Annotated in this window: 45 protein-coding genes (1 of these 45 cut by a window edge); 21 read left to right on the top strand and 24 right to left on the bottom strand. The window is 62.4% G+C overall.

The window, feature by feature from the left end; translation table 11 throughout:
- Positions 1-157 precede the first annotated feature (157 nt).
- From Q4G32_RS03925 to Q4G32_RS03915, 3 genes are all read right to left on the bottom strand, one after another.
- A complete protein-coding gene (locus Q4G32_RS03925) occupies positions 158-1,558 on the bottom strand; it encodes a GntP family permease (protein ID WP_303349360.1) in 1,401 nt (466 codons plus the stop codon).
- A gap of 103 nt (positions 1,559-1,661) precedes the next feature.
- Positions 1,662-2,597, bottom strand: coding sequence for a prephenate dehydratase (gene pheA / locus Q4G32_RS03920; RefSeq protein WP_303349359.1), 936 nt, complete (start codon positions 2,595-2,597; stop codon positions 1,662-1,664).
- Between the two features lie 13 nt (positions 2,598-2,610).
- A complete protein-coding gene (locus tag Q4G32_RS03915) occupies positions 2,611-2,946 on the bottom strand; it encodes a rhodanese-like domain-containing protein (RefSeq protein ID WP_303349358.1) in 336 nt (111 codons plus the stop codon).
- A gap of 185 nt (positions 2,947-3,131) precedes the next feature.
- Between Q4G32_RS03915 and Q4G32_RS03910 the strand changes: the two genes are divergently transcribed.
- Positions 3,132-3,473, top strand: coding sequence for an ArsR/SmtB family transcription factor (locus tag Q4G32_RS03910; RefSeq protein ID WP_303349357.1), 342 nt, complete (start codon positions 3,132-3,134; stop codon positions 3,471-3,473).
- Between the two features lie 96 nt (positions 3,474-3,569).
- On the opposite strand, the gene Q4G32_RS03905 is transcribed toward Q4G32_RS03910, so the two are convergent.
- Positions 3,570-5,996, bottom strand: a complete 2,427-nt coding sequence (locus Q4G32_RS03905; RefSeq protein ID WP_303349356.1) for an excinuclease ABC subunit UvrA — start codon at positions 5,994-5,996, stop codon at positions 3,570-3,572.
- Positions 5,997-6,304: 308 nt separating this feature from the next.
- On the opposite strand from Q4G32_RS03905, the gene Q4G32_RS03900 reads away from it, so the two are divergent.
- Positions 6,305-7,699, top strand: a complete 1,395-nt coding sequence (locus Q4G32_RS03900) for an APC family permease (protein ID WP_303349571.1) — start codon at positions 6,305-6,307, stop codon at positions 7,697-7,699.
- Between the two features lie 191 nt (positions 7,700-7,890).
- Positions 7,891-9,402 (top strand): NAD-dependent succinate-semialdehyde dehydrogenase, encoded by a 1,512-nt coding sequence (locus Q4G32_RS03895; protein ID WP_303349355.1) that lies wholly within the window; start codon positions 7,891-7,893, stop codon positions 9,400-9,402.
- Positions 9,403-9,476: 74 nt separating this feature from the next.
- Here the strand turns inward: Q4G32_RS03895 and rbsD are convergent, their stop codons facing one another.
- Genes rbsD through Q4G32_RS03865 form a run of 6 tightly spaced genes read right to left on the bottom strand, consistent with a single transcriptional unit; the run spans position 9,477 to position 15,393 of the window.
- The gene (gene rbsD / locus Q4G32_RS03890) at positions 9,477-9,860 is read right to left on the bottom strand and encodes a D-ribose pyranase (protein WP_303349354.1); all 384 of its coding nucleotides are present in this window, start codon (positions 9,858-9,860) and stop codon (positions 9,477-9,479) included.
- Positions 9,857-10,804: a ribokinase gene (locus Q4G32_RS03885; RefSeq protein WP_368660357.1), complete on the bottom strand. Its 948-nt coding sequence runs from the start codon at positions 10,802-10,804 to the stop codon at positions 9,857-9,859. Before Q4G32_RS03885 ends, rbsD begins: the two co-directional genes overlap by 4 nt.
- Positions 10,801-11,733 carry a substrate-binding domain-containing protein gene (locus Q4G32_RS03880; protein ID WP_303349567.1) on the bottom strand — a complete coding sequence of 311 codons (933 nt, stop codon included), beginning with the start codon at positions 11,731-11,733 and terminating at the stop codon, positions 10,801-10,803. Before Q4G32_RS03880 ends, Q4G32_RS03885 begins: the two co-directional genes overlap by 4 nt.
- A 36-nt stretch (positions 11,734-11,769) precedes the next feature.
- Entirely contained in the window at positions 11,770-12,756 is a 987-nt protein-coding gene (locus Q4G32_RS03875) for an ABC transporter permease (RefSeq protein WP_303349353.1), read from the bottom strand.
- Between the two features lie 52 nt (positions 12,757-12,808).
- Complete coding sequence (locus Q4G32_RS03870; RefSeq protein ID WP_368660356.1) at positions 12,809-14,320, bottom strand: sugar ABC transporter ATP-binding protein; 1,512 nt, start codon at positions 14,318-14,320, stop codon at positions 12,809-12,811.
- A gap of 50 nt (positions 14,321-14,370) precedes the next feature.
- Positions 14,371-15,393 (bottom strand): LacI family DNA-binding transcriptional regulator, encoded by a 1,023-nt coding sequence (locus Q4G32_RS03865; RefSeq protein ID WP_303349351.1) that lies wholly within the window; start codon positions 15,391-15,393, stop codon positions 14,371-14,373.
- Positions 15,394-15,649: 256 nt separating this feature from the next.
- Here Q4G32_RS03865 and gabT point away from each other — a divergent pair, with 256 nt between their 5' ends.
- The 5 genes from gabT to Q4G32_RS03840 all read left to right on the top strand — a co-directional run bounded on the left by gabT (position 15,650) and on the right by Q4G32_RS03840 (position 19,701).
- Positions 15,650-16,999: a 4-aminobutyrate--2-oxoglutarate transaminase gene (gene gabT / locus Q4G32_RS03860; protein WP_303349350.1), complete on the top strand. Its 1,350-nt coding sequence runs from the start codon at positions 15,650-15,652 to the stop codon at positions 16,997-16,999.
- Entirely contained in the window at positions 16,968-18,581 is a 1,614-nt protein-coding gene (locus Q4G32_RS03855; protein WP_303349349.1) for an amidase, read from the top strand. The genes gabT and Q4G32_RS03855 overlap by 32 nt, the downstream gene beginning before the upstream one ends.
- 32 nt (positions 18,582-18,613) lie before the next feature.
- Positions 18,614-18,853, top strand: coding sequence for a FitA-like ribbon-helix-helix domain-containing protein (locus tag Q4G32_RS03850; protein WP_303349348.1), 240 nt, complete (start codon positions 18,614-18,616; stop codon positions 18,851-18,853).
- Positions 18,840-19,241, top strand: coding sequence for a type II toxin-antitoxin system VapC family toxin (locus Q4G32_RS03845; RefSeq protein WP_303349347.1), 402 nt, complete (start codon positions 18,840-18,842; stop codon positions 19,239-19,241). The genes Q4G32_RS03850 and Q4G32_RS03845 overlap by 14 nt, the downstream gene beginning before the upstream one ends.
- Before the next feature lie 139 nt (positions 19,242-19,380).
- Positions 19,381-19,701 (top strand): putative quinol monooxygenase, encoded by a 321-nt coding sequence (locus tag Q4G32_RS03840; protein ID WP_303349346.1) that lies wholly within the window; start codon positions 19,381-19,383, stop codon positions 19,699-19,701.
- 8 nt (positions 19,702-19,709) lie between these two features.
- Here Q4G32_RS03840 and Q4G32_RS03835 read toward each other — a convergent pair whose 3' ends face one another.
- The gene (locus tag Q4G32_RS03835; protein ID WP_303349345.1) at positions 19,710-20,285 is read right to left on the bottom strand and encodes a PIN domain-containing protein; all 576 of its coding nucleotides are present in this window, start codon (positions 20,283-20,285) and stop codon (positions 19,710-19,712) included.
- A gap of 35 nt (positions 20,286-20,320) precedes the next feature.
- The gene (locus tag Q4G32_RS03830; RefSeq protein ID WP_303349344.1) at positions 20,321-20,770 is read right to left on the bottom strand and encodes a helix-turn-helix domain-containing protein; all 450 of its coding nucleotides are present in this window, start codon (positions 20,768-20,770) and stop codon (positions 20,321-20,323) included.
- A gap of 135 nt (positions 20,771-20,905) precedes the next feature.
- Here Q4G32_RS03830 and Q4G32_RS03825 point away from each other — a divergent pair, with 135 nt between their 5' ends.
- The 5 genes from Q4G32_RS03825 to Q4G32_RS03805 all read left to right on the top strand — a co-directional run bounded on the left by Q4G32_RS03825 (position 20,906) and on the right by Q4G32_RS03805 (position 25,367).
- Entirely contained in the window at positions 20,906-21,868 is a 963-nt protein-coding gene (locus tag Q4G32_RS03825; protein ID WP_303349343.1) for a nucleoside hydrolase, read from the top strand.
- A 1-nt stretch (position 21,869) separates the two neighbouring features.
- Positions 21,870-22,817 carry a ribokinase gene (locus tag Q4G32_RS03820; RefSeq protein ID WP_303349342.1) on the top strand — a complete coding sequence of 316 codons (948 nt, stop codon included), beginning with the start codon at positions 21,870-21,872 and terminating at the stop codon, positions 22,815-22,817.
- A 56-nt stretch (positions 22,818-22,873) separates the two neighbouring features.
- Entirely contained in the window at positions 22,874-24,508 is a 1,635-nt protein-coding gene (gene pgm / locus Q4G32_RS03815; protein ID WP_303349341.1) for a phosphoglucomutase (alpha-D-glucose-1,6-bisphosphate-dependent), read from the top strand.
- 62 nt (positions 24,509-24,570) lie between these two features.
- Entirely contained in the window at positions 24,571-25,044 is a 474-nt protein-coding gene (locus Q4G32_RS03810) for a nucleotidyltransferase family protein (protein WP_303349340.1), read from the top strand.
- Entirely contained in the window at positions 25,041-25,367 is a 327-nt protein-coding gene (locus Q4G32_RS03805; protein ID WP_303349339.1) for a HepT-like ribonuclease domain-containing protein, read from the top strand. Before Q4G32_RS03810 ends, Q4G32_RS03805 begins: the two co-directional genes overlap by 4 nt.
- Here the strand turns inward: Q4G32_RS03805 and Q4G32_RS03800 are convergent.
- Positions 25,357-26,064 carry a response regulator gene (locus tag Q4G32_RS03800; RefSeq protein ID WP_303349338.1) on the bottom strand — a complete coding sequence of 236 codons (708 nt, stop codon included), beginning with the start codon at positions 26,062-26,064 and terminating at the stop codon, positions 25,357-25,359. The two genes, Q4G32_RS03805 and Q4G32_RS03800, sit on opposite strands and share 11 nt — an antisense overlap.
- Entirely contained in the window at positions 26,042-27,313 is a 1,272-nt protein-coding gene (locus tag Q4G32_RS03795) for a sensor histidine kinase (RefSeq protein ID WP_303349337.1), read from the bottom strand. The genes Q4G32_RS03800 and Q4G32_RS03795 overlap by 23 nt, the downstream gene beginning before the upstream one ends.
- A 214-nt stretch (positions 27,314-27,527) precedes the next feature.
- Between Q4G32_RS03795 and Q4G32_RS03790 the strand changes: the two genes are divergently transcribed.
- From Q4G32_RS03790 to Q4G32_RS03755, 8 genes are all read left to right on the top strand, one after another.
- The gene (locus Q4G32_RS03790) at positions 27,528-28,595 is read left to right on the top strand and encodes an ABC transporter permease (protein ID WP_303349336.1); all 1,068 of its coding nucleotides are present in this window, start codon (positions 27,528-27,530) and stop codon (positions 28,593-28,595) included.
- A 51-nt stretch (positions 28,596-28,646) separates the two neighbouring features.
- Positions 28,647-29,423, top strand: a complete 777-nt coding sequence (locus Q4G32_RS03785; protein WP_303349335.1) for an ABC transporter ATP-binding protein — start codon at positions 28,647-28,649, stop codon at positions 29,421-29,423.
- A gap of 179 nt (positions 29,424-29,602) precedes the next feature.
- The gene (locus Q4G32_RS03780; protein ID WP_303349334.1) at positions 29,603-30,130 is read left to right on the top strand and encodes a DUF4242 domain-containing protein; all 528 of its coding nucleotides are present in this window, start codon (positions 29,603-29,605) and stop codon (positions 30,128-30,130) included.
- Between the two features lie 138 nt (positions 30,131-30,268).
- Entirely contained in the window at positions 30,269-31,378 is a 1,110-nt protein-coding gene (locus Q4G32_RS03775) for an acyl-CoA dehydrogenase family protein (RefSeq protein ID WP_303349333.1), read from the top strand.
- Positions 31,375-32,154: an ABC transporter ATP-binding protein gene (locus Q4G32_RS03770; protein ID WP_303349332.1), complete on the top strand. Its 780-nt coding sequence runs from the start codon at positions 31,375-31,377 to the stop codon at positions 32,152-32,154. The genes Q4G32_RS03775 and Q4G32_RS03770 overlap by 4 nt, the downstream gene beginning before the upstream one ends.
- Complete coding sequence (locus tag Q4G32_RS03765) at positions 32,151-33,392, top strand: ABC transporter substrate-binding protein (protein ID WP_303349331.1); 1,242 nt, start codon at positions 32,151-32,153, stop codon at positions 33,390-33,392. The genes Q4G32_RS03770 and Q4G32_RS03765 overlap by 4 nt, the downstream gene beginning before the upstream one ends.
- A complete protein-coding gene (locus Q4G32_RS03760) occupies positions 33,389-34,324 on the top strand; it encodes an ABC transporter permease (protein ID WP_303349330.1) in 936 nt (311 codons plus the stop codon). Before Q4G32_RS03765 ends, Q4G32_RS03760 begins: the two co-directional genes overlap by 4 nt.
- A 149-nt stretch (positions 34,325-34,473) precedes the next feature.
- Positions 34,474-35,889: a uracil-xanthine permease family protein gene (locus Q4G32_RS03755; protein WP_303349329.1), complete on the top strand. Its 1,416-nt coding sequence runs from the start codon at positions 34,474-34,476 to the stop codon at positions 35,887-35,889.
- Between the two features lie 98 nt (positions 35,890-35,987).
- On the opposite strand, the gene Q4G32_RS03750 is transcribed toward Q4G32_RS03755, so the two are convergent.
- The 10 genes from Q4G32_RS03750 to ptsP form a co-directional block, all read right to left on the bottom strand.
- The gene (locus tag Q4G32_RS03750; protein WP_303349328.1) at positions 35,988-37,049 is read right to left on the bottom strand and encodes an enoyl-CoA hydratase/isomerase family protein; all 1,062 of its coding nucleotides are present in this window, start codon (positions 37,047-37,049) and stop codon (positions 35,988-35,990) included.
- A gap of 115 nt (positions 37,050-37,164) precedes the next feature.
- Positions 37,165-38,043 (bottom strand): glycerophosphodiester phosphodiesterase family protein, encoded by an 879-nt coding sequence (locus Q4G32_RS03745; protein ID WP_303349327.1) that lies wholly within the window; start codon positions 38,041-38,043, stop codon positions 37,165-37,167.
- Between the two features lie 72 nt (positions 38,044-38,115).
- Positions 38,116-38,937, bottom strand: coding sequence for an HAD hydrolase family protein (locus tag Q4G32_RS03740; RefSeq protein ID WP_303349326.1), 822 nt, complete (start codon positions 38,935-38,937; stop codon positions 38,116-38,118).
- A gap of 50 nt (positions 38,938-38,987) precedes the next feature.
- Entirely contained in the window at positions 38,988-39,506 is a 519-nt protein-coding gene (locus Q4G32_RS03735) for a YbhB/YbcL family Raf kinase inhibitor-like protein (RefSeq protein ID WP_303349325.1), read from the bottom strand.
- 131 nt (positions 39,507-39,637) lie between these two features.
- Positions 39,638-40,582, bottom strand: coding sequence for a carbohydrate kinase family protein (locus tag Q4G32_RS03730; protein ID WP_303349324.1), 945 nt, complete (start codon positions 40,580-40,582; stop codon positions 39,638-39,640).
- Positions 40,583-40,673: 91 nt separating this feature from the next.
- Positions 40,674-42,038 carry a M18 family aminopeptidase gene (locus tag Q4G32_RS03725; protein ID WP_303349323.1) on the bottom strand — a complete coding sequence of 455 codons (1,365 nt, stop codon included), beginning with the start codon at positions 42,036-42,038 and terminating at the stop codon, positions 40,674-40,676.
- Positions 42,035-43,606: a CPBP family glutamic-type intramembrane protease gene (locus Q4G32_RS03720; RefSeq protein WP_303349322.1), complete on the bottom strand. Its 1,572-nt coding sequence runs from the start codon at positions 43,604-43,606 to the stop codon at positions 42,035-42,037. Before Q4G32_RS03720 ends, Q4G32_RS03725 begins: the two co-directional genes overlap by 4 nt.
- A gap of 51 nt (positions 43,607-43,657) precedes the next feature.
- The gene (locus tag Q4G32_RS03715; protein WP_303349321.1) at positions 43,658-44,407 is read right to left on the bottom strand and encodes a glutamine amidotransferase; all 750 of its coding nucleotides are present in this window, start codon (positions 44,405-44,407) and stop codon (positions 43,658-43,660) included.
- A gap of 2 nt (positions 44,408-44,409) precedes the next feature.
- Complete coding sequence (gene fdhD / locus Q4G32_RS03710; RefSeq protein ID WP_303349320.1) at positions 44,410-45,330, bottom strand: formate dehydrogenase accessory sulfurtransferase FdhD; 921 nt, start codon at positions 45,328-45,330, stop codon at positions 44,410-44,412.
- A gap of 4 nt (positions 45,331-45,334) precedes the next feature.
- Positions 45,335-46,062, bottom strand: partial view of a phosphoenolpyruvate--protein phosphotransferase gene (ptsP, locus tag Q4G32_RS03705; RefSeq protein ID WP_303349319.1) — the 3' portion only. Its footprint extends 1,003 nt past the window's final position; the window shows 728 of its 1,731 coding nt (coding positions 1,004-1,731); the start codon falls outside the window, past its right edge; the stop codon is at positions 45,335-45,337.

Genomic DNA, 46,062 nt, shown 5'->3' with positions numbered 1-46,062 from the left:
CAGACCGTCAGGTTGGTGGGTTCAGGATTGGTGGGTGGTGCGGCTTCCACAGACCGTCAGGTTGGTGGGTTCAGGATTGGTGGGTGGTGCGGCTTCCACAGACCGTCAAGCGAAGCAGGTCAAGGAAGCCGCACCACCCACCAACGTTCCACTGGACCTAGAACGCCCCGGCCAGGGCAAAGATGGCTGCGGACAGCGCAAAGCCCACCACGCCGATGATGGTCTCCAACACGGTCCAGGTCTTGAAGGTGGTCTTGACGTCCATCTCCAGCAGACGTCCCACCAGCCAGAACCCTGAGTCATTGACATGGGACAGCGCCACGGAACCTGCTGCCACAGCCAGAACCAGTGCGGCCACCTGAACTTCATTGAAGTCTCCGGCAAGGATTGCGGGCGCAACCAAACCGGCCGCCGTCGTCAATGCAACGGTTGCCGAACCCTGCGCCACCCGCAGGACCAGGGAGATCAAGAAGCCAGCCACGATCACTGGCACACCCATGTCTGAAAGCACATCCGCAAGTGCATCGCCAATGCCGGAGGCGCGCAGGACACCGCCGAACATACCGCCGGCACCCGTGATCAGAATGACCGAACAGACCGGCCCCAACGCGGACTCAAAGGTCTTTTCAATGGCCGAGCCGCTGACGCCCCGTACCGTGCCGATCAGCAGCGCGGCCACAATGAGCGTGATGGTCAGCGCCACGGGCGTCTGGCCGATGGCCACCAGTGCTTGGAACCAGAGATCGTCACCCGTGGATTCGGCAAAGTAACCCGAGTTCAGCAGCGTGGTCAGGCCGGTGTTGAGGAAGATCAGCACCAGGGGAAGCAGCAGAATGAAAACAACGGTGGCAGTTTTGGGCGGGTTGGTGACGTCCTCGGCTTTACCCAGGATGGCAGGCACCGGAAGGTTGATGCGTTTGCCCGCATAGAGGCCGAACAGGTATGAGCTGAGGTACCAGGCCGGTAGGGCAACCACCAAACCAAGCAGCAGCACAACGCCCACGTTGGCCTCAAAGAACGCGGAGGCGGCAACCGGTCCGGGATGTGGCGGCAAGAAGATGTGCATGGCGGAGAACGCGCCCACGGCGGGCAACGCGTAGAGCAGCACGGAGCCACCCAACCTGCGGGCCACGGAGAAGACCACGGGCAGCATGACCACCAGGCCGGCGTCGAAGAAAATGGGGAAACCAAAGAGCAGTGAGGCGATACCGAGTGCCAGCGGCGCGCGCTTTTCCCCAAAAATTCCGATCAGTTTGTCCGCCAGGACTTGTGCCCCGCCTGATGTTTCCAGGAGACGCCCCAGCATGGCCCCAAGGCCCACCAGGAGGGCAACGCTGGCCAGCGTGTTGCCAAATCCTGTGGTGAGTACGGGTACCACAGCGTTCATGGGGATTCCCGTGGCAATGGCGGTCAATCCGCTGATCACAATCAATGCCAGAAACGCATGGACCTTGAACTTGATGATCAGCACCAGCAGTACGGCTATGGCTGCGGCCGCAATGACAAGCAGTGGCCCGGCGGTGAGCGTCTGCTCCCACCCTTCAAGTTGTTCAACCATGGCAACTCCATTCTGTTTCAATTCCGCCGAAAACATGGTTTGACCCAAAATTTCAGCTCAAAATTGGGTCAAACCATGTTTTCGGCGGAGGGGAGGAGGGAGGTTAGCGGGTTCGGAGGGCCGCTACCCAATCGCGGGCCTGCCTGAAGGCTCCATCAGTGTGGTGACTGGCCACGACGGCGGGCTTGTGATCTGCCCGGGCGTAGGAGCCCAGGAAGCGGGTGGTAGGACAGATGCGGCGCAATCCCACCAGGGCTTCTGCAACGCGTTCGTCCTGGATATGACCGTCAATGTCCACGGAGAAGAAATAATCGCCCAAGTAGTTACCCGTGGGACGGGACTCGATTCGACTGAGGTTCACACCGCGCGTGGCGAACTGCTCCAAAATCTCCATGAGCGCCCCGGCTCGGTCTTCCCACAGCGGGATCACCAACGTGGTCCGGTCCGCGCCCGTGCGTTCTGGTAGCACAGCATCCGGACCACCCAAGTGCACAAACCGGGTGACCGCCTCCGGGTTGTCCCCAATGTTCTCAGCCAGCACGACCAATTCTGGATGTGCTGCGCTGACAGTGGGAGCGCAGATAGCGGCATCGTGGGGCACACCAACCCCGTCACCTGTGTCCGCCAGAAGTCCCAGTGCGCCCGCAGCTGTGGATGAGGCCGGGATGTATTCCCCTTGGGGAATGTTCTTCTCCGTCCACTGCCGGACCTGGGCCCATGCGTGGGAATGCGTGGAAACAGCCCGGATTTCGCTCAGCGGCTTGGCTTCACGGGCCACCACATTGAATCGGATGGGCACCAGCATCTCGGCCAGAATCCGGATTTCCGGACCTGCGGCAACCGCGTCCAGAGTGGCGGAAACTCCACCCTCCACGGAGTTTTCAATCGGCACCACGGCGGATACCGCCCGCCCCTCCCGCACCGCAGCCACGGCGGCAGGAACAGAACTCACAGGCAGGTGGTCGGTGCCCGTTGGATCAATCTGGCGCAGAGCCGCCTCGGTGAAGGTCCCGGCGGGACCCAGGTAAGCGATTGTCATGGGCGGCAAGCCGTCACTTGACCATGGGCTCAGCGTCAGTCTCAGACACCATGGGCTTGTCCGCATCCGCCCAAGCACCCATGCCGCCCAGCACATTGATGGGATCAAAACCAGTGCTGGCCAAGAAGGAGGTGGCCCGCAAGGACCGGCCGCCGGAACGGCACACCACGTACACATCTTCATCCACGGGGACTTCCCCGTAGCGTTCGGACAACTCCCCCAGCGGAATGTGCTGAGCACCCTCAATGTGCCCGGCCTCCCACTCAAAGTCCTCCCGGACGTCCAGAATCTTGGCACCCGCAGGGATTTCCTCCACGGAGGCACTGGGCAGATTGTTCACGTTGTCCACGGTGTTCACTCCTTGAGCCCCGACACTTGATCAAGCACGGAGCCGTTTTTGAGTTGCAGTTGAAATGTTGGCCTCCAGCCTACGCACGCGACGGTCCAGTTACGGACGAACACGGCCACCACATGTCACGGCGCGGTACCTGCGGACGCATAGCCTGGTGCACCACAGCAGCGAAAGGCATCACCATGATCGAGCACAACGCGCATCTTGCGCCCTATTTGGCGGTGTCCCAGATTTTCTCGGCCCTTTCCAACCCCGCGCGCTCTGCCATTGTCCACCGCCTGACCGAGTCCCCCTGCTTTGTAGGAGAGTTGGTGGATCACCTTGACGTGGCACAACCGCTGGTTTCCCAGCACCTGAAGGTCTTGCGGGAAGCTGCCCTGGTGCGCGCGGTCCGGGAGGGCCGTCAGCACCGCTATGAGCTCACAGATCAGCACGTCACGCACTTGTTCCTGGACGCCTACAACCACACCCGCGAACACAACCCCACAGACCTCACCGCCAACGACGACGCCCCGCTCGCCTGAAAAGCACCCTCACCTTTTCGTGGGTCAAGACACTTGAGAGTGGGAACTCCCACGGCTGCTGCGCACGGGGATTACCGAGTTGGCCCACGCCTTGATTCACCCCCGAACGTAAGCGGCCAAATGCTGACCGGTCAGGGTTTCAGCTTTGTCCACCAACTGGGCCGGCGTTCCCTCAAACACCACCTGCCCACCGTCGCTACCGGCCCCCGGGCCAAGATCAATGATCCAATCCGCGTAGGCCATGACCGCCTGGTGGTGCTCAATCACAATCACGGACTTTCCTGATTCCACCAGCTTGTCCAGTAGCGCCAAGAGCTGTTCCACGTCTGCCAGGTGCAGTCCTGTGGTGGGTTCGTCCAGCACATAGATCCCGCCGGAATCAGCCATGTTGGTGGCCAGTTTGAGGCGTTGGCGTTCTCCGCCGGAGAGAGTGGTCAGCGGCTGTCCCAGCGTGATGTAACCCAGCCCGACATCGTCCAGACGCACCAGGATCTTGTGGGCAGCCGGCAGCTTGAATCCTTCTGCATCCGAGGTGGTCTCCACAGGCGCAGAGCCGCTGAAGAATGCACGGGCCTGCGCCACGGACATGCCCAGGACTTCACTGATGTTCTTGCCACCCAGCGTGTAGTCCAAAACGGCAGGCTGGAAGCGTTTGCCTTCGCAGTCCTCACACTCCGTGGCAACTCCTGCCATCATGGCCAAGTCCGTGTAAATCACGCCGGCACCTTTGCAGGTGGGGCAGGCTCCTTCCGAGTTGGCACTGAACAGGGCGGGCTTGACCCCGTTGGCCTTGGCGAAGGCTTTACGGATGGGCTCCAAAAGACCTGTGTAGGTGGCGGGATTGGACCGGCGAGACCCCTTGATGGCGGCCTGATCAATGGCCACCACGGACGCATCACCCGCGGCGTCGTCCAAAAACCCGTGAATCAGCGAGCTCTTGCCGGAGCCCGCCACTCCGGTAACCACCGTCAACACGCCCAGGGGAACGTCCACATCCACATTGCGTAAATTGTGCCGATCTGCACCGCGAATCTGAACGGACTGGGAGGATTCGCGTACGGAATCCTTCAGGGCAGCCCGATCCCCCAGATGCCGGCCAGTCAGGGTATCGCTGGTCCGCAATTCTTCAACGCTGCCCTCAAACATCAGTTGACCGCCGGCACTACCCGCTCGGGGCCCAAGATCCACCACATGATCCGCAATCAGAATGGTCTCCGGTTTGTGCTCAACCACCAGCACGGTGTTGCCTTTGTCCCTCAACTGAAGCAGGAGATTGTTCATCCGCTCAATATCATGTGGGTGCAACCCCACCGTGGGTTCGTCAAACACATACGTCACGTCTGTCAGCGGTGATCCCAAATGCCGAATCATTTTGGTGCGCTGCGCCTCACCACCGGACAGGGACGAGGACGATCGCTCCAGCGCCAAGTAACCCAGTCCGATCTCCACAAAGGAATCCAGCAATTCGGTGAGAGAACCCAGTAGCGGGGCCACGGCGTCGTCTTTGATGTTGCGGACCCAGGAGGCCAGATCACTGATCTGCATGGCGCAGGCATCCGCAATGGAAATGCCGTTGATCCTGGACGAGCGGGCAGCCTCATTGAGCCGGGTTCCCCCGCAATCAGGGCAGGAGGTGAAAGTGATGGCGCGGTCCACGAAAGCACGGATGTGGGACTGCAGCGATTCCCGTTCCTTGGAGAGCATGGATTTTTGGATCCGCGGGATCACCCCCTCATAGGTGAGGTTGATGCCGTCCACTTTGATCTTGGTGGGTTCCCGGTAGAGAAGATCTTGGAATTCCTGCTCGGTGAACTTGCCGATCGGCTTGTCCATGTCAAAGTATCCGGAACCGGCATACAACCGCCCGTACCAGCCGTCCATGGAATACCCGGGAACGGTCAAACCGCCATCGTTCAAGGACTTCTTGGCATCGTAAACAGCGGTGAAATCAAAATCTGAAACTCTCCCCAAGCCTTCACATGTGGGGCACATGCCGCCCGTGATGCTGAACTCACGGCGCTCCTTGACCTCTTTGCCACCTTTGGTAACCGTCACGGCACCCTTTCCACTGATGGTGGCAACGTTGAAGGAAAAAGCCTTGGCAGGCCCAACGTGGGGTGTCCCCAGTCGAGAGAATAGAATCCGCAGCATGGCATTGGCATCCGTGACCGTGCCCACCGTGGAGCGGACATTGGCGCCCATACGCTCCTGATCCACAATGATGGCTGTGGTCAAACCCTCCAAAACATCCACGTCCGGGCGGGCCAAACTCGGCATGAACCCCTGGACAAAGCTGCTGTACGTCTCATTGATCAACCGTTGAGACTCAGCGGCAATGGTGCCAAACACCAGGGACGACTTCCCTGAGCCCGAAACCCCCGTGAACACGGTCAACCGACGCTTGGGAATGGCGACGTCGATCCCCTTCAAGTTGTTTTCCCGCGCACCCTGCACCCGGATGTATTCGTGACTGTCCGCGGACCCCGGGGCAGCAGTTGCGGTGGGGGCGGGGGTGGGGCTCATGGCGTCTCCATTCGTCATAACCGGTGCCGGCGGTGATTCGTGACGTCATGGACACAGATCATCCCTATGCTTCCGGCTCACACACTGTAGTTGGCTGGACGGACAAAACGTTGGCCGACTGACACAACGTTGACCAGCTTGCCCCGACCTCGGCAGATCCCCACCCCAAATCCACCACACCACCATCAGGAGGCACCGTGAACTCTTCACACAACAGCGCCGGGGGTGCGTCATCCGCACCGCACCCGGCCGCACCGGGGCACGATGCCCTGGGACATGACCGCGGTTTCAAGAAAGTTCTGGGTGGCCTGGACGCCATAGTCCTGGGCTTTGGCGCCATGATCGGCTTTGGTTGGGTGATCCTGACTGGCGGATGGATCAACGACGCCGGAACCTGGGGTGCCGTACTGGCCATGCTTGCCGGTGGCGGCATCATGGCTGTGGTGGGCCTGGTGTACGGAGAACTGGTCGCCTCCATGCCAGCCGCCGGTGGAGAACACAACTATCTGATGCGCGGCATGGGTGCCCGCTGGGCTTTTGTGGGCTCCTGGGCGATCACGGTCGGGTACATCACCATCGTTGCCTTTGAAGCCGTGGCCGTACCCAGAACGGTGGGCTACATCCTGCCTGGTGCTCTGGACCAAGTGCGGTTGTGGTCCGTGGCCGGCTCGGACGTCTACCTGGTGTGGGCCCTGGTGGGCACGGCGTGTGCGGTCATCATCACGGGGATCAACATTGTGGGGGTCAAACAGGCCTCCGTGGTGCAGACCTTTGTGGTGCTGTTCTTGCTGATCATTGGGGTCATGATGGTGGTCGGGGCGTTCTCCGGGGGTTCCGTGGAAAACATGGATCCTGCCTTCACCGGGGGTCTGGGCGGGTTCTTCCTGGTCCTGGTGGTGGTCCCGTTCCTGTTCGTTGGATTTGACGTGATTCCCCAGGTTTCTGAAGAAATGCACATCCCGGCCAAAAAACTTGGCGCCACCATTGTGATCTCCGTGATGATGGCCGCCGTCTGGTACGTGGTGGTGGTTCTGGCCACGTCCGCTTCCCTGCCCGCGGCTGACTTGGCGGTGGCAGACATAGCCGTGGCGGATGCCATTGGTGCGGTGTTCCATTCCCAAGTCTTTGCCAATCTCCTGCTGGCCGGTGGTCTGGCCGGAATCCTGACCTCTTGGAACTCACTGCTCATGGGCGCCAGCCGACTCCTGTGGGCCCTGGGGGCCTCCCGGATGATCCCCACCTGGTTCGCTCGCATTCACCCGCGTTTTGGCACCCCTATCAACGCCCTGTTGTTTGTGGGTGTGATTTCAGCAATTGCGCCCTTCTTTGGCCAGCAAATGCTGGGTTGGCTGGTGGATTCCGGCTCCCCATCCATCGTGATCGCTTATTTGATGGTCTCCATCGTTTTTGTGATTCTGCGCCACCGGGAACCCACCATGGAACGCCCTTTCCGGATCGGTGGACGCGGCCGTGGAGGTGTTGTGATCGGCGTGCTCTCCATCCTGCTCACGGCGGCCCTGTTGGCGCTCTACATTCCGGGCATGCCGGCGTCGTTGACCCTGCCGCCCTACATTGTGTTCGGCCTGTGGTGGGTGCTGGGTTTGGTCTTCCTGCTGCGCATTCCGCGTGGAATCGGCCCTGGTGCCGACGCCGAGGCTCGCCTGATCGCAGCCAAGGAACGGTCAACCAGGCAAGCACGGTGAAAGAATGGTGAGCTGCGCCGCCCATCAGAAGTGGTGTGCGGCACGGCTCACCACTGGGCTGAAGCCACCGGCCCCAGAGGCATGGCCTGACACCGCACTGGCGTGCCTACTATGAAGGCGAACGTGCCGGGCGCACCCCGCCCCAAGACCCACGGGTTGCCGATGATGACAACCCCGTAAAGGAGCCCCACATGGCTGAACACAGTGCTGTAGCAACCGGCAAGCCGTCCGTGACTGCTCAACGAATCCAGGATGTCCTGGACCGCACGCCCAAGGGCCTGCTGATCAACGGCGAATGGCGTGATGCCTCCGATGGCGGGACGTTCGACGTCGAAAATCCCGCCACTGGTGAAGTCCTGGCCACGCTGGCCTCCGCGACCCCGGAGGATGCCCAGGCGGCCATGGATGCAGCGGCCGCGGCCCAGGAGGACTGGGCGCGGACCGCACCCCGCGAGCGCGCCGAAATCCTGCGGCGGGCCTTTGATCTGGTGCAAGAGCGCCGTGATGATCTGGCTCTGCTGATGACCCTGGAGATGGGCAAGCCTCTGGCCGAGGCCAACGGGGAGGTCACCTATGGCGGTGAGTTTCTGCGCTGGTTCTCGGAGGAGGCCGTACGGCATTACGGGCGTAATGCCCCCACGCCGGAAGGCACGTTGCAGATGGTGGTTCGGCACAAGCCGGTGGGGCCGTGCTATTTGATCACTCCGTGGAACTTTCCGCTGGCCATGGCCACCCGCAAGGTGTCTCCGGCGGTGGCCGCGGGCTGCACCATGGTGCTCAAATCCGCCAAGCTGACGCCGCTGACTTCCCAATTTTTTGCCCAGATCATGCTTGATGCGGGGCTGCCGGACGGTGTGCTGAACGTGGTGGCATCCAAGTCGGCCTCCGCTGTGTCTCAGCCGATCATGTCCGATCCGCGCTTGCGCAAAATCTCCTTCACCGGTTCCACCCCCGTGGGCAAGCAACTCATGAAGGACGCCGCGGACAGCGTGCTGCGCACCTCCATGGAGCTGGGCGGCAACGGGCCGCTGTTGGTGTTCGAGGACGCGGATCTGGACAAGGCAGTGGCCGGTGCTGTGGCAGCCAAGATGCGCAATATGGGTGAGGCGTGCACGGCAGCCAACCGAATTTTGGTGCACCAGGCCATCGCGGAGGAGTTCACGGATCGACTGGCCAACAAGCTGGCTCAATTGGCTGTGGGTGACGGCACCCTGGAGGATGCCCAGGTGGGACCACTGGTGGACGGCAACGCCCTGGAATCCGTGACCGCGTTCGTTGACGACGCCGTGGCCAAGGGTGCGCGCGTGGTCACAGGTGGGCACCGCGTGGGAGACAAGGGTTATTTCTACGCCCCCACCGTGCTGGCTGACGTTCCCGAGGACGCGCGTGTGTCCTGCGAGGAGATTTTCGGCCCCGTGGCACCTGTGATCACTTTCAAGGACGAGGACCACGCCGTTCGGATCGCCAACACCACCGAGTACGGCCTGGCTTCTTATGTATTCACCGAAGACTACAAACGTGCCTACCGTGTGGCGGATCGGATTGAGTTCGGTCTGATGGGTCTGAACCTCGGCGTCATTTCCAATGCCGCGGCACCCTTTGGAGGGGTTAAGCAATCGGGCATCGGCCGCGAAGGGGGCTCCGAAGGCATCGAAGAGTACAGCACAGTTCAATACATCGGGGTGGAGAACCCCTGGGGCTGAAGTCACCCCAACTGTGGCAGGTAAATGACCATTGCAGCTCAGGCGGGGTGGTCATTTACCTGTCACACGCGTCATCAGAATGGAACCCCGCAGCGCAGGATGACATTGGCGTACGGTGTGGACTCTCCAGTGCGCACCACAAAGCGCGCTTGTCTGGTGAGCTCCTTGAACTCTTCGTGGGGAATCCGCTGGGCATCAGGGAGGTTACGGGCCAAAACTTCCCGAACGGGAGAGGTTTCAGCTTCCTGGGCCACGACCGCCGCCTCCACGTCAACTTCCCGCAGAACAGCCCCTAGGACATCCGCAAAACTCGGGAGCCCCGGGATGATCGCCAGATCCACGCAGTCCACCCCAGATGGAACGGGAAGGCCACGGTCACCAATCACAAAAGTGTCTGTGTGCCCCAGCCGGGCGATCTGCTCGTTGAGCTGCGCATGCAGTAGACCATCCCGTTTCACTCAGCATCTCCTAACATCGGCAACTCATCGCTGATGTTAGGGTAGCTGGGTTGCGCGCCAACTCCTGTTGCCGCAAACGCGCCGACGCGTGAAGCCAACCGCGCTGACTCCAGCAACTTGTCCCCACGCGCCAGCCCCAATGCGAGCGCACCGATGAAGGCATCACCGGCACCGGTGGTGTCTACCGCACGGACGGGTGCCGGCGGGACAGAGTGGGTGCCGTCGTCGTCGCTCACCACGGAGCCCTTGGCACCCAGGGTGAGAACCACGGAAGCAATGCCAGTGGCGCGGAGAGCTTCCACTAGCAGTTCTGGTGTGGATATAGCCTCGGATTGGGTGCCACCAAGCTGGTCAAGGACTAGCTCGGCTTCATGTTCATTGACCACAAGCGGATCAGAGGCCAGAAGAACCTGCGCCGTCAAGGGCAATACAGGCGCCGGGTTATGAAGGAAACGCCCCGTGATGAGCGTCGGCAGAGCCTCCACACCGTCGGCGGGGATTTCACCTTGGCACACAACAACGGCGGCACTGTGAATCACGTCCGCGGCAGTGTTTACCCGATCCGCGCCCACGGTCCCATTGGCTCCCGAGACCACCACGATGGAGTTCTCGCCACCCTGGTCCACGGTCACCATGGCCAAGCCCGTGGCGCTTTCAGTCCGCGCCACTCGTGTGAGGTCCACCCCCGAATCACGAAGGCCGCTGAGGGCCGTGTGGGCCGCGGCATCTGCCCCGACTGCACCAACCATGGTCACGGATGCACCCAAACGAGCAGCAGCAACAGCCTGGTTGGCGCCCTTTCCACCCGGTAGCATTTGACCGCCGGTCCCGTGCACGGTCTCGCCAGGTTTTGGGTGCCGCAGGACCTTGGCCATTAAGTCCGCGTTGATCGAGCCGACCACCACAATGCGGTCGTCCATCTCCGTGATGTCACCGCTGTTCACTGATAATCACCCACATTTTCCTGCGTCACCGTCACAACTTCCACGGAGACCTCCGCGTCGATCTCCTGACCGCGGATCAATTTCACGGCTTGCAAAACTGCCTGTCTTCCAAGTTCTTCAGGCTGTTGAGCAATGGTGGCCAGCATTGATCCACCAGCGACCGCCTCAATACCTTCCGCTGTGCCGTCAAAGCCCACCACAAGAACGTCCTGGCCTGCTCGTGCCCCCAGGGCTTCAACGGCCCCCAGCGCCATTTCATCGTTCTCGCAGAAGATTCCAACGGCCGACGGATTGGCTTGCATGAGATTGGTTGCCACATCCAGCCCCTCCGCACGGTCAAAATTCGCGGTTTGCTGGGCGACGATGGTGATACCCGGGAACTCGTTGATCCCCTCCGTAAAACCCATACCGCGGTCACGGGAAGCAGACGAACCAGGCACCCCCTGGATCATGATGACTTCCCCCTCCTCGCCGATGGCTTCCGCTAAGACGCGCGCAGCTTGAGCCCCACCGGCAACGTTGTCAGAAGCCACAAAACTTGCCAGGTCACCGGATGAAGCATCGCGATCGACGGCGATCGCTGGGATGCCTGCCTCGTTCAGGGCCTCCACAGAAGCGGAAACCGCATCGGAATCTGTGGGGTTTACGATTACGACGTTGACGTCCTGGGTGATCGCGGTGGCAATTTGGTCTGCCTGTCGCGCAGCATCGTCGGAAGCATCCTGCACGTTGAGGGTGATGCCATGTGTCTGTGCCTCTGTTTCCGCGCCCTTGATCAATTGTCCAAAGAATGGGTTGGTCTGCGTGGACACGGCCAGTGTGATCCGCTCTGGGCGTTCACCACGGTTGCAGCCTGTCAGAGCTAGTCCAGCCACAGTTGCCGTGGCCAAGGCAAGAAACCCCCGCCGGCTGGTCAGCCGCTGAGTCATGGTTTTCAAGGTGATCTCCTCAATCTGAAGGCCCGGTCAGCGCGCGGTCTTGCGCCGGAGGACGTCAAAGCCAACAGCTAGAGCTATGACCAAGCCGATGACTACTTGCTGCCAGAACGAGGACACGTTCAAAAGGTTCAACCCGTTGCGAATAACCGCCAGCAGGATCGCGCCCACGAGTGTCCCCGTCGCGCGGCCAGACCCACCAGCCAAGGAGGCGCCGCCGATCACAACCGCTGCAATAGCATCCAATTCGTAACCCACACCTGCTTGAGGACCGGCCGAGGACAGACGGCCCGCCAGGACCATCCCAGCCAGCCCCGCAAAGACACCGGCCAGTGCGTAGACGGTCACAAGGATTCGTTTGACGGGCAGCCCCGAGAGACGTGCGGCCTCCGCGTTACCGCCGATGGCATACATGGAGCGTCCGAGCACGGTTCGGGACAGCACAAACCAACAGACCAGCCCCGCGAACACCATGGCGATGATCGGGACGGGGAATCCCCCGATGCTTCCGCCCAACAGAGACACGGAACCAGATGTGGGAATCGGTGTGCCATCAGAAATGACCAAGGTCAGCCCACGCGCCACACTCATCATGGCAAGGGTGGCTATGAATGCCGGAAGTTTTCCGTAGGCAATCGACAATCCGGAGATGACACCGGCCAATGCGCCGACCAACAGACCGATGAGAAGTGTGACGATTCCTGGCAGACCAAGATTGGTGAAGGAATATGCAGAGACCATTGCGCCTAATGCAGCAACGGCACCCACCGACAAATCAATACCTGCGGTGACGATCACAAAGGTCATGCCGAACGCCAGGATTGCCACCACAGACGCCTGGATACCAATGTTGATCAGATTGTTGAGCTTGAGGAAATCTGGCGTTGCGATGAAGAGCGCAAGACACAGGATGATCAGGCCCACCAGAGCACCATTGTTCATGGCCCATTGGCCCAATCGAGCTGCTGTCCCCGCGCGGTTGACGGAATTGTTTTTAGTGGTGGCGGTCACGGTCATGGCCGCAACTCCTTTCTGAGGGTCATACGTTTTCCCTGGTTGTTGCGCCAGATCAGGAGCGGTCGGCCAATGGAGTCTGGGATGCCTTGGATTCAGAAACAGCAGATGCGACCTCTGAAACTGCTAGAGCCATGACGGAGTCCTCTGTGGCTTGGTCAGCGTTTAGAACACCCGCAACACGGCCGTTGCTCATCACCAGAACTCGATCACTCATGCCCAGCACCTCGGGGAGTTCACTGGACACCATCACCACGGCACCACCCAAGCGTGTGATTTCGTTGATGAGCTCGTAAATCTCAACCTTGGCGCCGACGTCGACGCCGCGAGTCGGTTCATCCAGCAGGAGGACTTTGGCGTCCGCCATGACCCACCGCGCAAAGACGACTTTCTGTTGGTTACCACCCGAGAGGTGACGGATGGACTGGTCTAGACCTGCCATCCTCACGGCCAGTTGATCGGTCACCACCCGCGCTCGGGCACGTTGACCGCCACGGTCAGCCAACCCGAATCGAGCAGTGGAACGCAGCGTGGCCAATCCTGCGTTGTCTGCCACGCTCGCATCGAGTACCAGACCTTGGGACTTGCGGTCTTCAGGGACAAAACCCAGGCCAGCGGAAATCGAACGGCTGACATCATGCGCAGGCAATGCACGGTTCTGCACGGCCACAGACCCCGAGTCATAGGTATCAGCACCATAAATGGCACGCAGCACCTCGGTGCGCCCCGCGCCCACCAAACCGGCGATGCCAAGAACCTCGCCGGAGTAAACCGTGAAGTCGATGTTGTTGAAGAGTTCCCCGGAGGACAGTCCCCGAACCTCCAGTAGCGCCTCCCCTGTCTGTTCAGTCCGCTTGCGTGGAAACTGGTCATCAATGTCGCGCCCCACCATGAGGGCGATCAAGTTGTCCTGGGAGGTGTTGGCCGGAACCTGGGCCACGAACTGCCCGTCCCGCAGCACGGAGATGGTGTCTCCAATCCTGGGGATCTCATCCAGGTGGTGGGAGATGAAAACCATTCCCACACCCCGACGTTTGAGATCGTCCACCACGCTGAAGAGGGCATCGACCTCCCTACCTGTTAGCGCTGCGGTGGGTTCATCCAGGATCAGAAGCCGGGCGTCCTGGGACAGCGCCTTGGCAATCTCGACCAGCTGCTGCCTGGCCACCCCGAGTTCACCAACTGGTTTGTCCAGGGGCACGTCCAGACCAATTCGGTCAAGTGCTTCACGGGCCACAGCATTCATGCGTGCTTTGTCAACGACTCCGAATCGTTGTGGAGTCCGCCCCAACGTGATGTTCTCCGCAACACTGAGCTGAGGAATCAAGTTCAGTTCTTGGTGAATCGTAGCGATCCCCCGTGCTTCCGCCGCTTTCACATCAGACAAATGCACAGGCTCCCCATCAACCAAGATCCGGCCCGAGTCTGGCTGGTGAATACCGGCCATCATCTTGATCAAAGTGGACTTCCCTGCGCCATTCTCTCCCAGCAGAACCTCCACCTCACCGGCATGTACGTGCACGGTGACATCGTCAATGACGTTGACGGGACCGAAAGACTTGCTCACGGAATCAAGCGTGAGCAGCGGTGTTCTTGAATCGGACATGAGCATGGACCTCAGCTCTCGTGACAGTTTTGATCAACATGGTTGGGAAGGCTGATCCTGGAATCAACCGGGAGTCTCAAGTGGGCCTGGAGGCGCAGTTGACTCGAAGGCTTTTCACCGGCCAACTGAGCCAGGAGCAACTCCACAGCCGAAGCCCCCATTGCTTGAAGGTCCTGACAGATCAAAGGCAAAGGTGGCTGTAACAGCGCGAATGGTGCGATGTCGTCAAAACCAACGAACGGCAGATCGCGGACGGGCATGATTCCTGCTGCACGGCACTCCTTGAACGCACCGATGGTCATGAGAGAGTCCGCGGCCAAAACCGCATTGATCCCCTTGGACAACAGCGAACGCATGCCCAGACGCCCCGAGAGTTCCTGGAAGTCCCCGTGAGCGACTTCAGCCGCAATCCCCGCATCCTCAGCAGCAGCGTGGAACTCGGCCAAGCGCTCAACGCCAGTGGTCGTTCCCGACGGTCCAGAGATGTACCCAATCTTTTGGGCTCCTTGTGCCACCAAATAGGTGACCGCCTCAGCGATTGCGATTCGAGTGTCCGAAACCACTGCGGGAACCCCCATTCCTGGAATGGTCCGGTCCAGGAAGACCAGCGGCATGCCAGTTTCCCGGAGTTCTTGCAGGGGCTCACGTGCCGTGGAGAAAGGCGCCACAATGATCCCGTCCACACGCTGACGCCGCAGAACAGTCGCGTAATCGTGCATCTGCTCGGGGTCTTCATTGGCGCTGCACAAGATCACGCTGAGTCCTTCGGCACGCATGCCCTGCTCAACAACGTGTGCAAGTTCCGCGAAAAAAGGATTTCGGATGTCGGGGATCAGCAGCCCGATTGTGTTGGTCCGTTCCGACCGCAGAGACCCCGCCTGGCCATTTGGAACAAAGTTGAGACGGCGCGCAACCAACAGAACACGCTCTCGGGTTGGCGCCGCCACGCTTCCGTTACCCGATAGCGCACGTGAGGCCGTGCCCAGCGACACACCCGCCTCAGCTGCGACGTCCTTGATGGTTGTACGGGACATGAACACCTCCTTGTGCACCTACCCAGCATTGGAAACGTTTCCAATGTGGACTGTATCACTTTCTCGTCACCACGACTGCCATCACCAACCACTCCATCTGCCGCAAGGTGGTCATTTACCTGTCACCGATCCACCCGCATGAACGACGCCGCCGCCACCTCACCCATGAGACGATGGCCACAACATTTGGCTCAGCCCTCCCCCGTGTGTCCCCGAACGCACCGCGCGGAAGGACTTTTTCGGGAAGGACTCATAGATGACCGACATCCAGTACCGCCTGCCCCAGCAGCGCAACATCGTCTCCGAGTTCCCGGGCCCCAAGTCCCAGGAACTCAATCAACGTCGCTCAGCAGTCATTGCAGCGGGAGTGGCGTCCTCCGTGCCGGTGTATGCAGCCGATGTGGACGGCGGGGTGGTGGTGGATGTGGATGGCAACTCGCTCATCGACTTTGGCTCCGGCATTGCCGTGACCACCGTGGGCGGTTCCGCACCCAAGGTGGTGGAGAACGTCAAGAGTGCCGTGGAGCACTTCACGCACACCTGTTTCATGGTCACCCCGTATGAAGGTTACGTGGAACTTGCCGAGCGGCTGGCTGAGATCACTCCGGGTGATCACGCCAAGAAGGTGGCGCTGTTCAATTCGGGCGCGGAGGCTGTGGAGAACGCGGTCAAGATCGCCAGGGTGGCCACGGGGCGCGACGCCGTCGTTGTGTTCGATCACGCCTACCACGGGCGCACCAACGTCACCATGGCCATGACAGCCAAGAACATGCCGTACAAGAACGGCTTTGGCCCGTTTGCCCCGGAAATCTATCGCGTACCCGTGTCCTACCCCTTCCGTGATCCGGACGGCATGGACGGCGCCCAAGCTGCCAAGCGGGCCCTGGAGATGGTGGACAAGCAGGTGGGGGCGGACAATGTGGCCGCCGTGGTGATTGAACCCATCCTGGGTGAGGGCGGTTTCATTGTTCCCGCAGACGGCTTCTTGCCCGCACTGGCTGAGTGGTGCCAAGACAACGGGGCACTGTTTGTGGCGGATGAAGTTCAGTCCGGCGTGGCCCGCACCGGCGAATGGTTTGCGGTGGACCACGAAGGTGTGGTGCCAGATCTGATGACCATTGCCAAGGGCGTTGCCGGCGGTATGCCGCTGTCTGCCGTGGTGGGGCGGGCGGAACTCCTGGATGCCGTCCACGGCGGCGGGCTGGGCGGCACCTACGGCGGCAACCCGGTGGCCTGTGCTGCTGCCATCGGTGCGCTGGACACCATTGAAGAATGGGATCTGAAGTCCCGTGCCAAGCACATTGAGGCCGTCATCCACGCTTCCTTGGACTCCCTGGTGGAGGGCACGGAGGTGGTGGGTGAAATCCGCGGGCGCGGGGCCATGATCGCCCTGGAATTCGTGAAGCCTGGCGGCACAGAACCCCATCCGCAGCTGGCCAAAGCTGTGGCCGCGGAATGTCTACAACAGGGTGTGATCATCCTGACCTGCGGCACCTACGGGAACATTGTCCGACTCCTGCCGCCGTTGACCATCACGGACGATCTTCTGCGTGAGGGCTTGGAGGTCTTCTCCGATGCAATCATCAAACACGAACACACCCCTTGATCTCACGGACGCGATAGCCCTGCGTGACGCTCTACGTCACGGGCATGTGTCCGCCCTGGATGTCCTGACAGAGGTCCGGGACCGGGCGGTCGCCGTCGAAAATCCGGAGTCCGGGCCTCCCCTGGGTGCCTTTGTGCACATTGCTCCTGCCTCCGATACGGAGCAGATGGCTCGGGATGCGGACAACAAGGATGGCTGGGACCGCGGACGCTGGCATGCCCTGCCCATGGCGCTGAAGGACCTCCAGGAGGTTGCCGGGCTGCCCACCACGCAGGGCTCGCGGGTCTTGGCGCAGGATGGTCCCGCCTCGGCGCCGGTGGCTGAACAGGACGACGACGTCGCCGCCCTCCATCGCGCACACGGTGCCGTGGTCTTTGCCAAGACCCAGGTTCCGGAGTTCGGGCTGAACTGCTACTCCGAGAACTTGGTGAGTAATCCGTCCCGCAATCCATACGACCTCGAATGCGGGTCCGGTGGGTCATCGGGCGGCCAAGCGGCCGCTGTTGCCGCAGGCGTCCTACCTGTGGCTGTGGGCTCCGACGGCGGCGGTTCCATCCGAATTCCAGCTGCCGCCTGCGGGTTGATCGGCTTGAAACCCTCGCGGGGGGCCGTGCCCTGCGGGGATGCCATGAGCGACCACGCCCAGCTGACCGTGCAGGGGCCGATAGCTCGCACACCGGCGGAAGCCGCCATGGTGTTGGACGGACTCACCGCCCACGCACCCGTGCTGCCCGGGGAGAACTGGTTGTTCCGCCCGGTTGGCGCACCCCATGCGGTACGGATGCGCGACCCCTGGCGTAATGCCGACCTGGATGAAGTCCGGGACCCGCTGCCCGGTGAATTCCGGACTGCGGTTGAGGACACCTCGCCAGCCCTCAACGCGGTGCTGCGGGTGCCTGCCGGGCGTTTCCCCTGGGGCCAGCGTCCCTTGAGGATTGGAGTCTCCACAGCCTCTGCCTTTGAATCGGCATTTCCCACCCCGGTCTCCCCTGAGGCTCATTCCGCGCTGACGGCGGGGATCGAGGCCCTGCATGAGGCGGGGCACCGTGTGGAGGAGGTGGACCTGCGGTTTGACCCCCGCTACCCGGAGGCGTTCTTTGCCCTGTGGACCACCTCCTTGGGACTGGCACCTCTGACGCCCGAACAAGAAAGCCGCCTCACGGGACTGGCCAAGCACTACCGGGCCGCGGCATTACAGCGTCCAGCCACGGAGCTGGCGCTTGCCATTCGCACCCTGCGGGAGATCGAAAAGGCAACTTTGCGCGCCTGGGATGCCTACGACGTCGTCGTGACCCCCGCACTTGCCCAAACTCCACGACCGCTGGGCTGGTGGTGGGAGGGATTCGACCCCACCGATCCCGCCTCCGCAGAGCAGGACTACCGGCGGCAATGCCAGTACACACCGTTCACCTCCCTGATCAACGTGATCGGACTACCTGCGGTGGTGGTGCCCACCACCTGGGAGCGGTCAGAGTTCAGTGAGTCGCGCGTTCCCATGGGTATTCAGATGATTGGACGTCCGGGCGCAGACATCGGCCTGTTGGCGCTTGCGGAGCAGCTGCGGGCTGGGTTGGAGCCCTAGACTTCGATCATCCATGGCTCCACAATGGAGCCATGCCCAACATTCAAATCAAGGATGTTCCTGCGGAGACCCACAGGACCTTGCACCAGCGTGCTGCTGCCGCGCACCAATCACTGCAAGAGTATCTGCGCTCCAGGCTGATAGCTGAAGCTGCACAGCCCACCGTGGACGAGGTCATGGACCGAGTGGAGGCTCGTGCAGGCAACACTGGTGACACTGTGACCATGGCTGAGGTCTCTGAAGTACTAAGGAACCAGCGTGCTGGTCATTGACGCCAGTGTGCTGGCGTCAGCCTTGGGCCTCGACGGGCCGGTGGGCACCCGGGCCCGTGATCGGCTGCGAGGTGAGGTTCTGGCGGCACCGACCCTGATCGACGTCGAAGTGCTTTCCGTTTGGCGTGGCCTCAACCGTGCAGGGAAGCTCTCTGATGACCGCGTTGATGCCGCCATCGCTGATCTGGCCGACCTCCCGATTCGACGTGTTCCGACCTCTGGCATGCTGGCGCGCTGCTGGGAGCTGCGTCACAACGTCACTGCCCACGACGCCGCTTACGTGGCTTTGGCCGAGTTCCTGCATGCTCCCCTGCTGACTTCCGACAGAAAACTGGCGGGAGCCACCGGACCACGGTGCACCATGGAGGTACTGGACGGGGATTCCTGATCTCACATCAAACCGGGGTCAGCTGGTGGTGAAGAGACAAGGCTTGGCGGCGCTGTCGTGGTCCCAAGGTGCCCCGGTGTGCCACGATCGGTAGGAGAACTTTTGGACCGGAGAACCGCCACCCAAGGAGCGAAGCCCCGTGATTTTCATTGTTGTGAAGTTTCCCGTGAAGCCCGAGTACGTGGACCAATGGCCAGAAGTGGTGCGCGAGTTCACGGACGCCACCCGTGCCGAGCCTGGCAACAAGTGGTTCGACTGGTCGCGTTCCCTGGAAGACCCGTACGAATTTGTACTGGTCGAGGCTTTTGACGACGACGCCGCTGGCGACCACGTCAATTCTGCCCATTTCCAGAAGATGCAACGCGACTTCCCCGAATATCTAAGGGCCACTCCCAAGATCATCTCCCGTCAGATCGAGGGTGATGGCTGGGAGGAAATGGGCGAGCTGCAGGTGGGCTGAGTCGTCCGTCACCCAGGACGGTGGGCAAGGTCTTGCAACGCCTTGCGCACCGTGCCCGCAAAGTCGGGACAACCTGCACGGCGCAACGCTTCATCAAGGGGCAGCGAGTGCTCCTTCTTACCCCAGTACCTCGCCTGTCGCTGGACGACGTCCAAGAGCTCAGCAGGTGCAGACTGCGCCACTAGCGCAAAGAAGGCATCCGGATGAATAACTTCATACGGCTCATCTCTAGCCGTAATGTCACGGGGGTCGTTGGAGGTGAGCACAAAATCCGCTCGCCCCGCATGAGCTGCGGCGTGAAGGTGGTAGTCACCGATGTCCGTGCCGGTGAAGGACAGCCCGGACGGAAAATCACCGATGATCTCGTCGAGATTTTCTCGAACCAAGGCAGCACGTCCCGCAGTTACCGACCCCTTAACGGTGGGATTTTTGTCTCGGAAGGCAGCGATGGCCTCACTAATGGCGTCCTCCGTGGCGAATACCTGGAACATCTCTCCTGTATGTTCACGCAGGAGAAAAACCCAGTCGGTGAGAGTCCGACTGAAGAAGATGCTGGCATCCACCAAGACGCGTTGGGTCACCATTTGATCCTAACGGTAACCCAACGCAAGCTTGTGAATCAGTCCTCGAAAGCATCCCCGAATTCGTCATCGAAAGCCCGCAGCGCCTCGAAAGCCTTGCGCTGCCGTGCCTTGATTTCAGCTTTCTTGCTCAGCACGACCTCACGCTGAAATCGAGTGTGGCTGCCCACCCTGTAGGAGTCGATCTCCCCAGCCTGAACCCACTTCATCAGGGTGGGTCGTGACACGCTCAGGAGGTCAGCCGCCACGGTGCTGGTCAGCTCATCGGGGAGCTGACCCAGGCTGACAGAACCCTGCTGAGTCAGGGTTCGGATCGCATCCCCCAGCAGTGTCTCCAGCTTGGTGGGCAACTCACGTTCAGTTCCATCAGGGAATCGCAGGATCAACACTGCATCCCTGACATCGGGCAGCGCCACAGTCTCCCGCGCTTCACGCATGGTCTGTTCATCTACGGGAATCCGGGCGGCAGGCAGCAACTTTGTGCTCATGTCCACTCCATTCATACCGGCGGTTACCGACCGCCGTGACCCCCACAGTAATGGGGTTGCACTTATAAGTGCAACCCCAACTTTGCGTGTGCCTCCGCAGCCCGCACCCACCACTCAGCGGATAGTTTGGACTTCATGACCCGCAAAGTGCTGATCGACTGTGACCCCGGAGTGGACGATGCCCTGGCTCTGATGCTGGCCCACGGCAGCCCGGAAATTGATGTTCTGGCCGTGACCACGTGCGGCGGGAACCAGACCTTGGAGAAGGTCACCCGCAATGCGTTGAGCCTGGCCGATGAACTGGGCATGGACTGGATTCCGGTGGCAGCCGGCGCTGCCCGCCCGCTGGTCCGCGAGCCCTTGACCGCTGGACACGTTCACGGGGACACCGGCCTTGGTCTGGTGGAGCTACCGGACCCGCAGCATACCCTGGATGAACGTCACGCCGTTGAGGTCATCGCCCAAACGGTGCTGGGGCAAGAACCTGGGGAAGTCACCATCATTGCCACCGGGCCCCTGACCAATCTGGCCCTGGCCATTCGGCAGTACCCAGACATTGTGGAGCACGTCCAAGAGGTAGTGCTCATGGGTGGCGGCGTGAACACGGGCAACCTGACACCGGTGGCTGAGTTCAACATTGCCGTGGACCCGGAGGCTGCCCGCGCAGTGTTCACCGCAGGCTGGCCCGTGACCATGGTGGGCCTGGACACCACACATCAAGCATTGGCCACCCCGGAGGTGGAGGCACAGTTCGCAGCCCTGGACACCCGCCTGGGTGACATTGCCGTGGAGCTGATCCGCAGTTACCGGGATGCCTACAAGAACAATCAGGCCTTTGACAACCCGCCCTGCCACGACCCCGTAGCGGTGGCTCGGGTGATCGCCCCGGAGCTGGTCAAGGTCCGTCGCGCCCCGGTGGATGTGGAGTTGCGCGGCGAATTGACCACCGGGCAAACCGTGGTGGATCTTCGTAGCCCGGAACCTCAGGGCTGCCCCACCTCGGTGTCCACGGACCTGGATCACGCTGGCTTCTGGGACCTGGTGGTGGATGCGGTCCGCAATCTGGGCGAGCCCACATCCCGCGGAAAGCAGGCTTGACATGCAGATTCAGACCGGAACCGTGTGCGTGGTGGGCTCCCTCAACGCTGACCTGGTGGTCCGTACGCAGCGCCACCCCAAGCCCGGCGAGACTCTGACCGGGGGCCCGCTGGCCATTGTCCCCGGAGGAAAATCCGCCAACCAAGCTGTTGCCGCAGCCCGCCTGGGTGCCGACGTCCAGTTGGTGGGTGCAGTTGGCGACGACGCCCACGGTCACCTCCTGCTCGAATCCCTCACGCAGGACGGAGTCACCACGGACCACATCAGACGCCTGGAACACACTCCCACCGGCACCGCCGTCATCACGGTCTCCGAGGATGGCGAGAACACCATTGTGATCTCCCCCGGCGCCAACGGTGAGCTGCGCCCGCAGGACATCCCCTCATCAGCGCTGACCGGCGCCGGCGCCCTGGGGCTGACCTTTGAAGTTCCCGCAGAGACGGTGATCGCCGCAGCTCAGCAGGCCCAGACAGCGGGTGTACCGGTGTTCCTGAACCCCTCCCCGTTCCGGGTTCCCGAACCAGAGTTGTTGGCAGCCACGGATGTTCTGGTGGTCAACGAACACGAACTCGACCAAATCCTGGAAGCCTTCAACTCCTCCACCCAGGGCACGTGGCAGCAGCGCGGGGCAGCCCTACACGCAGCCACGGGTGTTCCAGCACTGGTGGTCACGTTGGGTTCGCGGGGCGCCGTCGTCGTAGAAGCTGACAAGAACAACGACGACGACGCAACCGTCACCCAAGTGCCCGGCCACCAGGTGACTGCGGTGGACACCACCGGGTGCGGAGATGCTGTGCTGGGATCACTGCTGGCCACCACCTCCGGTGGGATGCCACTGGTGGAGGCCACAGGTGTTGCCATGGCGGTGGCGGCTCATGCTGCCACCGTGGCGGGGGCACAGCCCTCCTACCCCCGCCTCACGGACCTGGCTCACATGTCTGCAATGTGACGATCAATTGCCGCATGCAAGTGACCACGGTCACCGTCATGACTACCGTGGGGTCCATGGCTAATCGCGCGGGCACTGTGGCCCTTCCGGAAGACCTTGTTGACATTGATGAGCTGCTGGAGGCTTACGCCTCCCGGGAACCGGATCTGAGCAATCCGGATCAGCGGGTGGCTTTTGGCACCTCGGGGCACCGTGGGTCGTCCCTGAAAACTTCCTTCAATGACGCCCACATTGCTGCGATCACGCAGGCCATTGTGGAATACCGTGCTGCTCAGGGCACCACGGGACCGTTGTTCATGGGCAAGGACACCCACGCCCTGTCCGACGTCGCTCAAAACACCGCTCTGGAAGTTCTGGCAGCCAACGGCGTGAAAGTCCTCCTGGATTCCAGGGAGGGCTACACCCCCACCCCGGCGTTGTCCCACGCGATCCTGAAATACAACAAGGATCATTCGGAGGACTTGGCGGACGGCATTGTGATCACCCCGTCCCACAACCCGCCGTCGGACGGTGGTTTCAAGTACAACCCCACCCACGGCGGCCCGGCGGATTCGGATGCCACCGGCTGGATCGCAGACCGCGCCAACAATCTGTTGGAGAGCGGTAACGCCGAGGTCAAGCGCGTTTCTCTTGAGGAAGCCCGGGCTGCGGAAACCACGGGGACTTTCGACTTCCTGGATTCTTATGTCTCTGAGCTTCCAGACATCATTGACCTGGATGCCATTCGTGAATCCAATCTCCACATCGGAGCGGACCCCATGGGGTCGGCGTCGGTGGAGTATTGGAAGGAAATTGCCTCCAGGTTCGGACTCAACATGGAGATTGTGAACCCGAATGTGGACCCGCAGTGGGCCTTCATGACGCTGGACTGGGATGAGAAGATTCGCATGGACTGCTCATCAGCCAATGCCATGGCTTCCCTGATCGGCAACCGGGACAAATACGACATCGCCACCGGTAACGACGCCGACACCGACCGTCACGGGATCGTCACCCCTGACGCTGGGCTGATGAATCCCAACCACTACCTGGCTGTGGCCATCGACTACCTCTACACCCACCGGGATGGATGGGACCAGGACGCCGGCATCGGCAAAACCTTGGTGTCCTCGTCGATCATTGATCGTGTGGCGGAGTCTCTGGGGCGCAAGCTCGTGGAAGTCCCGGTGGGCTTCAAGTACTTTGTGCCGGGGCTGCTGGAGGGTTCCATCGGCTTTGGCGGTGAGGAATCTGCGGGCGCTTCCTTCCTGCGCCGGGACGGTTCCGTGTGGTCCACGGACAAGGACGGCATCATCCTGGCCCTACTGGCAGCGGAAATCACTGCGGTCACGGGCAAGACGCCGTCGCAACGCTATGTGGAATTGACCGAGCAGTTCGGCGCGCCTGTCTATCAGCGCATTGATGCCCCTGCCAACCGGGAGCAGAAAGCAGCGCTGAAGAAGCTCTCACCTGACCAGGTGACCGCAGAAACCCTGGCTGGGGATCCCATCACCGCCAAGCTCACCGAGGCCCCCGGCAATGGCGAGGCCATCGGTGGTTTGAAGGTGACCACGGACAACGCCTGGTTTGCGGCTCGCCCCTCCGGCACGGAGGACGTCTACAAGATCTACGCCGAGTCCTTCATTGGTGAGGACCACTTGAAGCGGGTGCAGGAGGAAGCCAAGGCCCTGGTGGATTCGGTTATTTCCTGATTCGCAGGGCGTAGAGCGGTTGCCCATAAAGGCTTGCTGATAGCAATTGCTATCATGGGCTCATGAATGAGTACGACCTGCGTCGAGCAGTCGAGTCGGCTGACGAACAAATCCGTATCGGCCGGGAACGGTTGACCCGGTCAGTTCGTGATGCCCACAGGTCGGGGCTCTCCCAACGGCAGATTGCCGCTGCCAGTAACCGCAGCCAGCCTGAGATCGCTCGCCTCTTGCGGTTTCGAGGCACATCCCCCCGTTCACGGCAGCTGCGCCGTCACCGTGAAGATCTGATCACGTTGCTGGCTCAACACGGGCTGACCAATGTTCGGGTGTTCGGGTCTGTAGCCACGGGCGCTGACACAGATGACTCGGACATTGATCTTCTGGTCACCCCAGCTCGCAGCCTTGGTCTATTGGCGCAGGCCCGGGTCGAGGTGGATGCCTCCACCTTGCTTGGGCTGCCCGTAGATCTGGCTCTGGATGACTCCCTACGCGATGATCTGTGGGAACGGATCACTATGGAAGCAGTCCAACTGTGAGTCGCACCGCTCGTGAACTGATCATTGAGGCGCAGGCCCACTTGGACAAGATCGTCTTGTACGCGCAGGAAGATGTGGAACAAGATGTCGTCATTGACGCTATCGCGCTGCGGCTTGCAGCAGCCATTGACTCACTGAGTCGAATCCCGCCTCATCAGTTGCAAGAGTTGTTTGGACCTGACTGGCAGGCCATGAAGGCGGTGCGCAACCGTATCGCGCACGGTTACCTAACCGTAAGTCCCGGAGTGCTGAGGGCAACACTGGATACCGAAATCCCCGATCTTCGCCAAAAACTGGCCACTTGGCTCAGGGTCAACGGATGACTCCCAGTTCCCGGGCCTTGGCTACGGCCTCGGTCCGGGAGCGCGCGGAGAGTTTGTCGAACACATGCACCAAGTGGGACTTGACCGTGGTTTCTGACAGGAACAGTTCCCGGGCGATCACGGCGTTGGAGGCTCCCTGTGCCACTTTTTCCAGAACTTCCAGTTCTCTTGGACTGAGCTTGGTCACGGGTGTGCGGACCCGTTGCATCAAGCGCGAAGTGATGGTGGGCGCAAGCGCCGACTCCCCCACGGCCGCCTTCCGGATGGCGTCCAAGAGGTTTTCGGGTGGGGCATCCTTCAAAAGGTATCCGGCTGCGCCGGCCTCAATGGCGGCAACAATGTCCGCGTCCGTGTCGTAATTGGTCAGCACCAAAACATGTGGTGCACCGGGGTGAGACCTGATTTCTGCCGTCACCGCAGCCCCTTGAAGTGCCGAAGGGTCCGTGCTGAGTTGAAGGTCCATCAGCACCAAGTCTGCGGGCACCTGTGCAACCAGGCGCAAGATTTCTGCGCCGCTGGATGCCTGCCCCACCACCTCAACACCATCTGCGGTGTCCAGCAATGCCATGATTCCGGCGCGCACCACGGGGTGGTCATCGCACACCAGGATGCGCACGGTCGGCGCCGGGGCGTCGTCGTCCTGGTGAAAGGAGTCTCCCTGGTGAGGGGGTAGGTCATTCATGATCTGATTCTCCATCAGCTCCATGCGGGACGGGAAAGCTCACGGACACCGCTGTTCCCTGGCCCGGGGTCGATTCCACTGCGCAGTGTCCACCCAAACCATCAGCCCTCTGCCGGATCATGGTCAGCCCAAAGGAGTCCGGGGAACGCGGGGCGTCGTCGTGGGGCAGCAGACTTGCGTCAAAACCCACGCCGTCGTCCACGATGTCCACGGACAGTTGCCCCGGAAGATAGCTGAGGGTCACCACGGCCTGGTGAGCCTGCGCGTGAGCCACCACGTTGGCCACGGCCCCCTGGACAATGCGCAGTGCGGTGGTCTCCACAGGTCTGGGTAGGGACCGCGGCTGCCCGTCAACTGTCAGGTGAAAGTGCGTGGCAGAGGTGGCGTCTGCGCGTTCCACCACGCGGCCAAGTGCATCAGCCAGTGTCTGAGCATCCAGGTGCGGGGAAGAAAGCTCGCGGATGAATCGCCGCGCCTCCGCAAGATTGTCGGCGGCGGTTTGGCGCGCCAGCTCAATGTTTGTTGCCGCAGGGCTCTCCGGGAGACTGCGCTGGGCGGCCCCCAACAGCATTTGGATGCTGGAGAGCCCCTGAGCCACGGTGTCGTGAATTTCTGCGGCAAGTCTGGTGCGCTCCGCCGCAATCCCCGCGTTGCGTTCGGTCACCGCCAGCTGCTCCTGCGCAGCCATGAGCTGCGCCAGCAACCGGTTGCGTTCCAGCATCTCCCGGTACATCGCGCGGTAACCCAGCCCAATCACAATCGCCACGGCCGCCCCAATGAGCGGCCCCACAACTCCACCCAAGGTCAGCCCCCGGTGCGCTGCCAGAGCGACGACGGCGGCCACCGCCGCAACCACCACCGCCACCGGCCCGTGCCACCGTGGCAAAAGGTGGAGGTAGCAGAAGAACAGCGGGAACACCAGGAATGCGGCGTCTGGTGCAAGGAACACCAAAACCACCCATTGGACGGTCAACAGGACCAACCACACCGCGGTACGGCGTGGCCTACCCGTCTGCGACTCGCTGCGATCTGGACGGCTTATTTCCGCGTGCCCCATGTGTCCGGCCCCCGGAAAGCGACCCGCCAGATAGACCCCGGTGAAAAACGTCAGCTCAAAAACCACCACCAGACAGATGGCTACCGCCGGGACCAGGCTGTCACCCAACAGTGCGCGGATGACCACCAAGATGCCCAGGCCAGCTATCAGGGCGTACAAGCCAACGCGCAACGCAACAAACACTGGGCGCAGCGCAGAGGATTCCATGCCACCACGCTAACGCGGGTTGGTGTGGGTGAGACATCCATCAAAAGTTGGTGCCCGGCATCCTCCAAAGGCCAGCTCCAGCAGTGCACCAATCCACGATGGCCGCTCGACTGATTTTCGAGAGATTGGAGTCAATCAGCAAACCCTCGCGGCCACCGGGACAGAACCGGAGCCAGCAGACCCGCGGGGGCCAATTCTCACAAAGGAGTTCACCGTGTTCGTCGCCTGGCGTGACATGCTTTTTGCCAAAGGGCGGTTTGCCCTCATCACCTCCGTGGTGGTGCTGATCACCCTGCTGGTGGGTTTTCTTGCCGGTCTCACGGGCGGTTTGGCGCAGCAGAACATCTCCGCCATTCAATCGTTGAATGCGGACAAAATCTCACTGGCCAACGCGCCCAACAGCAATTCCGAGCAGGACCCCACCTTCTCCGACTCACAGATCACTCAGGCCCAGGAACAGGCCTGGACCAACGCCGATGGGGTGGATTCCGCCACCGCCATAGGGATCACCCAGACCCGCAGTGAGGCGGATGGCTATTCAGGTGCCGTAGCGGTTTTCGGTGGTACCTCCAATTCTCCTTCCGGAGATGACCAGGCCGTGGTGAGCCAGTCCGTGGCGGATGACCTTCACCTCTCCGCCGGGGACACCATGACCATTGCCGGGCAGGAGTTCACCGTCAAGAACGTGATCGGCGAGCGCTCCTATGCCCACACCGGGGTGGTCTACACCTCCCTGCCCGCCTGGCAAGGTTTGCAAGAACGGATGGGCAACCCGGAGTCCTACGCCACCGCCATCATCATCAAGGGTGACCCCGCGGATACCTCCGCAGTGGACAACAAAGAAGGCACCGTCACAGCCAATTCTCTGACGGCGCTTCTGTCCATCAGTTCCTTCCGCTCAGAAGTCAGCTCCCTGTTGACCATGGTGGGCATGCTGTTTGCCATCTCCGGTCTGGTCATCGGCGCGTTCTTCACGGTGTGGACCATCCAACGCAAGGCAGACATTGCAGTACTGAAAGCACTGGGCGCCTCCAACGGCCGCCTCCGCCTGGATGCCCTGGGCCAGGCCTTGATCATCCTGATACTGGGGGTTGGTGTGGGAATTGCGCTCACCGCCGGCCTGGGCGCCCTGGCCGGAGCGGCACTGCCGTTTGTGATCACCTGGTACACCACTGCCCTACCCGCAGCGATCATGCTCATCCTGGGACTGGCCGGTGCCGCCTTTGCCCTACGCAGCATCACGACGGCGGACCCCCTCACCGCCCTGGGCAGCGCTCGCTGAGCGCATCAGGCCTTCACACCCCATCACCTTGCCTCAAAAGGAGCACATCTCATGTTGACGTTGGAAAACATCACGCTGACCTTCCCGGATGGCCAATCACGGCACACGGCCGTGGACAATGCCTCTCTGGTTGCCCAGCCCGGCACGATCACCGGTATCACGGGCGCCTCCGGGTCTGGAAAGTCCAGCCTGCTGGCAGTGGCAGCCACCTTGATCACCCCGGATTCCGGTTCGGTCCGCATTGGTGATGTGGAAGCCACCAGCCTGAGCCTGACCCAAGCGGCCGAACTGCGCCGCAGTACCATCGGAATCGTCTTCCAGCAGTCAAACCTCCTGCCTTCCCTCACCGCCGTGGACCAGTTGATGGTGGTCGGGGAGCTGGGAGGCTCCACTCGCGGCTCCAAACACAAGGGGCGCCATGAGAAGGGCCACGACTCGGTGGAGGGCAGCCGCGCAGAACGCCACGAGCGCGCTGAACAGCTCTTGCAGGAAGTCGGCCTGGACCGTTCCCTCAATGCCCGTCCGCACGAACTCTCCGGTGGCCAGAGGCAGCGCGTCAACATTGCGCGGGCCTTGATGAACAATCCGGAAGTACTGATCGTGGACGAGCCGACCTCCGCGTTGGATCACGCCCGGGGCCAAGAGATCATGAGCCTGATCTGCTCCCTCACGGAGGACCTTGGCACTGCCACCTTGCTGGTCACGCACGATCTGGACTTTTTGCCCCGCTTTGACCAGGTGTTCACCATGGCCGATGGCGTGTTGACCGAAGGTGTGGATGACCCCAGCCGGTCAGTTCCAGCCCACGCGGTGGCAACCGCGTCATGACGCACCCGCACATTAAGAACTGTTACAAGTCGGGAAGTTCTGAGCGCTCACGTTGTTACGTTCATGTGTCCAAGTGCTCGGTTGGCTGGCTCCCTGTGATCCACCCCAGTGCTTCGGCCACATGACTTGCAGTTGCGTGGAAGCACCCCGCAACGCCCACTCGATGTCAGGAGGACCGCATGTCCCTGTTCCTAGTTGAGCTTGCCCCGTCCAACACGGAGAAGGCCGCCGTGACCGAACTGCTGGAAACCGTCTCCCAGGCTCTGTCCGCAAGCGGCGCCGAATTGATCGAATCCCAGGTGACGGCTGGTCACGAACGCGTGTTCGTGATCCTGGAAGCCACCTCCCCGGACGGCATTTTCAACTCCGTCAAGGACGCCGTGGGTGAGCTCGATGTTGACGGTCCGCACGAAGTCCGCTTGGTGGGTGCCGAGCTGGAGGACATCAAGAACCTCAAGAAGTCCGCTGAGTACCTGGTGGAGTGGGACATCCCCGCGGAAATCACCATGGATCAGTACCTGACCCGCAAGAAGGCCAATTCCCCCAAGTACGCGGAGGTTCCGGAGGTGCAGTTCCTGCGCACCTACGTGCGTGAGGACACCGCCAAGTGCCTGTGCTTCTACGATGCCCCGGACGAAGAGGCTGTGGTCCGCGCCCGCGAGGCCGTCTCCACCCCCATCGACCGCATGCACAAGCTGGACGTCTGAGTCACAGCTGCTTTCACGGGCTCTCCGCAGCCCACCGCTTCCCACAACACAATTGGGGAAGCCACCGTCAGTGACCAGACGCCCCGCCTCCACGTGGAGCGGGGCGTCTGGCATGGACTTTCACCTTCAGGAGTTGTCATGACCACGCAGTCGCTGTTCGTCGTCGAACCGCTAACCGACTATCCCCAACGTGAGCAGGTGATTGCCGCCGCTGCGGCCAATGCCAAGGCCGTGGACGTCAACCACGAGTCCCCCTTCGCGGTCCTGCGCGCCCTGGGTTCGGACGGCTTGTTGGCATTGGGCCTGGACGGGTCATTGGTGCAGCAAGCCGCCGTGGTGCACGATTTGGCAACCGAATGCACTGCCACCGCGTTCTCCCTGTGGGCCCACCGCTCCAGCATCGAATACCTCAACGCCACGGGCCGCGAACTCCCGGAAGGACTGGTCAATGGGACGGAGCCCGGTTCCACCGCCATGGCGCCAGCCTTCAAAGCGGCAGCGGGAATCGGAGACATCCCCGTCACTTTGACCCGATCCACCTCCGGCAACGGCTGGGTACTCAACGGCGTGATCCCGTGGGCCTCCAACCTGTACCCGGAGGGTTGGGTGGTCCTCCCGGCGCTGCGCAGTACTCCTGACGATTCCACCGCAGAGACCAACGACGACGACGCCCGCCCCGTGATCCTTGTGGTCCGCACTTCTCAGGAGGGAGTGAGTGTTCGTCCGCTGCAAGATCTCATGGCGCTGGACTCCACGGCATCGGGCATCTTGAAGTTCCAGGATGCTCCGGTGTCTGAGGAAGCCATCCTGACTGAGGACGTTCCGGCGTTCTTGGAAGCAGTACGCGGTCCGTTCCTGCTCTTGCAGGCCGCTTTCTGCGTGGGACTCTCCGGCGCCGCCCTGGAATCCGCAGATGCCGCGCTGTCCGGAGTGTCCGAGGTGTTCCGCCCGGACCGTGACACCGTGGTGGCGGAGTACAACCGGGTGCGTTCCACCCTGCTGCGCTACCTGGACACTCCGCGTGACCTGCCCTTCCGGGACGTGGCACAGCTGCGATTGGATGCAGCCCTACTCACCGGGGAGGCCACACGTTTGGAGGCCAAAGTGGTGGGCGGCAAGGGCTACGCGTTGCGCTCCGCCACGGCCCGCCGCGCCCGGGAAGCTGCCTTCCTGCCAGTGCAGTCCCCCACCGAATCGCACCTGCGGCACGTGCTGGCGCAGTTCCAGGCACAAGAAGGCAACGCATGAACACCGCCTCCGGCACCCCGGCAGCCGGTGCATCCGTGCCCAACCGGAGCGCAACCACTGCCGCGCTGAAGGTCACCGGCGTCTCCAAGACCTACCCCGGGGCCACCACACCCGCCCTGGACGATGTTTCCATGACCCTGCGCGCCGGCGAGCTGCTGGCTGTCCTGGGACCATCCGGATCTGGCAAGTCCACGCTGCTACGCGCCATCGCGGGCCTTGAATCACTTGATTCCGGGGCGGTGGAGGCTCAGCCCGGACACGATCGCGTGGCTGTGGTCTTTCAATCGCCGGGGCTTTTTCCGTGGCTGACCGTTCGGGAAAACGTGGCCCTGGGTGGGCGTTACAAGCGCAATCAAGACCGTTTTGATGCCGAAGGTGTGGAGGAGCTGCTGGGCGTCCTGGGGCTGTCCACGCTGGCGGATGTGCCCGTGACGGAACTTTCCGGCGGTCAGGCGCAGCGCGTTGCGGTGGGGAGGGCACTGGCTGTGCGCCCCGACGTCGTCCTACTGGATGAACCGTTCTCCGCCCTGGACCCCGCCACCCGGGAGGACCTGCAAGTGTGGCTGCGAGCAGTGGCCAGTGAGTTGAAGCTGACCATTTTTTTGGTCACGCATGATGTTGCTGAGGCTGTTGCGCTGGGTGATCGCATTGGATTTTTCGGTGGTCCGCAGGGGTTCAGCCGGGAATGGGTCCCGGCTCGTGACGGCACCACGGTGGAGGAGATTGTGGCCTACTACCGCGGCGGCGGGGATGTTCCGGGGAGCTGGGTCATTTGAGTGATTCCACCCCGAATCCCAGAACACCCGCCGGACCCAGCAACCACGCATCGAACCGCGCTCCGAGCGGACTGAACCGGCGCCAACTTTTGACCGCGGGTGCCACCGCTGCCGGGCTGGGTGGTCTGGCCTGGGGAGCAGGCTCCGTCTACGCCAGCAACCGGCAAACAGCCCGGGACACCACGGATGCCCAGGCCCCCGTACGCATCGGGTACCTACCCATCACGGATGCCACTCCGCTGCTGGTGGGCCATGGAAACGGGTACTACGCGGATGCGGGGGTCACGGTGGCCAAACCCACCATGTTCCGCAGTTGGTCCTCCCTGTCTGAAGCCTTTGTGTCCGGGCAGGTGGATGTCATTCACATGCTCATGCCCATGGCCCTTTACATGCGTTACGGCCTGCAGGCAGATGTGCGGATCACTGCGTGGAATCACACCAACGGCTCCGCGTTGACCACCGGGCCGGAGGTCACCAGCCTGGCAGATCTGGCCGGGCGCTCCATTGCCATTCCGGCCTGGTGGTCGGTGCACAACGTGGTGATCCAGAAAATGCTGCGCGCCGGTGGGCTCACACCTGTCATGCGGGAAGCACCGTCTGCGGATCGGAAGACCGTCACGCTGCTACCCATGGCCCCGGCAGACATGCTGCCGGCACTGAACAACGGAGTGATCGGCGGATACACGGTGGCAGACCCGTTCAACGCCGCAGCGGAAGCTCAAAAAGTGGGGCACATCCACCGGTTCACCGGGGATGTGTGGGAGAACCACGTGTGCTGCGTGACCATGATGCGCGGGGAGCTGCTGCGCAATCGGCCGGAAATCGCCGCCGGGTTCATGGATGGTCTGGTCCGAGCCCAGGCCTGGTCCCGGCAGAATCGCCCGGAGGCAGCCGCCCTACTGGCCGCCAACTATCTCCCGCAGCCTCCCAAGGTGATCCAAAAGGCACTGACCAGAGACGCCAGCCAACACGCGGACACCATCAAGCACCCGGACTGGCACGGTGAACGCATTGATTTCCGTCCCTGGCCGTATGAATCCACCACGGAACTGCTGGTCCGTTCCATCAAGGAGACCGTGGTGGATGCCCCCACGGACTTCCTGGCCGGGTTGGACCCGGCCCAGGCCCACCGCGAGCTGGTGGATGATTCCCTGGTGCGTGGCAGCATTGAGCGAGTGGGCGGTATGGGCGTATTTGGCATGAGCAGCACCGAACGTACCGAGGAGTTCTCCGCATGAGCACCACAGGTTCCCACCCCGTGAACACGCCGGGAGCTTCAGCACTGCCCGCGGCCCACACCTCCGATCGCCCGGAATCGGCCACCCAGCTGTCCGCAGGCCGTCAACGGTCCACGGATTTGGATGACGGCACCGGCAGCGGAAACACACATCCCACCGCATCACGGCGGCATCCGCGCAAGCCACCATTGGGGCTGCGCCTGGCCTGGGGCGCTTTCGGGCTGCTGGTGACCGTGGCCGTGTGGTGGATTTTCACCCACGCGGCCGGCGGGGCCAACTCCATGATTGCCGCGTTCCAGCCGGAGCGCCTTCCCGCCGCCGTGTCATCCCTGTGGGAACGCGGAGTGATTCTCCAGGATGCGTCCACGTCCCTGTGGCGTCTGCTGTGCGGGCTGGCTCTGGCCGTGGTGATCGGCGTTCCATTGGGCTTGCTGATCGGCTTCTCCAAACCGTTCAAATGGGCCTCCACCGCCCCGGTCCAGTTCCTGCGCATGGTCTCCCCTCTGTCCTGGGCACCTGTTGCGGTGGCCCTGTTCGGGGTGGGTCACGCCCCCGTGATCTTCCTGGTGACCGCGGCGGCAGTCTGGCCCATCACCATGAACACCGCCGCAGGCGTGGCTGCGTTGGACCCGTTGCACATGCGGGTGGCCAAAACACTGGGCGCCACCTCCTGGGAACAGATCCGCACGGTGGTGCTACCCAGCATTCGCCCGTACGTGATGACTGGCGTCCGCCTGGCCTTGGGCATCGCTTGGGTGGTGATCGTGCCCGCAGAGATGCTGGGGGTCTCCTCCGGCCTCGGTTACGAAATCCTCAATGCCCGCGACCGCCTGGCCTACGACGAAATGCTGGTGGTCATCCTGTTGATCGGACTCATCGGAATCGCGTTGGACACCGCCGCTCAATGGCTACTACGCGACCGCCGTCGTTGATCCCCACCGAACCCTCACGCCACTCGCCCATCACGCCCTGATCCGCGGGTGCCGTGAGGGTTCGGCGCGTTCACGGAGTTGGGACTACGCTGTGTTCGGTCCGCCATCGCACCGCCGGGCCGCTCACCCTCTTCCATCAGGAGCAGCCCATGCCCTCCCCCGCACCCGGTTCACCGGCGCCCCCGGAGAATTCAACGACGACGCCGCAGCCTCCCACCGCAGCTCGTCGCCTCGGTCTGGGCTGGCGTCTGCACGGGGACGGGCGCACTGTCTCCCAGGGTTCGGTGGTTCGGCCCGATGAACGGCTGACCTGGCCCAGGACCATCGGAATCGGTGCGCAACACGTGGTTGCCATGTTCGGCGCCACGTTCCTGGTACCGCTGATCACAGGGTTTCCGCCGTCCACCACGCTGTTCTTCTCCGGAATCGGCACCATCCTGTTCCTGATCATCACGGCCGGGCGGGTGCCCTCCTACCTGGGCTCCTCCTTTGCCTTCATTGCGCCCATTGCCGCAGCCATGGGCGAATACGGTCCGGGTGGTGCGCTGGGCGGCATTGTGATGGCCGGTGTGGCACTGTTCCTGATCGGGCTCCTGGTGCAGTTTGTGGGGACCGGGTGGCTGCAAGCACTGATGCCACCGCTGGTCACGGGCACCATCGTGGCGTTGATCGGCTTCAACCTGGCACCGGCTGCCAAGGACAACTTCATGCTGGCCCCCGTGACGGCGCTGGTCACCTTGGGCACCATCATTGTGGTCTCGGTGCTGTTCCGCGGGATCTTGGGGCGGCTGTCCATCCTGGTGGGCGTGGTGGTCGGCTACCTCACGGCAGTGGCTCGCGGTGAAGTGGACTTTGCCCCGATCCAAGAGGCCTGGCAGTCCAGCGGGCTGTTCGGATTGCCGCAGTTCCACACCCCTGAGTTCCACCTGTCCCTGATTGGCCTGTTCGTCCCGGTGATCCTGGTGCTGGTGGCGGAGAACATCGGCCATGTGAAATCCGTGGCCTTGATGACCGGGGACAACCTGGATCCGGTCATGGGCCGCGCCATCATGGCCGACGGTCTGGCCACAGCATTGGCCGGCTCCGGTGGTGGTTCCGGCACCACCACCTACGCGGAAAACATTGGCGTGATGGCAGCCACCAAGGTGTACTCCACTGCCGCGTACTGGGTGGCAGCCATTGTGGCTCTGCTGCTCTCCTTCATGCCGGTCTTCGGAGCCGCCGTGGCCTCCGTGCCCGCAGGTGTTCTGGGCGGTGCCGCAACGGTGCTTTACGGCATGATCGGGATGTTGGGTATCCGCATCTGGGTGCAGAACCGTGTGGACTTCTCCAACCCGGTGAATCTGTCCACCGCCGCAATCGCCATGATCATCGGCATTGCCGATTACACCTGGGACGCTTTCGGCATCCAGTTCGCCGGCATTGCGCTCGGGACCGCCGCCACCCTGGTGGTCTTCCACGGCATGCGCGGTCTGGCCCTGTGGCGCGGGACCGCAGGCGGAGTGGACCCCATCACCCCGGACTACACGCCCGTTCCCAAGGAGCACACTGGCCCCATGGGCTGAGCTGTACCCCACCCTGCCGAGCGTTGATCTGTGCCGCCCATCAGCGCTGATGGGCGGCACAGATCAACGCTCGGCAGGATGGGCTCCTGGGGGGACGGTCAGGGACGCTCGCATAGTGGAGCCGACGTTTTCAGCACCGCACGGATGTGCTCCACATCCACCGCATCCACGGACGGCGGTTGCCAGGCGGGGTCGTCTTCCTTGTCGATCAACGTGCAGCGCACACCTTCGCTGAAATCCGGGGCCGCAATGGTGTCCCGTCCCAGTGCCAGTTCCCGTTCCAGGCACTCGGTCACCGATTCTGAGGCCGCGCCCACATCCAGCAACTCCCACGTGCGCACCAACGACGACGGCGAAGCCCCCGCCAAGTCCTCACCGGCTGCCGCAACAACTTCTTGAAGGGTGTCTGCCCCATAGACGGATTCGATCTCATCCCAGCGTTCCGGCAACGTGGCATGGGCGACGTCGTCGTGGTTGGTGGCAGCAAACTGCGCCACCGCAGCCTCCACGCCATCGGCGATCACAGCCTCCCGGAAATCCTCCAGGCGGTCGGAGGCCACCAGGTGGTCAGCCAGGCCGATGGCCACGGCATCTGCGCCGGTGATCCGCTGGCCGCCCAAGCCCATCCACCTGGCGATGGCCAGGGACGGGCCCCGGCCCAGCAAACTGACCCGGGGAAGGAACCAGGAGGCGCCAACATCCGGGAAGAAGCCGATGACACACTCCGGCATGGCCATGACGGTGTTTTCCGTGACCACCCGGTGGCTTCCATGTACTGAAAGCCCCATGCCACCGCCCATGGTGTAGCCCTCCATCAGCGCAATGTAAGGCTTGGGGTACTGGGCAATCACGTTGTTCAGCGTGTATTCATCCGTGAAGGCAGCCATGCCACGGTCAATCTCCCCGTCCACCACGGCCTGGCGGATCTGACGGATGTCACCACCGGCGCAGAACGCCCTGGGGGCACTGGCGTGAATGAGGACCTGTTCAACGTCCGGGTCATCGGCAAAAGCCCACAGAGTGTCCAGAAGATCCCGGTACATCTGAGCCGTCAGGGCGTTCAGTGCTTTGGGGCGGTCCAGGGTGATGACCCCGGTTCCGTGACGAACTTCTGTGCGGACGTACTGTTCAGGATCGGCTGGAACTGTGCTCTGCGTCATAGTCTCAGCCTACGGGTATCACGCACCTGGTCACTGCACAGCACCGGAGCACCCGTGCGTTCAGCAGTGCTGTGCGGCAGTGGTGAACACACATCAGGCCAAGGTCAGGCGGTTCTCAGCTTGTGCTCCGAGCACTTTCCCGCGGCCACGTTCCTGCCGCCACGGCCAGCGCAAGGTCCGCGCGGTCAGTCACCAGGCCGTCGTACCCCAGGTCCAGGAGCAACTGCATCTCGCAGGGACGGTTGACCGTCCACACGTGGACTTCCTTGCCGTAACGGTGTGCAGCGGTCACGAATCTCCGTGTGGCCAAGCGAGTCCGCCCCAGGCGTCGGCCAACCAGCGGGAGTTTCTTGACGCCCGGCAGAATCCACTCCAAGTACATGGGCATCTGAATGACGTCAAAAGGCACCACTGCACGCGCCAGCAGCCACTGGACCAGCGGCCACGCGGCGGGGATCGTGTGGAAGGTCAGCAATGCTGCCACAAAACCTGTGGATCCCACGGACGTGCTCAATGGTTGAACCCCACGTTCTGCCAGCGCAGCCAGCGCGCGGGCACGGCGTGCATCAGAGAAGGAGGCAATGCGCACCCGATCCGCTGCGTCCAGCTCCACCAGCAGATCCGCCAGGGCCACCACGGAGGCTTCATCCTTGACGTCTATGTTGATCCGCATCTGTGGGAGGGCTTCCAAGACCTCACGCAGTGTTGGCACCGGGCTGGAACCGGCCACCACAAGGTGCGTGAGGTCCCCGTAACTGATGTCATTGACCTCACCGGCACCTTGGGTCACTCGGTCCAAGGTGGCATCGTGGAAAGCCAACACCACGCCGTCACGGGTGGTGTTCACATCTGTTTCAATCCAGGTGCAGCCCAATTCCTGGGCGGCCCTGAAAGCTGGCATGGTGTTTTCAGCACCATCCGGGGCGAATCCGCGGTGTGCCAGCACCTTGTGGGCGCTCCTGGCAGTCAGCCCGGGTCCGGGCGTTGTAGTCATAAGTGCAGCTTAGACAACTTAGTTACTGACCCGTAACCTGAAATATTTTTCGGCGTTTGTGGGACCGCGCCGTCAGGGCTCAACTGCCTCAGCCCGGCGGGACAGGAACTGCTCGATCACTTGGGCCACGCCGTCGTCTTCAAAAGGCGGTGCCGTGCGCTCAATGGCGGCCACCACGCGCGGATCGCCGGAAGCCAGGGCAAACCCGTACCGCGCCCACGTGAGCATTTCCAGGTCATTGGTCATGTCCCCGAAAGCCATGACCTCTGAGCTACGGACACCCAGATCAGCGCACACGGATTTCAGGGTTTCGGCCTTGCTCAGACCCAGCCGGGACATCTCCGCCATGGGGGAACTGGGCACGGAATGTGTCACGGACAGGTGCTGATCTGCATGTTCACGGACCCGCTCCACAAAGGAGTGGGGATCGTGCTCATCTCGCTTGGCCAGGAACTTCACCACCTGGTCCTCTGGACGCAGGACGGTATCAATGGCCCCCACGGTGACGTCCTCCAGCCCGGTTCGATCGGTGGGAATCCACCCCGGTTCCGCCACCACTCCGCCCAGCGTCTCGGCACTGAAGTACACACCGGGAATGGCTTGCCGCAACCGCTGGGCAACCCGTAACGCAATGTGCCCCGCAAACGTGTTGGCGGACAGCACCCGATCGGCTGCAAGGTCATAGACCATGGCACCGTTGGCGCAGATCACGGTTCCCACCGTGCTGACCACTGGGCTGACCTGTTCGCTGAGTGGATGCAGCCAGCGGGAAGGCCGCCCGGTCACGAACACCACCGGCACCCCCGCTTCCTCCAACGCAGCCAGTGCGCGCAGGGAACGGGGGCGGAAGCGGAAGTCCTCGCCAATCAGCGTTCCGTCCAGGTCACTTGCCACCAGGCGTACGTCCCGGACCAACGCGTCAGCGTCGGCACCCAGCAGTGTGGTCAGTCTTCCGTCTCCTGGTGAGTCCCGGTGATGAAAGCACGGCCCAGACCGTGAAAGAACAGATTGAAGTTCACGACGGCGGGGCTGGCACCCTCAACGTCCAGGTGCTCCGTGTCCACGGCCGTGACGCAAAAAATGTAACGGTGGGCGCCGTGTCCTGGCGGTGGGGCAGCGCCTTCATAAGCATCCGAACCACCGTCCGTGCGGTGCGTGGTGGACCCAGCGGGTGGTTGGGTGGCAGCACCGGCGGCCAAGCTGGTGACCTCCGCGGGGATGTTGGACAGGCACCAGTGCCAGTAGCCGGACGGCGTGGGGGCATCCGGGTCATAGCAGGTGACCACATAGGATTTTGTGCCCTCCGGGGCCCCGGACCAGGACAGCTGAGGGGAGGTGTCCGCACCACCCAAGGACTCGGCGATCTGCTCCGTGGGCAGGGGCTCACCATCCGTGACTTGCTCAGAAGTCAGGGTGAACGTGGGCAGATCGGGTAGATCGGCGTAGGGATCGCGGTTGAGCATAGGTCCTCCTTGAGCTTGCTCCACTGGACTCACCTGAAGTCTCACGTACAGACCGACCACACAAGCCGGTAGGTTCACGCTACCCAGAATCCAGGTCCTTGCCCAAGCACCACCCCTGGATTGTGCAATCCTCAGTCTGAGCTTTCGGCCAGGGCATCCAACTCGTGACGGCGGGGAAGATCAGCGCCTGCACGGGACACCGTAATGGCGGCGGCATCTGCGGCACGGCGCAAAATGTTCTCCACCTCCGCGGTCTCCAACGCGGCAATGCCTTCACCTGCACCGGGCCCCTCCAGGCCACGATCAGCAAACTGGCTGATCAACGCCGCCATGAAGGTGTCCCCGGCACCCACGGTGTCCACCACATCGGTCCTGCGGGCCGGCACCTCCACACCCTCCTGGCCGGTGGCCTCCGTGATGGCCCACGGCCCAAGATCACCGCGAGTGACCACCACCATTTTTGCGCCCAAGCGGTGCCAGGCTCGCGCAGATTCCTGCAACGTGGACGTGGGGTAGAGCCACTGCAAATCCTCATCGGAGGCCTTGACCACGTCTGCGTGGGAGGCCAGCAGCTCGGCCCGGGTGCGGACCTGCTCAACATCTGCGGTGATCTGAGGGCGGCAGTTGGGATCGTAGGTGACCAGCACGTGCCCCGCGGCGGCTTCAACAGCCTTGACCACGTTGGCCGCCCCCGGCTCCAGAACAGTGGCGATCGAACCCACGTGCAGTGCCGTGGAGTCCTTGACCATGGCTTCCAGGTTTGCCTGCTCCACGGGGAACTCCCAGGTCATCTGGAAGTTGTATTCGGCGGCACCGTTCTCCCCGATCACAGCCTCGGCCACGGAGGTGGCGGAATCATGGGTGGGCAGCGGCAGCTCAATGCCCTCGGCACCCAGATGGTGAGCCAGGAGCTGGCCGTCGTCGTCGTTGCCCCAGGCGCCCAGGAACCGGACCGGGTGCCCCAAGCGCGCCAGGCCAAGGGCCACGTTCATGGGGCTGCCACCGGGGTGGCGTACAGGCTCCCTGTCGGCACGCGAAACAACGTCGATGAGGGCTTCCCCGATCACAGTCAGCATGCCCCAAACAGTAACACCGGGGCCGCGGGCTCAACTCCGGGATGACGCCCGTTGACGGCCACCAGGGCGCCCGCTCAGGTCAGCCGTAACCTCAGCTCAACCACCACTGCCCCACTGCCAGTTTGAGCGCGTACAGATCCCCCACATGGACCATTTCGCGGGCCGAGTGCATGGACAGCAACCCCACACCAACATCCAGGGTGCGCATGCCCAGACGCGTTGCAGCAATGGGGCCGATGGTGGACCCACACGGCACGGTGTTGTTGGACACGAACTCTTGGGTGGGCACCCCGGCAGCGGCACAGGTAGCACGCCATAGCGCGGCCCCGTGAGCATCTGTGGTGTAGCGCTGGTTGGCGTTGATCTTCAGCAGCGGCCCACCACCGGGTACGGGTTTGTTGGCGGGATCGTGGTGGCCCGCGTAATTCGGGTGCACCACATGCCCCGCATCCGCTGACAATATCGACGACGACGCCCACGCCACCCGTCGCTGTTCCTCCGACCACCCCAGCCCTGAGCCAATGCGGAGCAGCACATCCTCCAAGAATGATCCACCGGCACCGGACCGACTCTGGGAGCCAACTTCCTCGTGGTCAAAGGCCGCCAGCACACGGATGCTGCGGGGAGATTGCTGCCCAGTGGTTCCAGCGGGACCGTCCACCTGCTCCCGGCCTTCCAGCAGGGCGGTGACTCCGGCGTGCACGGAGGCCAGATTGTCCAGGCGTCCGGAAGCCAAGAACTCACCGTTGGCCCCAAATCTCTGGGCCTCCTGAGTGTCTGCCAGGACCACGTCCCACCCCAGGATGTCCCCCGGGGCCACCACGCCACCCTGCGCATGCCGGCCCAGGTAGGCAAGAACATCACCGTGTTCGGGTCCGCAACCCCAGATGGGTTGGGTGTGTTGTTGGTGATCCAGGGTCAGTCCTTGATTCACACCGCGGTCCAGGTGGATGGCCAGCTGTGGAATGCGCGCCACCGGGCCGGTGGCCACCAACCGAGTTTCCACACCGTGATCACCGCTGCGGGAGCGGACGGTGATCTGCCCGGCCATCCGCAGTTCCCGGTCCATCCAGGAGTTCAGCAGCGGTCCGCCGTAGATTTCCACGCCCACCTGCCACCAGTTGTACGCGCCGGTGCTGGGCCGCGGTTTGAGTTTGAACGACGGCGAATCGGTGTGCGCTCCCAGAATCTTGAAGCCCTGCGGATCACCTTCTCCATCCGGCAGTGCCCAGGCGATCAGGGCGCCGTCGCGGATCACAAAACAGCGGCGCGGTAGGTACTGGCTCCAGGGCTCGGTTTCCACAAGCTCGGTGAAACCTGCTGCCCGTAAGCGGTCAGCGGCTTCGGCCACGGCGTGAAAGGAGCTTGGGGCCTGGCGGACAAAACGCCCCAAATCCTCGGCGTGACTGATGGCCTCCGGGCTCAGGTGCTGAGCGGGATCGAATGTCTGACTCATGCGTCACTTTCAGGTGTGCGAGCTTCCGTGGCCTCCGGTGCCGGAGCGGAGTCCGCCCGGGCCATCCAAACCACCGGGTGAGCATAAACCGGCGGATCGGTGCCGGGGATGACTTCCTGCTCCGGCGCCGCATAAGCGATCAACCCGTCGGAAGGCACCAGCCGCAGCGACCCGTCCGAGTTGATCTGCTCGGACCGGGCATACGCCATGGTGGCGGGGATGGTGACGGGCACCAACTGGGGCAACGGCTGATCGTAGGGCTGCGGCTGGCCGAACTGGCCTGCCGGTGCGTCCTGTCCATACGGCGCAGACTGTCCATAGGGTGCGGGCTGTCCATACGGTGCGGGCTGTCCCACAGGAGCCATTTGACCGTAGGGCTGCGGCTGGCCCAGGTTCCCACCGGGCACACCGTGGGGTGCAGTGTTGGCAAATGGCACCTGGTGGGCATATTGCGCAGCTTGTGCAGCGTAGGCCGCTCGGACTTGGTCGTACCAGGCATCCTGGTCCTTCTTGGGCCACACCACGGCCCGGCGCGTGACCGCAATTTTGCCGCGTTTGAGCAGCAACAGAACAATTCCGGCATACACCAGTTCGATCACAAAGATGGTGCCAAAGCCCAGCAACCCAACGGAGGCGTCTTCAGCATCCGTGACCTGGACAGGCCACAGCACGGTGGTCACGGTCACCACCATGTTGTTGACCACGTGGAGGCTGATAGCAGCTTCCAATCCACCGGAGCGCCACGTGAGAAATCCCGTGACAATTGCCATCCACAGCACGGAAAGTTGTCCCCAGACGTCGTACATGTGGCCCAGCATGAAAAGCGGTGCGGGCAACAGGATGGCCCAGGCCGGGTTCTTCAACCACCGTCCGATCGACTGCGCCAAGTAACCGCGGAACACCAATTCCTCCGCAGTGCACTGAATGGGCACCACCAGGAAGGCCAGGAGCAGGGTGAGCCACCACAGAGGATGCCGTTCGGCCATGGTGGTGGCAGCTGCATCCGGTGCCCCCCAGGCCATCTGCGCCACCATGGTGAGGCCGTACAGCACCACAAAGACGCCCGTGGCCACAGCCATGGTCAGCCACAACCACTTCCACCGAATCCGGCCGGTGACCGACCAGATCAACCCTACGGGTCGGGGACGCAACAACAGCCTGACCAGCAGGGAAACGGGCAGCCAGATGGCCACCGAACCAAACATGAACAACAGGATCCACGGGTTGGTCATGTCCATCTGGGACATGTCCCCGGTGCCGATCTGCGTAAACAGATCTTCCCCACCCGCAATGAGCATGGCGATCACAGTCAGGACAAAAAATCCGATGGAGATCAGGATGATGCCGATGAACAGCGCACCACCCTCAGCCAACGGAGACCACCGCCGGTGCTTAGGGTCAGACAGTGCCAGGCGGTGATACGCCAGGTCTCTGTACTGCGCTCCGGTGGGCAAACCGGTGTGAGGATCCAGTCGCGGCATCTGCGCCGGCGCCGGTTGGGGTACGCCGCTCCACGGTTGTGCGGTTGGGGCTGTGGCTGGTGGAAACGGCCCAGTCGGAAGAGTCATGGGTTCACCGTATCCAAATCCGCAGACACCAAATATCCACCGGAAGAACGATTACCGAGCGAAAGTGGTCACAAATGCCCGCAGCAGTGCCGCGGGGGCCTCAACTGCGGGTCCACTGTGAACCTGTTGTTTCACACTTTCGGCTTCTTCCAGCAGGAAATATCCGTGATGTTTATAGGCCTCGATCCGCCGAATCAAGGCTGGGGCATCCAGTTCCGGGTGAAACTGCGTGGCATAGGCATTGGGCCCCACACGGAACATTTGCACGGGACAGTTCACACCGGTGGCCAGTAGCACCGCTTGCGGGGGTAACTCGCGGATGGCCTCTTTGTGCCCCACGTAGGCAAAAAATTCGCGGGGCAGTTCCGCCAGGAGGGGATCCCGGGCACCGTCCTCAGTCACCGTCACGCTGATGGCCCCCACCTCCTCCCCATACGTGCTGTCCACCACGCCACCTTGGTGAACGCCCAAGGTCCCCACTCCGTAGCAGGCCCCAAAAAAGGGGATTTCATGGTCCATCACGCGGTCCAGCAACTCACCCAGGGAGAGCTCAACCCGGACTTGGGTGGCGGATTTCTGCTCCTGCGGAAGGGAAGTGTTGAACGGAGAACCACCCACGAACACCCCGGAATACCGGCTCAGATCAGTTGCTGCCAACGCCCGGGATGCGTCCTCCCCCTGCTCCAGACGAAGGTGGTGCAGCTCTTGTGGGGCAAGTCCTGCAAACCGACAGAACGTTTCGTACTCTTCCTCCGCCACAGCGTCTTCGGGGCGCGTGGAAACCAACAAGAATGGCAGCATGCTCACACTGTAATGCGGCTTCCATCCAGATCAATTCGCTGTGCTCCGGCGTAGATGTTGGCGCCTGTTCCCCGGTTGAAGCCCACCAGGGTCAGTCCCGTTCGGTCCGCCACGTCCACAGCCAACGCAGATGGCGCGGACACCGCGGAAAGTACGGGGATACCCGCCATCACAGCTTTTTGCACCAGCTCAAAAGAGGCCCGCGCGGAGACCTGCAGCACCGTGCCGGTCAAGGGCAGCAGGTTGTTCTCCAGCGCCCAGCCCACCACTTTGTCCACCGCGTTGTGCCGCCCCACATCCTCCCGGGCACACAAGAGTTCTGGAACTTGGTGGGGCACGACGGCGGGCGCGGTGGCGTCGTCGTCCTGGGGAGTCTGGGCCGGCGCCATCCGAAAGAGAGCAGCTGCGTGAACTCCACCGGTGGCGGTGAACAGGCGCTGCTGTGCTCGCAGCGCCTCCGGTAGCCCAAGAATCGTGGGCAACTCAACGGTGAGTGGATCCTGCAGCGGCTCATAGGGAGACACTTTGAGCACACCGTCCATGGAGGCGGTACCGCAGACGCCGCAGGAGGAGGACGTGTAAACTTCCCGCCTCCCCGGCTCAGCTCTGGCAGCGAGTTCCGGTTCCAACTGGACATCCACCACGTTGTAATCACGCAAGCCATCCGAATTGATCCCGGAGCGGTAATCCATTCGTAGGATCTGGGCGTGACGGGTGATGACCCCCTCCGAAAGCAGGAAGCCCGCAGCCAGAGCAAAGTCGTGACCCGGAGTTCGCATGGTCACGGCGAATGCCTGCCCGTTGAGACGAATCTCCAGGGGCTCCTCCCCCACCAAGGTGTCCGCCCGCGCCTCCACCCGCAGTTCACCGTTGGAAGTGCTGCGGACCCGCTGCACACGACGGCGTTGAGTGGAGCGCGTCACGGCATCACTTGCCGCCCTTGAGGATGTCGAATGCGGCATCCTGGGCCGCCTGAGCGGTTGCAGCAGTCACGGCGGCCTGGGCAGCGCGTGAAATCTGCTCGTCGGTGGCTTGGCCCAACTGCACACCCACCGCGGCCAAAGCCGGGGCAGCTGCGGACAGAGAGGTCACGCCCAATCCAACCAGCACGCAAGCCAGAAGCGGATCCGCTGCGGCCTCACCGCAGACGCCAACGGGCTTGTTGGCGCGCTGACCCGCCTGGGCCGCCATCTGGATCAGTTTCAGCACTGCTGGCTGCCACGGGTCCGTGAGTTCGGAGAGTTGGGAAGCCATCCGGTCCGCGGCCATGGCGTACTGCGTGAGGTCGTTGGTCCCGATGGAGAAGAACTCCACGTGCTCCAGCAGTTCATCGCCCATCAGCGCAGCGGAAGGCACTTCAATCATCACGCCGGGGATCAGGCCACGATCACGGCACATGGCCGCGTACCACTTGGCCTCATCCACCGTGGCAATCATGGGAGCCATGACCCAAGGCTCCGCGCCTGTACCCCGTGCAGCCTCCGCCACGGCATCCAGCTGACGTTCCAGCACACCGGGCTCATCAAAAGCAATGCGCACACCACGCACGCCCAAGGACGGGTTGGGCTCATCAGGCATGGTGGCAAAGGCAAGCGGCTTGTCAGACCCGGCATCCAGAGTGCGGACCACCACCTTCTGGTCCTGGAAGGCTTCAA

It is taken from the genome of Kocuria sp. (genome assembly GCF_030538595.1).
Lineage (GTDB): Bacteria > Actinomycetota > Actinomycetes > Actinomycetales > Micrococcaceae > Kocuria.
This window is presented reverse-complemented; position numbering and strand designations above follow the sequence as displayed.

Coding starts and splice junctions, on each gene's coding strand:
- Q4G32_RS03755 (WP_303349329.1), top strand. CDS start 34,474: ATGCCCTCCCCCGCACCCGGTTCACCGGCGCCCCCGGAGAATTCAACG.
- Q4G32_RS03725 (WP_303349323.1), bottom strand. CDS start 42,038: ATGAGTCAGACATTCGATCCCGCTCAGCACCTGAGCCCGGAGGCCATC.
- Q4G32_RS03820 (WP_303349342.1), top strand. CDS start 21,870: ATGCAGATTCAGACCGGAACCGTGTGCGTGGTGGGCTCCCTCAACGCT.
- Q4G32_RS03880 (WP_303349567.1), bottom strand. CDS start 11,733: ATGACTCAGCGGCTGACCAGCCGGCGGGGGTTTCTTGCCTTGGCCACG.
- Q4G32_RS03850 (WP_303349348.1), top strand. CDS start 18,614: ATGCCCAACATTCAAATCAAGGATGTTCCTGCGGAGACCCACAGGACC.
- Q4G32_RS03855 (WP_303349349.1), top strand. CDS start 16,968: ATGCAATCATCAAACACGAACACACCCCTTGATCTCACGGACGCGATA.
- Q4G32_RS03760 (WP_303349330.1), top strand. CDS start 33,389: ATGAGCACCACAGGTTCCCACCCCGTGAACACGCCGGGAGCTTCAGCA.
- Q4G32_RS03715 (WP_303349321.1), bottom strand. CDS start 44,407: ATGCTGCCATTCTTGTTGGTTTCCACGCGCCCCGAAGACGCTGTGGCG.
- Q4G32_RS03800 (WP_303349338.1), bottom strand. CDS start 26,064: ATGGAGAATCAGATCATGAATGACCTACCCCCTCACCAGGGAGACTCC.
- Q4G32_RS03775 (WP_303349333.1), top strand. CDS start 30,269: ATGACCACGCAGTCGCTGTTCGTCGTCGAACCGCTAACCGACTATCCC.
- Q4G32_RS03780 (WP_303349334.1), top strand. CDS start 29,603: ATGTCCCTGTTCCTAGTTGAGCTTGCCCCGTCCAACACGGAGAAGGCC.
- Q4G32_RS03745 (WP_303349327.1), bottom strand. CDS start 38,043: ATGACTACAACGCCCGGACCCGGGCTGACTGCCAGGAGCGCCCACAAG.
- Q4G32_RS03730 (WP_303349324.1), bottom strand. CDS start 40,582: ATGCTGACTGTGATCGGGGAAGCCCTCATCGACGTTGTTTCGCGTGCC.
- Q4G32_RS03905 (WP_303349356.1), bottom strand. CDS start 5,996: ATGAGCCCCACCCCCGCCCCCACCGCAACTGCTGCCCCGGGGTCCGCG.
- gabT (WP_303349350.1), top strand. CDS start 15,650: ATGACCGACATCCAGTACCGCCTGCCCCAGCAGCGCAACATCGTCTCC.
- Q4G32_RS03785 (WP_303349335.1), top strand. CDS start 28,647: ATGTTGACGTTGGAAAACATCACGCTGACCTTCCCGGATGGCCAATCA.
- Q4G32_RS03810 (WP_303349340.1), top strand. CDS start 24,571: ATGAATGAGTACGACCTGCGTCGAGCAGTCGAGTCGGCTGACGAACAA.
- pgm (WP_303349341.1), top strand. CDS start 22,874: ATGGCTAATCGCGCGGGCACTGTGGCCCTTCCGGAAGACCTTGTTGAC.
- Q4G32_RS03795 (WP_303349337.1), bottom strand. CDS start 27,313: ATGGAATCCTCTGCGCTGCGCCCAGTGTTTGTTGCGTTGCGCGTTGGC.
- Q4G32_RS03835 (WP_303349345.1), bottom strand. CDS start 20,285: ATGGTGACCCAACGCGTCTTGGTGGATGCCAGCATCTTCTTCAGTCGG.
- Q4G32_RS03925 (WP_303349360.1), bottom strand. CDS start 1,558: ATGGTTGAACAACTTGAAGGGTGGGAGCAGACGCTCACCGCCGGGCCA.
- Q4G32_RS03770 (WP_303349332.1), top strand. CDS start 31,375: ATGAACACCGCCTCCGGCACCCCGGCAGCCGGTGCATCCGTGCCCAAC.
- Q4G32_RS03875 (WP_303349353.1), bottom strand. CDS start 12,756: ATGACCGTGACCGCCACCACTAAAAACAATTCCGTCAACCGCGCGGGG.
- Q4G32_RS03830 (WP_303349344.1), bottom strand. CDS start 20,770: ATGAGCACAAAGTTGCTGCCTGCCGCCCGGATTCCCGTAGATGAACAG.
- pheA (WP_303349359.1), bottom strand. CDS start 2,597: ATGACAATCGCTTACCTGGGTCCCGCCGGGACCTTCACCGAGGCGGCT.
- Q4G32_RS03750 (WP_303349328.1), bottom strand. CDS start 37,049: ATGACGCAGAGCACAGTTCCAGCCGATCCTGAACAGTACGTCCGCACA.
- Q4G32_RS03865 (WP_303349351.1), bottom strand. CDS start 15,393: ATGTCCCGTACAACCATCAAGGACGTCGCAGCTGAGGCGGGTGTGTCG.
- Q4G32_RS03735 (WP_303349325.1), bottom strand. CDS start 39,506: ATGCTCAACCGCGATCCCTACGCCGATCTACCCGATCTGCCCACGTTC.
- Q4G32_RS03895 (WP_303349355.1), top strand. CDS start 7,891: ATGGCTGAACACAGTGCTGTAGCAACCGGCAAGCCGTCCGTGACTGCT.
- Q4G32_RS03910 (WP_303349357.1), top strand. CDS start 3,132: ATGATCGAGCACAACGCGCATCTTGCGCCCTATTTGGCGGTGTCCCAG.
- Q4G32_RS03720 (WP_303349322.1), bottom strand. CDS start 43,606: ATGACTCTTCCGACTGGGCCGTTTCCACCAGCCACAGCCCCAACCGCA.
- Q4G32_RS03825 (WP_303349343.1), top strand. CDS start 20,906: ATGACCCGCAAAGTGCTGATCGACTGTGACCCCGGAGTGGACGATGCC.